This window comes from Agromyces mediolanus (assembly GCF_014648575.1).
GTDB classification, from domain to species: domain Bacteria; phylum Actinomycetota; class Actinomycetes; order Actinomycetales; family Microbacteriaceae; genus Agromyces; species Agromyces mediolanus.
Map to the genome: position 1 here is coordinate 139,860 of NZ_BMRJ01000002.1, position 56,344 is coordinate 196,203.

Here is a 56,344-nt window from a genome sequence, read left to right on the forward strand (position 1 = left end):
GGGACGTCGAAGCCGAGCAGGCGCATGCGGGGATGGTTCGGATGCCTCGCGCTCGACTCCATCGACCACGGGTAGACGATCGTCGTGACGTTGCAATTGCCGAGCACGGGCAGCAGGTCGCGGTAGCCGTCGGGATCCATGCCCGCCAGCTCGCAGAACAGCAGCCGGATGAGGGTCGCGTGGGCGACGATCAGCACACGCCCGTCGGGGAACTCCTGCACGAGCTCATCGAGCGCGGGCAGCGCCCGGGCGAGGCCCGCGCGTCCCGACTCGCCCCCGGGGAACGGGTTCGACGCGGGCGCGCGGCAGAACGCCGCCCACTCGGCGGGGAACCGCTCGGCGAGCTCGTCGGGGGTGAGCCCCTCGGCGACGCCGAAGTCGACCTCGACGAGCCGCGGCTCGGTGCGCAGCTCGAGGCCGGTCGTCTCGACGGCGGGGGCGGCCGAGCGCTGCGCGCGGCTGAGCGGCGAGGCGACGATGGCGTCGAGCCGGGCGTCGACGGCCCAGGCGCCGAGCGCCGCCGCCTGGCCGAGCCCGTGCCGGGTGAGCGCGACGTCGGAGTTGCCCGCGTAGCGGTGCTCGGCGTGCCAGACGGTCTCGCCGTGGCGAGCGAGGAAGAACGTCGTCATGGTTCCAGCGTAGGCCCGAGTTCCGGCGAACCGGCGTGCTCCCGCCGTCGGATCCGTAGGCTGGGGGCATGCACGGTGAGTACAAGGTTCCCGGGGGCAAGCTCGTCGTCGTCGACTTCGATGTCGTCGACGGACTGATCCGCAATCCGCGGGTCGCCGGCGACTTCTTCCTCGAACCCGACGAGGCGCTCGGCGACCTCGACCGGGCGCTCGACGGCCTGCCCGCGGCATCCGATGCGAAGACGATCGCGAAGGCGGTGGCCGACGGCCTCCGCCCCGACGCGGTGCTGCTCGGCTTCTCGCCCGAGGCGGTCGCCGTGGTCGTGCGCCGCGCCCTCACCGAGGCGCGCAGCTGGGCGGACTACGAGTGGGAGCTCGTGCACGATCCCGCGGTGCCGCCGCGCCTGCACCTCGCCCTTGACGAGGTGCTTGCGGGCCGGGTCGGCGACGGCCGGCGCAAGCCGACGCTGCGCTTCTGGGAGTGGGACGAGTCCGCGGTCGTGATCGGCTCGTTCCAGTCGGTGAAGAACGAGGTCGACCCGGAGGGTGCGGCCAAGCACGGCTTCGAGGTCGTCCGGCGCATCTCGGGCGGCGGCGCGATGATGATGGAGAAGGGCAACGTCGTCACCTATTCCCTGTACGTGCCGGCCGAGCTCGTGCAGGGCATGAGCTTCGCCGACTCCTACGCCTTCCTCGACGACTGGGTGCTGCAGGGCCTGCGCTCGCTCGGCATCGAGGCCACGTACCAGCCGCTCAACGACATCGCGAGCCCGGCCGGCAAGATCGGCGGGGCCGCACAGAAGCGGCTCGGCAACGGCGGCGTGCTGCACCACGTGACGATGTCGTACGACCTCGACAACGAGAAGATGCTCGAGGTGCTGCGCATCGGCCGCGAGAAGATCAGCGACAAGGGCATCGCCTCTGCGGCGAAGCGCGTCGACCCGCTGCGCTCGCAGACGGGTCTCAGCCGCGCCGAGATCATCGAGCGTCTGAAGCAGACCTTCGTGTCCCTGTACGGGGCGCAGCCCGGCACGGTCGCGCCCGACGAGCTCGCCGAGGCCGAAGAGCTCGTCGCCTCGAAGTTCGCGACCGCGGAGTGGCTCAACCGGGTCCCGTAGGCGGCCGGTCGTTCCCCCACCCGCACCGAGAAGTCGCGCAAACGGCGCAGGCGAGCGGCCCGAGGCATCCGTTCGCGCGACTCCACGAGGTGGAGTCGCGCGAAGCGCACGGTGACAGGCTCGGAAGTCGCCGTTCATGCGACCTCGGGGTCGCCTTCGTGGCGGGACGGGTGGATGGCGCGAGGAACGCTCAGCGTCGGACGCTACAATCGCCCGGATGGAGTGGTGGGCCTGGACGCTGATCGCCGTCGTCGTGGTGGCGGTGGCCGCGTTCCTGGTGCGCCGGGGGTGGATCGACCTCTCCGACAAGACGAAGCGCGGCAAGCCGTCCGGGCACGCGGTGCTCATGATCGGCGACGAGGTCTTCGCGCCGCGCAAGTACGAGGCGCAGCTCGAGATGGACAAGCAGAACCGGCTGCCCACGCCGGCGCCCACGCCCGACGGCGACAAGGGCATCGCCTTCGCCGACGAACAGGGCGACCCCGCGGCCGAGCCCGATCCCTCCGACCGCTTCCGAGGCAGCATCCGGCTCGACGTCTAGCGTCGTGGTTCGCTGAGCCTGGTTCGCTGAGCCTGTCGAAGCGGCCCCTCGACGGGCTCGGGGAACCAGTTCCCTAGTCGGGCGCGTCCGCCTCGAGCCGGGCGACGACGGCGTCCCGGATGCCCGCGAGGTGCCCGCGCAGCACGGCCGTCGCCCGTTCGACGTCGCCGCTCGCGACGGCCTCGACGAGGGCGGTGTGCGTGCGCTCGTGCTCGGGTGCGTCGTGCAGCCGCCAGCCGAGCACGAAGCGGCCGACCTTGAGCCGCAGCCGCTCGATGGTGTCCCAGAGCACGGCCCGCTCCTCGGCGTCGTAGAGCTCGCCGTAGAAGGCGGCCCGTGCGGCTACGAAGCCGGCGCCGTGGTTCTCGTCGTCGGCGATGCGCGCGAGGTCGCGGAGCCGTTCGAGGCGATCGGGAGTCATCTCGGCCATCGCCTGGCGCAGCGCCTCCACCTCGAGCACCGCGCGGACGTCGTAGAGCTCGCGGGCCTGCCGCGGCGTCAGTGACTTCACGTGCGCGCCGCGGCGGCCGTCGGCCTCGACGAGCCCCTCGGCCTCGAGCTGGATGAGCGCGGCGCGGACCGGCACGCGGGAGACCCCGAGGATCTCGGCGACGGTCGCCTGGCGGAGCTTCTGGCCGGGGGCGAGCGTGCCGTCGAGGATGCCGGCGCGGAGCACCTCGACCACCGTGTCGCCCACGGAGCGGTATCGGCTCGCCATCCGTTCGGCCGTCGCCTGCAGGCTCGAGGAGGTGCGTTCCGGCAGCTCGTAGTCGCTGGATGCGGGCTCGCCGAGCGCCGCGAGGGCGCTCGTCGACAGCGCTTCGTTCACCTGGGCCTCCGTCTCCGGATCAGTCTGCACGATCACCCCGCCCGGGCGGAAGAGATTGAGGGATCCCGTATCCAGAATCCTTGATTAAGAAGCTGAGACTCCCTATCGTGTCCAGAATGGAGACTCAGCACGAACGAACCAACAATGATGTCGGCTCGCTCGCGGAGCGGCAGCGGCGCGATCTGCAGGCGAGGAAGCGGGTGCTCCGATGACGAGCATCCTCTCCGTCCGGGACGTCTCGAAGACGTTCACGGTGCGCAAGAGCCGCACCCAGACCTCGACCCATGCCCTCGCCGGCGTCGACCTCGAGGTCGAGGAGGGCGAGTTCGTCGCCATCATCGGAGCGAGCGGATGCGGCAAGTCGACGCTGCTCCGACTCATCGACGGCCTCGACTTCCCGACCACCGGGCAGATCCTGCTGCGCGGTCAGGAGGTCACCGGGCCGGGCGCCGACCGCGGCGTCGTGTTCCAGCAGCCGAACCTGCTGCCCTGGCGCACCGTCGGCCGGAACATCCAGTTCGCCCTCGAATGCCTCCGCGTCGACCGCGCCCAGCGCGAAGGCATCGTACGCGACGTGCTGCAGCTCGTCGGCCTCGACGGCTTCGAGCAGCACTACCCGGGGCAGCTGTCCGGCGGCATGCAGCAGCGGGTCGGCATCGCGCGCGCCTACGCCGTCCGCCCGAGCATGCTGCTGCTCGACGAGCCGTTCGGCGCCCTCGACGCGCAGACCAGGGTCGTGCTGCAGGAGGACCTCGAGCGGCTCTGGCGCACCGAGCAGAAGACGACCGTCCTCATCACCCACGACATGGAGGAGGCCGTCTACCTCGCCGACCGCGTCGTCGTCATGGGCAGCCGGCCGGGGCGCGTCGTCGACATCGTCGACATCCCCTTCGACCGGCCGCGCGACTACGATCTGCGCGGCACCGCCGAGTTCGGCCGGCTGAAGACGCGCCTCTGGCACGCCCTCCAAGCGGGGATGAACGCCGATGTCGCTTGACGCGGTGCCCGCCACGGCGACGCCCGGCGTGAGCGTCCAGTACGTGCGCGGACGGCAGGCGCGACTCCCGCTGCGCCACCGGGCCTGGTTCCAGCGCACCCTCGTGTGGGGCGCGATCCTCGTCGCCTGGCAGCTGTTCGCCATGAACGTGGGGCCGTTCTTCTTCCCCACGATCCCCGAGGTGCTCGCCGGCGCGATCGAGTCCTTCGCCGACGGGACCTACCTCACGGTGCTCGCGAGCTTCCAGCAGATGCTCGTCGGCTTCGCCCTCGCGGCGGTCGTCGGCATCCCGCTCGGCCTGCTGATGGGGCAGTTCAAGTTCGTCGACTTCGTCATCGGGCCGTTCGTCAACGCCTTCTTCGTGACGTCGCTCGCGGCGCTGCTGCCGTTCATCATCCTGCTGTTCGGCACGGGCTTCGAGTTCCGCGTCGCCGTCGTGTTCCTCTTCGCGGTCTTCTACCTGATCATCACGCCGGCCGCCGGGGTCCGCTCCATCGACCGCGGCGTGACCGAGATGGGCACCTCCTTCGGCGTCGGGCCCGTGCGCCGGCTCTGGAGCATCACCCTCCCCGGCACCCTGCCGTTCGTGATCACGGGCCTGCGGCTCGGCCTCGGCCAGGCCGTGCAGGGCATGGTCGTCGCCGAGCTCTGGGTGTCGATCGGCACCGGGCGGAAGCTCCTGAGCCTCGGCTATGCGCGGGAGCTCGGGCAGTTCTTCGCCGCCGCCGCGGCCGTGGTGCTCATCGGCGCGTTCCTCACGGCGCTCCTCCTCTACGGGCAGCGCAAGCTCACCCCGTGGGCGGGCGACGTCGAGCAGGCCGTCTCGGGGGCCCGCTGATGACCGCGCAGCTCTCGACCAGCGCCTCGCCCGTCGTCGGCCGCGCCGTCCGCGCGCCGCTGCCCCCGTGGAAGGTCTGGGGCTGGACCGTCCGCATCACCCTGCTGCTCGGCGTGCTCGGCGCGTGGCAGTGGTACGGCACGCAGGGCGAGTCCTTCGCCATCCCGCCGTTCTTCGACGTCGTCGAGGCGTTCTGGGAGGGGATCGTCTCGGGCGAGTTCCTCGTCGCGGCCGCCGGCACCCTGCTCACCATGGTGCTCGGCTACGCGATCGCCGTGGCGATCGGGGTGCCGATGGGCCTGTGGATCGGTTCCTCCCGCTTCGCGCGCAACGTGTTCGAACCGCTCGTGCACGCCGCGTACGCGACCCCGGTCTCGCTGTTCATCCCGGTCATCGGCATCTACACGGGCCTCGACCTCAACGGCCGGGTGACCCTCACCGCGCTCTGGTGCCTCTTCGAGATCATGGTGAGCACCATCTCGGGCGTGCGCTCGACGCCGGTGCCGCTCATCGAGATGGGTCGGGCCTACGGCGCCGGCGGAGCGAAGCTCTACTCCGGGGTCATCCTGCCCGCGGCGCTCCCGCTCGTCGTGGTCGGCCTGCGCATCGGCGTCGGCCGGGCCATCCGCGGCGCCGTCACCGCCGAGCTGCTGCTCTCCGCGGCCAACCTCGGCGAGGTCATCCTCTTCGCCGGCTCGCTCTTCGACATCCCGAAGCTGCTCGCCGCGATCATCTTCGTCATGCTGCTCGGCCTCGTCCTCATGCGCATCGCGACGCTCGTGGAGCGCCGGGCGACCCGCCACCTGCAGCACTGACGCCGCCGCATCCCAGGCCGGCGGCGCCGCCGTCGGCATCCCCCCAGAAGGATCACCAGCACCACAAGGAGGAATGGCATGTCAGCATCACCCCGCCTCAGGCGGCGCACCACCACTGCCCTCGCGCTCGGCACCGTCGCCGTGCTCGCCCTCTCGTCCTGCGCGTCCGGCGGCAACGGCAACGACGCCGAACCGCAGACCGTCCAGATCGCGCTGAGCGCCAACCCCCAGGCCTCGCTCGTGCCGCTCGTCTACGGCGTCGACAACAACGGCGGCGAGTTCGGCCTGGAGCTCAGCGTCGACGACAACGTGACGATCTTCGACTCGCACACGACCGCCGCGCAGACCGTGCTCGGCGGCCGGGCGAACGTGCTCGGCTCGTCGATCTCCTCGATCCTCGCCGCCCGGCAGCAGGGCGAGGACTTCAAGATCTTCTGCCCGTACGTGAGCATGGACGACTTCGTGCTCACCGGGGCGAACGGGGTCACCGAGATCGACCAGCTGTTCGACGCGTCGACCCGGGTCGGCATCGACAGCCCCGGCGGCGCGGGCGCGATCATCCTGAACGCGCTGCTCATGGGCAGCGGCGAGACCCGCAGCATCCAGGAGATCCCGAACCAGCAGATCATCGAGAGCTCCAGCCTGCGCACCGCCGCGTGGGCCGCGGGCGAGGTCGACTCGACCGTCATCCACGAGGACCAGTACGAGCAGGCCGAGGGGGAGGTCACCGATCCGGTGCGGATCGCGACGCTCTACGAGGACGTCGACACCTTCGTGAAGGAGGTGCAGGCCGCGGAGGCCGGATGGCTCGAGGAGAACCGCGAGCTCGCGGCCCAGTACTGCGCCACCACCCTCGTCGCGATGCACCAGCTGAAGGCCGACTTCGACCTCTTCGTCGAAGCCGTCAACACCTACGTCGAGGACCCGCCCGAGGAGGACGCCCTGCGGGTGCTCTTCGACCTCATCCAGGAGTACCCCTTCTGGACCGAGGACGGCGGCCTCAGCGAGGACAGCATGGCCTTCATGGTCGAGGTCGCGACGGCCTCCGGCGTGCTGAGCGAGCCGCTCGACCCGGCCGAGCTCGTCGACCGGGAGACCCTGGACCGCGCGGTCGAACTGGCGAACGGCGTCATCCAGGGCTGACGCGCGCGGGCGGGCGCGGGGAGGGATGGCCCCGCGCCCGTCGTCCGCGCCGGGATGGATGGCTCGCTGAGCTCGTCGAAGCGGACACGCGACGCATGGCTCGCTGAGCTCGTCGAAGCGGACACGCGGCGCATGGTCCGCTGAGCTCGTCGAAGCGGATTCCTCGCTTCGACAGGCTCAGCGAACCAACGAGAGCTCAGCGAACCAACGAGTAGGAGAGGAGCGCGATGCGACGCGTCGAGATCGCCGTCACCGCGGCGGCGACGGTGAGCCTCACCGGCGTGCAGGGCGTGGCGCCCGCGCTGCCGGCGCTGCAGGCCGAGCTCGGCATCACCGACGCGGAGATCTCCCTCGTCACGATCGCGTACGTGCTCGCCGCGGCGCTCATCGCCTTCCCCGTCTCCGCGTTCGGCGACCGCTTCGGGGAGCGCCCCGTCATCGCCGCGGCGCTCGCCGTGTTCGGGCTGTGCGGCCCGGCGGTGTTCCTCGTCGACTCCCTGGTGCCGTTCGTCGCGCTGCGCTTCGTGCAGGGCGCGGCGTTCGGCGTCGTGCTCTCGCTCAGCATCGCCGCGGTCTCGCACTCCGCCGACGCGGTGGAGCTCGCGCGTTCGCAGCGCACCCGGCTCGTGGCGATGGCCGCGGGCGAGGTGGTGTTCCCCATCGTCTCGGGGGCGGTACTCGTCTTCGCCTCCTGGCAGTGGGTCTTCGCCCTCCAGGCGGCGGCCCTGCCGATCGCGGTGCTCTGCTGGTGGGCGCTGCCCGCCGGGCGACCGAGCCCCGTGGCCGTGACCGGCCGGAACGATGCGCCGCGCGGCGGCTTCGCCGGCGCCGCGCTCGGCGCGCTCGGCACTCCGTTCGGCGCAGCCGTGCAGGTGCCGGGCTTCGTGCGCTTCTTCGTGAAGTTCACGATCCTCAGCTACGTGCCGCTGCTCGCCGTGGACGCCTTCGGCATGACGCCGCTCCAGATCGCCTTCATGATCGGCGGCTCGGCGTTCGTCGCCGCCTCGGTCGCGATCTTCGTGCCGTGGCTGCTGCGGCGCTCGAGCGTCGGCGGGCTCACCCTCCTCGCCCTCGTGCTCGCGGCGCTGCCGATCGCGCTGCTCCCCGCGACCGGGTTCGTCGGAGCCGCCGGCCCAGCGCTGCTCGCCGCGCTCGTGGTGGCCTCGGGCCTGGGCGACGGACTGCTCGGCGTCCTGAACAACGTGTCCGCGAGCCTCGCCGCCCCGCCCGGCGCCCGCTCGGCGTTCCTCGGGGCGACGGGCTCGATCCGCAACCTCGGCAAGCTCGTGGCGCCGGCACTGCTCGGCGCGCTCACGGTCATCATGCCGATCGGCGGGGCCATCGCCGTGGTCGGCGCGCTCGGCCTCGCCAGCACCCTCAGCGTGCCCGCGATCTCCCGCGGCGTCCGGGACGCCGCTTCCACCGCACCACGCCCGGCGACGCCGCCGGGCGAACGACGACGCTCACGGCCCCCGGGCCGGAGCCCGAGAGGAGACGATCCACATGACGGAGTCTGACCGCGAGGCGCGGCGACGCATCGAGGAGATCGGGGCGCACCCCTGGCGGCAGCGCATCGGCGACGAGCTGCGCGTCGGCCGGGGCCCCGCGATCCCCATCATCGACCCGACGGACGACACGGTGCTCGTGGCGCCGGCGACGGCCGACGCCGACGACGTCCGCGACGCGGTCGACCGCGCCGCGGACGGCGCCGTCGCGTGGGGTGCGGCCACCCCGCGGGAGCGTGCCGGGGCCGTCCGCGACTTCGCCGCGGTGCTCGAGCGGCACGCCGAGGAGCTCGCCTGGCTCGACACGATCGATGCGGGCCTGCCGCTCTGGATGATGCGCATCGACGCCGCGACCGGGGTCGAGCGGATGCGGCTGTTCGCCGACCTCGCCCACTCGCTCGTCGGGCAGACGATCCCCGCGAGCGCCGGGAACCTGCACCTCACCTTCCCAGAGCCGTTCGGCGTCGTCGCGCGGATCATCCCGTTCAACCACCCCTTCATGTTCGCCTCCTCGAAGCTCGCCGCCCCGCTCGTCGCCGGCAACGCCGTCGTGCTGAAGCCGTCCGAGCTCACCCCCCTCTCGGCGCTGCGGATGGGGGAGCTCGCCGACGGCGTGCTGCCGCCGGGGGTCTTCTCCGTCGTGCACGGCGGACCGGAGACGGGCGAGGCGCTGGTGCGGCATCCCGCGGTCTCCCGCATCGCGTTCACCGGCAGTCACCAGGTCGGCCGGGCCATCCAGCGTTCGGGCGCGGAGGTCGGCATCAAGCACGTCTCCCTCGAGCTCGGCGGCAAGAACGCGCTGCTGCTCTTCCCCGACGCCGACCTCGACCGCGCCCTCGCCTCGGCGGTGAAGGGCATGAACTTCGCCTTCGCCGGCCAGTCGTGCGGCTCGACCTCGCGGGTGCTCGTGCACGAGTCGATCGCCGAGGAGTTCACCGAGCGCTTCGCGCGCGCCGTCGCCGGGCTGCGACTCGGCCGGCCCTGGGAGGAGGGCGTGCAGATCGGGCCGATGGTGTCGCGCCGGCAGCAGGACCGCGCCCTGGGCTTCATCGAGCGCGCCGTCGCGGCCGGTGCCGAGGTGCTCGCGGGCGGCGGGCGCGGCCCCGGCGACGGCTACGCCGTGCAGCCGACCGTGCTCGGCGGCGTCACCCCGGAGCTCGAGGTCGCGACGGAGGAGGTCTTCGGCCCCGTCGTCAGCATCATGACCTTCCGGGAGGAGGCGGAGGCCGTGCGCATCGCGAACGGCGTCGAGTACGGGCTGACCGGCAGCGTCTGGACCCGCGACCTCGACCGGGCGCTGCGCGTCTCGCGCGCGCTCGAGGCGGGCTACGTGTGGATCAACGACACCTCGACGCACTTCCCCGGCGTCCCGTTCGGCGGGGTCAAGCTCTCGGGCATCGGCCGCGAGGAGTCCGTCGACGAGCTGCTGAGCTACACGCAGCTCCGCGCGATCAACGTGGTGACGGCGTGAGCGCCCCGGCGGGCCCCGAGTTCGGCTCGGACGCGATCGTCGAGCTGCTCGTCGAACTCGGCATCGACCTCATCCCCTTCGCGCCCGGCGCGACGTTCCGCGGCATCCACGACTCCCTCGTGAACGGCCGGGCGGACGCCCCCGAGATCATCGAGTGCCTGCACGAGGAGATCTCGGTCGCGGTCGCCCACGGCTACGCGAAGGCGAGCGGCAAGCCGGCCGCCGCCGCCCTGCACGACATCGTGGGCCTGCAGCACGCGACGATGGCGATCTACAACGCCTGGTGCGACCGGGTGCCGCTCCTCCTGCTGGGTGGCACCGGACCGGTGGATGCCGCGCTCCGCCGCCCCTGGATCGACTGGATCCACACCGCGAACATCCAGGCCACGCAGGTGCGCGACTACACGAAGTGGGACGACCAGCCCGCGTCGCTGCCCGCGGCGATGGAGGCGATGATCCGCGGTCGGCAGCTCGCCGTCGCCGCGCCGCAGGGTCCGGTGTACCTCACGATCGACTCCGAGATCCAGGAGAACCTCGTGCCCGAGGGCTTCCGGGTGCCCGACCCCGGCCGCTACGCCCCGGCGGAGGCCATCGCCCCTGCGCCCGCGGCGGTCGAGGCGATCGCGGCGCGACTCGTCGAGGCGGAGGGGCCGCTCATCGCCGTCGAGTCCGTCGACCGCCAGCAGTCCGCGCTCGAGGCCCTCGTCCGGCTCGCCGAGCTGCTCGGCGCCGGGGTCGTCGAGGTGCAGCGGGACTACAACCGCACCGAGCTGTGCGTGCCGACGCGGCATCCGCTGAACCTCACCGGCATGCCGCTGCCCGCCCGTCCCGACGTCGTGCTCGCGCTCGAGGTGCGCGACGTCGCGGTCGTGCCGGGGCTCGACGCCGAGGCGACCGTGCTGCAGGTGACGACCTCGGGCCTGGCCCCGAAGGCCTGGGCCGCCGACCTGCAGCGCGTCCAGCCGGCCGAACTGCTCGTGCCCGCGCAGGTCTCCGCGACGCTGCCGCTCCTCGTCGCCGCGGTGGAACGCCTGCTCGCCGAGCGCCCCGAGGCGCGCCGCCGGGCGGAGGAACGCGGCGCGGCGACGACCGGGCACTCCGCGGCAGCGCGCACCGCGTGGGCGGCGACCGCCGCCGACGCCGAGCGCATCACGCCGGCGCTGCTCGCGGCACGGCTCGACACGGCCACCCGGGGGCACGACCGGGTGCTCGCGAACGGCAGCCTGCACAACTGGGTGCACCGGATCTGGGACATCGGCCGGGTCGACCGCTACCTCGGCTCCAGCGGCGGGGCGGGGCTCGGCTACGGGCTCGGCGCCTCGATCGGCGCGGCCCTCGCGCACCGCGGCACCGAGCGGCTGGTCATCGACATCCAGTCCGACGGCGACGCCATGATGACGCCCGGCGCACTCTGGACGGCGGCCAGGCACCGCGTGCCGCTCCTCATCGTCGTCGAGAACAACCGCATGTGGGGCAACTCGTTCATGCACGCCGTGAAGATCGCGGAGCTGCGCGGCCGCTCGACCGAGCATGCCGGAATCGGCACGCGCATCGACGATCCGGCGGTCGACTTCGTCTCGCTCGCGGCGTCGATGGGCATCGACGCGGGATGGCGGGTCGAACGCGTCGAGGAGCTGGACGCCGCGCTCGCCGCGGCCGTCGAGCACGTCACGAGCAGGCGGCTGCCGGCCATCGTCGACGTGCGCACGGAGGAGTGAGCGTCCTGGTTCGCTGAGCTTGTCGAAGCGCTTGGTGCGCTGAGCCTGTCGAAGCGCCTGGTTCGCTGAGCCTGTCGAAGCGCGCCTGGTTCGCTGAGCCTGTCGAAGCGAGCCTGTCCAAGCGCCTGGTGCGCTGAGCCTGTCGAAGCGGCCCCTCGACCGGCTCGGGGAACCAGCCGTCCCCTCGACGAGCTCGGGGAACCAGGCGGCCCCTCGACGAGCTCGGGGAACGAGCGGCTCAGCGACCCACCGGGCAGCCGAGGTCGGCGGCGACGGCGCGCATCGCGGCCTCGGCGGTCGCGACCGTCATGAGCGCGTTGCCGCCGACGATGTGCAGGCCGTACGCGTCCTCCAGGGCGACGAAGGTCATCGCGAGCTGCTCGTCGTCGAGCCGCGGGGCGAAGGCGCCGCTCGCGCGGCCCGCGGCGAGGATGCCCCGGTACGTGCCGAGCTGCCGGAGGTAGAGCTTCTGCACGAGCTCGTCGTGCAACGCCGAGTTGCCCGCGAGCACGTCGAACTCGTACAGCAGGCTCATCAGGGCGTCGTCGGGGCCGCTCGGCAGGCCTCCCGCGATGGCCGCCGAGAGCTGCTCGCGGGGGTCGTCGAGCGCCGCGACGGCGGCGTCGCGGGCGTCGCAGAACCGTTCGATGCCGGCGGCGTGCGCCTCGACGAGGAGGGCGTCGAGATCCTCGTAGTAGTAGAGGATGGCGCCCCGGGTGAGCCCGGCCTGTGCGGCGACGTCGGTCAGCGAGAGGGAGCGCAACCCGTGCATGCGCCCGGCGGCATACGTCGCCTCGATGAGCGCTTCGCGGCGGGCGCGCTGATCTCGGGGACGGGCCATGTCCTTGACACTAGCCGACCCGTTTGCCAGACTCGGGGAATTCTTTGACTCCAGCGTCAAAGAATTCGACCGGCCCCAGCCGGCACGGTTCCCCGACGAAGAGAGACCGCCCCCATGACCACCCCCACCCCGGCGGGCCCGCCCGCCCTCGACACGGCCGCCACGACGACGCACGGCGCCCAGCTCTCGCGATCGCTCGGCGTCGGCGGCAACGTGCTCATCACGCTCTCGGGCATCTCGCCGGCCTCGAGCGTCTTCATCCTCGGCGGGGCCGCCCTCGCCACCTACGGCACCGGCGTCTTCTGGGGCTTCCTCCTCGCGGGCGTCATCAGCCTCCTCGTCGCGTACTGCTACGCGGAGCTCGGTTCGAGGCATCCGATCGCCGGAGGCGACTACACCCTCGTGAACCGCGTCCTCGGCCCGGCCGCCGGTGCCGCCGTCTTCTTCATCAACCTGATCACCCTCCCGCTCATCGTCGCGATCTTCGGCATCGGCGTCGCCGACTACCTCGGCGTCGCGATCGCCGGCCTCGACCCGATGTGGACCGCCCTCATCGTGATCGCGCTCGCCACGGTCACCGCGTGCTTCAACATCCGCACGAACGCGTGGGTCACCGGCGCCTTCCTCTTCGTCGAGATGGCGGCGCTCGCCTTCCTCGCGCTGCTCGGCTTCATCCACATCGAGCGCCCCGTCACGGCGCTGCTCGACCCGCAGGCCCTCGACGCCGCCACCGGCGGGCTCGCCCCGCTCGGCATCGCCGGCCTCGTGCTCGCCGTGACGCAGGGCATCTTCTCCTACAACGGCTACGGCGGCGCCATCTACTTCGCCGAGGAGACCCGCAACGCCCGCCGCACCATCGCCCGCGCCGTGCTCTGGTCGGCGCTCATCACGGTCGTCGCCGAGATCGTGCCGCTGTCGGCGATCCTGCTCGGCGCCGACTCGCTCGAGGAGCTGTTCGGTGCGGCGCTGCCCGTCGAGTCCTTCCTCACGGCGCGCTCCGGCGAGGCCGTCTCGATCGTCATCCTCGTCGCGATCGCCCTCGCGATCGTGAACGCGATCATCGCGATCGCCCTGCAGTCGGGCCGGCTGCTGTTCGCGGCGGCACGCGACCAGGCCATGCCGGCCGCGATCGCCCGCCCGCTGGCGACGATCTCTCCGACGACGCGGATGCCGGTGCGCGCGACGATCGTCATGGGGGTCATCGCCCTCGCCGCGTGCTTCGTGCCCTTCGACATCCTGCTGAACGCGACCGGGTCGACCCTCGCCTTCAGCTACGGCTTCATCGCCATCGCGGCCCTCGTCGTCCGCCGCCGTCGCGCCGGCGAGACGGTGCCGACGGGCGGCTTCCGGATGCCGCTCTGGCCCGCCCCGCCCGTCGTCGCCCTCATCGCGATCGCGACGATCTTCGTGGTCGGCATCCTCGATCCGGCGCAGTGGCTGAGCCTCGGCCTCGCGGCGGGCATCGTCGCCGCGGGCTTCCTTTACTACCTGCTCTACCTCCGCAGCAATCCGGGCGCCGCCCACCTGCTCGAGGCCGACGACGACGAACCGGAGCCCGTGAAGTGACCCTCGACACCCTGATCACCGGCGCCCGCGTGCGCACCTTCGACGCCGCGGCCCCCTGGGCGGAGGCGGTGGGCGTCGCCGACGGCCGCATCGCCTACCTCGGCTCGGCCGACGCGGCGCCCGCGGCGCGCCGCACGGTGCAGGCGGATGGCCGGCTCGTCACGCCCGGCGTCATCGACAGCCACAACCATCTGCTGCTCGGCTTCGACGAGGACGCCGTCTCGCTCGAGGGCGCGCACACCCTCGACGAGGTGCGCCGCCGCATTGCGGACTTCGCGGCGCGACGCCCCGAGCTGCCGTGGATCTGCGCCGAGAACGCCGTCTACGCCGTCGTGCAGGGCCGCCGCCCGAACGCCGCGGACCTCGCCGGGCTCGACCCCGCCGGCCGGCCGATGTTCGTCACGACGTACGACCAGCACTCCGTCTGGCTGAACGACGCGGCCCTGCGCATGCTCGGCATCGCCGCCGGCGGCGAGATCGCCTGGGGCAGGCCGGAGCGCGACGCTGCGACGGGCGAGCCCACCGGCTGGGTCACCGACTTCTACACGAGTGCGATGACCGAGGCGGGCCTCGCCGAGCTGCAGCGCGACATCCCGATGTACTCGCCCGAGCGCCGCTACCGCAAGCTGCAGTCGAGCATGCGGATGGCGACGGCGCTCGGCATCACGACGGTGGTCGAGCCGCAGGTGCCGCTCGCCGAGCTGCCGCTGTTCGAGCGCGCCCTCGCCGAGGGGGTGCTGAGCTCGCGGGTGATCGCGGCGCTCTTCCACCCGGTCGGGGCGGACGGCGCGTTCCGCGCGCGGCTCCGCGAGACGATCGACCGCGCGGCGGCCGAGGCGGATGCCGAGGGGTTGCTGCGGCTCGGACCGATCAAGCTCTACGCCGACGACGTGATCGAGCCGCACACCGCGCTCATGCTCGAGGACTACGCGAACCGGCCCGGCCGGCGCGGCCGCCCGAGCTACGCCGGGAACGGCGGGCGCGAGCTCGTCGACATCGTGACCGAGCTCGATCGGCTCGGCCTGCAGACACACACGCACGCGACGGGCGACGGCGGCATCCGCCTCGCGCTCGACGCGATCGAGCAGGCGCAGCGGGTGAACGGCACGAGCGACCGCCGGCACGGCGTCGTGCACGTGGAGTGCCTGCACCCCGACGACCTGCCCCGCTTCGCGGAGCTCGGGGTGACGGCCGCGATGCAGCCGCGGCACTGCTCGCCCGACCTCGTCGCCGGCACCTGGATGGAGAACGTCGGCGAAGCCCGCTGGGATCGCGCGTGGCGGTTCCGCAGCCTCCTCGACTCGGGCGCGACGGTCGCGTTCTCGAGCGACTGGCAGGTGGGGGAGATGGACCCGCTCGTCGGGGTGTTCTCGGCGGCGACGCGCGCCGCGCTCGACGGAACGGATGCCTGGACCGCCGCCGAGCGCGTCGGCCTCGATCGCTCGCTCGAGGCGTACACCGTGCACGGCGCCCGGGCCTGGCACCTCGAGGGCTCGCGCGGCCGGCTCGCCGTGGGGATGGACGCCGACCTCGTCGTCTGGTCGGGCGACCTCTACGCGCACGAGCACGACCCGGCGGGGCTCCTCGGCGAGCACGCCGAGGTCACGATGGTCGGCGGGCGGGTGGTGCACTCGCTCGGTGCGGTGGCCGAGGCGGTCGGATCCGCGGCGGCGGACGACCCGGCGGCCGGGCGCGAGCTCAGCGACGCGCACGCGCACGGGCACTGACCGCTGGTCCGCTGAGCTCGTCGAAGCGCTTGGCCCGCTGAGCTTGTCGAAGCGTTTGGTTCGCTGAGCTTGTCGAAGTGCTTGGTTCGCTGAGCTTGTCGAAGTGCTTGGTTCGCTGAGCTTGTCGAAGCGGCTGGTTCGCTGAGCTTGTCGAAGCGGCCTGGGCGTTCGCTTCGACGGGCTCAGCGAACCAACGGGCTCAGCGAACCAACGGGCTCAGCGAACCAGGGGCGCTTCGACAAGCTCAGCGAACCACGGCTCAGCGCGCCGCGCGCAGCAGCGCCGCCGCCCAGGCGGCGGCGCGATCGAGCTCGCCGTCGCGGAGCGGCCCGGCGGTCGGCCCGACCCGGAACGACGCCGGCTCGCTGATCGTGCGGAAGCCGAGCCCGTCGAGCCGGCGCCGCACCCGGTGCGATGGGGCGCCCGCGGTGCCCGGCGCTTGGCGCACATCGAACGCTGCCGCGAAGGGCGCGGAATCGGCGGGCACCGCCCCGAGCTCGGCGAGCCACTCGCGGATCCCCGCGCGGCCGGCGGCCGAGGCATCCGCGCCCTGCGCCCGCGCCGCCCGGCGCGAGAGCCGGCTCGGCAGCGCGAAACCGTGCGTCGGCGAGCCGACGATGACGAGCTCCGCGTCGCCGACGTCGGGACGGTCGTCGGCGAGCTCGAGGCGGACCGCGCCGGCGGGCGTGAGCGCCCGCGCCATCGCGGCCGCCACCGCGGCGGTGTTGCCGAACATGGATTCGTAGACGACGAGCGTGCGCATCCTGGCCTCCCGCGGGCATCGTAGCGGTCGCCCGCGTCGGCCTGCTGGCAGACTGGAGCGCGTGGCCGCCGCCGAACCGAACCGCGTCATCCACGCCGACAACCTCGACGTGCTCCCGACGCTGCCCGACGGCCGCTTCACGATGATCTACCTCGACCCGCCGTTCAACACCGGCCGGCCGCAGGAGCGGCGCACGACGAGCCACGTGCGCATCGTGGAGCCCGAGCCCGAGCCCGAGCCCGAGCCCGACGAGGCATCCGACCGCCCCGAGCCCGAACCTCGCCCCGCCCCTGCGACGGTCCGCGGCTTCGCGGGTCAGCGCTACGAGCGGGTGCGCGGCGATCTGCTGCGCTACGACGACCGCTTCGAGGACTACTGGGCGTTCCTCGAGCCGAGGCTGCTCGAGGCGTGGCGGCTGCTCGCCGACGACGGCACCCTCTACCTGCACCTCGACTATCGCGAGGCGCACTACGCGAAGGTGCTGCTCGACGCGCTCTTCGGCCGCGAGTGCTTCCTCAACGAGATCATCTGGGCCTACGACTACGGCGCGAAGACGAAGCGCCGCTGGCCGACGAAGCACGACACGATCCTCGTCTACGTGAAGGATCCGGACCGCTACTGGTTCGACTCCGCCGAGGTCGACCGCGAGCCATACATGGCGCCCGGGCTCGTCACCCCCGAGAAGGCGGCCGCGGGCAAGCTGCCCACCGACGTCTGGTGGCACACGATCGTCTCGCCCACCGGGCGCGAGAAGACGGGCTACCCGACGCAGAAGCCCGAGGGGGTGCTGCGCCGCATCGTGCAGGCCTCCACCCGCGAGGGCGACTGGGTGCTCGACTTCTTCGCCGGCTCCGGCACGACGGGCGCGGTCGCCGCCGCCCTCGGCCGGCGCTTCGTGCTCGTCGACGAGCACCCCGACGCCGTCGCCGTGATGCGGGCGCGCCTCGGCGAGGTGCCCGGCACGGTGTTCGAGAGCAGTGCCACCGCGCCGGCCACGGCGCTCGACGCGAAGGAGCGCGCATGAAGTTCCGGATCTTCACCGAACCGCAGATGGGGGCGAGCTACGAGCAGCAGCTCGCGATGGCGCTCGCCGCGGAGCGGCTCGGTTTCGACGCCTTCTTCCGCAGTGATCACCTGCTCACCATGGGCGGCGACGGGCTGCCGGGTCCGACGGACTCCTGGGTGACGCTCGGGGCGCTCGCGCGCGAGACGTCGACGATCCGGCTCGGCACGCTCGTCACGAGCCTCACGTTCCGGCATCCGGGGCTCACCGCGATCCAGGTCGCGCAGGTCGACGCGATGAGCGGCGGCCGGGTCGAGTTCGGGCTCGGCACGGGATGGTTCGCCGCCGAGCACTCGGCGTACGGCATCCCGTTCCCGGCGCAGCGCTTCGGCCTGCTGGAGGAGCAGCTCGAGGTCATCACCGGGCTGTGGTCGACGCCCGTCGGCGGGCGCTTCTCCTTCGAGGGCGACCACTACACGCTGCAGGACTCCCCGGCGCTGCCGAAGCCCGTGCAGGATCCGGTGCCGATCATCGTCGGCGGCACCGGCCCGAGCCGCACGCCGGCGCTCGCCGCGCGCTTCGCACACGAGTACAACGTGCCGTTCAGCACGAACGCGGAGATCGCCGAAGCCTTCGGGCGCGTGCGCCGGGCGGCCGAGGAGTTCGGCCGCGACCCGGGTTCGCTCGCCTACTCGGCGGCCCTCACGACGACGGTGGGGGAGACGGATGCCGCCTACCGGCGCCGTGCCGCGGCCATCGACCACGACCCGGCGGAACTCGCTCGCGAGGGCATCGGCGGCACCGTCGCCGAGGTCGTCGACCGCATCGGCGGCCTCGCGGAGCTCGGCGTCGAAACGCTCTACCTGCAGATCCTCGACTTCGACGACCTCGAGGTGCTGGAGCTGCTCGCCGCCGAGGTCGTGCCCGCGTTCCGCTGAACGCCGGGCTCGAGGGGGAGACGATGACGCAGACCCTGTACACCGGCCGGTTCCGCACGCTGGCGGACGAGGCATCCGCCCCGGCGACGGGGCTGCTCGTCGGCGACGACGGTCGCATCGTCGCCCTCGGCGAGGCGGACGCGCTCGCCGCGGCGCACCCCGCCGCCGCGCGGTCGGCGCTCGACGGCTGGGCGATGCCCGGGCTCATCGAGCCGCACGGGCACCCGGGCACCGCGGCGGTGCTCTGCTCCGAGCTCGTCGTGGACCTCCGTCCCGTCGTCGTGCCCGACGCCGAGGGCGTGCTCGCGGCGCTGCGGCGCGCGGTCGCCGCGGGCGGACCGGTGTTCGCGAACGGCTGGGACGGCCTGCTGCAGCGCGGGCTGCCCGCACCCGACCGCGCCTGGCTCGACGAGCTGGCCGGCGAGGTGCCGATCGTCATCGTGCACAACTCGGGCCACTCCGCGTACTTCAACACCGCGGGCGCCGCGCTCGCCGGCCTCGACCGGCACACCCCGGACCCCGTCGGCGCGAGCTTCGGCCGCGACGCCCGCGGCGAGCTCGACGGCGTCGCCCTCGAGGCCGGCGCGGTCGAGCGCGTGATGGCGCCGCTGCTTGAGCGCGGGCGCGCGGACTTCCCGCGACTGTTCGCCGCGCACCTCGCCGAACTGTCCGGGCTCGGCTACACGACCGTCGCCGACCTCTCCTGGGACCCGGCGCTGAACCCCGTCGTCGACGCGCTGCGCGGTTCCGGGCGGCTGCCGCTGCGGCTGCGCTGGTACGAGATGTCGCGCCCCGGCGGCGCGCCGGGCCGTGCGCCGTCGCGGGATGCCTCGCTCGACCCCGTGTTCCGCCAGGTCGGCGTGAAGACGTGGAGCGACGGCTCGCCCTGGGTCGGCAACATCGCCACGAGCTTCCCGTACCTCGACACCGAGGCGACCCGCTCGATCGGCCTCGAGCCCGGGCACCGCGGCCGGGCGAACTACTCGAGCGAGGAGCTGCTCGCGATCGCCGAGCCCTACGCCGCCGCGGGCTGGCAGCTGGCCTGCCACGCGCACGGCGACCTCGCGATCGCCTCGACGCTCGACGTGTACGAGCAGCTCATCGCCCGGCACGGGCTCGTAGACCACCGGTTCCGGCTCGAGCACGTCGGCGCCGCATCGCCCGAGCTCTACGCGCGGGCGGCGTCGCTCGGGGTGACGGTGAGCGTGTTCGTGGATCACGTGCGGTACTGGGGCGAGGTGCTCGTCGACGGGCTCTTCGGTCCCGAGCACGGCGGCGTCTGGGCCGACGCCGGGGCGGCGTTCGCGGCGGGGCACCGGGCGACGTTCCACAACGACGGCTGGGTGACGCCGAACGAGCCGTTCCGGAACATGGCGGTGGCCGAGACGCGGCTGACGCGGAACGGGCGGCGGATGCCTGGCGGCGCCCCCGTCTCGCGGGCCGACGCCCTGCGGGCGCACACGGCCAACGCGGCGTGGCAGCTGTTCGGCGAGCGGGAGATCGGCGTGCTCGAACCCGGGCGCTTCGCGGACTTCGTCGTCGTCGACCGCGATCCGCTGACTGTGCCGGCCGAGGCGCTCGCGGAGACCGCGGTGCGCGGCACGTACCTCGCGGGGGAGCAGGTCTCCGGGGCGTAGCCCAGCCCGGCGGGACCGCCGGGCGGATGCCGCCCCCTCTTGCGGCGCGGGGCCGCAGCAGTATCATGGTGCCACGCGATGCGTAATCGATTGCGCAACTTTTGCTGACGCATCCGTCCTTGCATCCCCCCTGCCTCGCCAGACGAAGGAGTACCCGTGAGACAGCACCGCACCCGGACCGCCGTCGCGCTCGCCGCCATCGGCGGCCTCGCGACCGCCCTGACCGCCTGCTCGGCGCCCCCGGCCGAGAGCGGCGGCGACGCCGCCGCGACCACCGACTTCCTCGCCTGCATGGTCTCCGACTTCGGCGGCTTCGACGACCGCGGCTTCAACCAGGCCGTGCTCGCCGCGCTCGACACCGCCGAGGAGAAGTACGGCGTCGAGACGCTGCGCCTCGAGTCCACGACGGAGAACGACTACGCGCCGAACCTCGCCCAGTCCGTCGACCAGGGCTGCGACTTCACGGTCACGGTCGGCTTCTCGCTCGCCGAGGCGACGAAGGCCGCGGCCGAGCAGAACCCCGACTCGCGCTTCGCGATCATCGACGACTCCTCGATCGACCTGCCGAACGTCAAGCCGGTCGTCTTCGACACGGCGCAGGCCTCGTTCCTCGCCGGCTACCTCGCGGCGGGCTACTCGAAGACGGGCACGGTCGCGGCCTTCGGCGGGCAGCCGTTCCCGCCGGTGCTGCTGTTCATGGACGGCTTCTCCGACGGCGTCGACCGCTACAACGCCGACGCCGGCACCCAGGTGAAGCTGCTCGGCTGGGACAAGGCGGCCCAGGACGGCACCTTCGCCGGCACCTTCACCGATATCGCCGCGGGCAAGACGCTCACCCAGACGTTCATCGACCAGGGCGCCGACGTGATCATGCCCGTCGCCGGCTCGCTCTACCTCGGCAGCGGCGAGGCCGCGCACGAGGCGCCGGGCGACGTCGTGCTCGTCGGCGTCGACAACGACGTGGTCGAGCTCTCGCCCGACCTCGCCGACGTCATGCTGACCTCGGTCATGAAGCAGATGGCCGACGCGGTCGTCGAGCTCATCGGGCAGGCCGTCGAGGACGAGTTCGACAACAGCCCGTTCATCGGCGAGCTCGCCAACGACGGCGTCGCGATCGCGCCGTTCCACGAGTACGAGGACTCGGTGAGCCCCGAGCTCGCGGCCGCCGTCGACGCGATCCGGCAGCAGATCATCTCGGGCGAGATCGTGGTCGAGTCGGTCAACTCGCCGTAGCGGGCGGCGTAACCGGATCATCCGGAACGACGGATGCCGCGGGGCTCGAGGCGCCCCGCGGCATCCGTGCGCCGGCGGGAGTGCGGCGCGACCGTTCCTTCGGGTCGGTGCGATCAGCGCGTGGTCGAGCCGCCGACGAGCAGGGTCGGCGCGACCCGGCTGCTGCGCACCGGAGCCGTCGAGCCGGCGACGCGCGACAGCAGGAAGCCGATGGCGTCGGCCGCGACCGCCTCGATCGGCTGCACCACGGTCGTGAGCGTCGGCGCCAGCACCTGCGAGAGCTCGGTGCCGTCGAAGCCGGTCACGAGCAGATCGCGCGGCACCTCGACGCCGTGTTCGCGGAGCCGGCCGATGAGGCCGAGCGCGATGAGGTCGGAGGCGGCGATGACGGCGTCGGGCAGCTCGCCGCGGGCGACGAGCGCGTCGGCGGCCGCGGCGCCGGTGGCGAGGCTGAAGTCGCCCCGGAACGGCTCGCCGACGGCGACGGCCTCGCGGTCGACGGTGCGGTCGAAGGCGTTCCAGCGCTCGACGCCGCTGGAGGTGACGTCGTCGGCGCCGACGTAGACGAGCGAGCGGGCGCCGCGCTCGTGCACGTGCTCGAGGGCGAGGGCGAGACCGATCTCGTTGTCGACGCCCACATAGTCGGCGAGCGAGACGCCCGCCGAGCGGTCGATCTGCACGAGCGGGATCTCGGCCCCCACGGCGCGCAGCGCACCGGCCGAGCGCTGCCGGTGCGACGGCACGATCACGATCCCGTCGACCTTGCGGTCGCCGAAGACGGTGAGGCGGCGCGACTCCTCGGCGAGCTCGCCGTGCGAGTCGGCGAGCAGCAGCTCGAAGCCGGCGCGGTGCAGCTCGTGCTCGACCGCGTCGACGAGCTGGGCGAAATACGGGTTGCCGATGACCGGGACGATCATGCCGACGATGCGGGTGGATCCCTCGCGCAGCGCCCGCGCGATCGGGTCGACCCGGTAGCCGAGCTCGGCGGCGACGGCGCGGACCTTGGCGACGGTGTCGGCGGCGACGCGGTTCTTGCCCGAGAGCGCCCGCGACGCGGTCGCGACGGACACGCCGGCGGCGTCGGCGACCTCCTGCAGGGTCACGGCGTGCGGCATCGACTGCTCCGGTCTTGCGCACCCGGGCGGGCGCATCGTTCCCACTGTACGGGGTTTCCGGGGCCCGGCGGGGGAGGGGCTTGACAAAATCGATGCCGCAGAGTGCAATCGATTACGCAAAGCTTGTGCAGTCTGGCACGGATGCCGCCACGGCATCCCGCGCCCTGCGCCTGAGACCACCGGAGCGGCCATGACCACCCCCATCATCCTCGATTGCGACCCCGGCCACGACGACGTGTTCGCCATCTGGCTCGCCGCAGGCGACCCCGCGATCGAGCTCCGGGCGATCACCACCGTCGGCGGCAACGGCCGCCTCGAGCACACCACGCTCAACGCCCGCATCGCCTGCACCGTCGCCGGCATCGAGGGCGTGCCGATCGCGGCCGGCGCCGCCGGTCCGCTCGCGGGCGAGCTGCACCCGGCCGACTGGATCCACGGCGACAACGCCCTCGGCGGGCCCGTGCTGCCCGAGCCGACCGTGCCGCTCGACGAGCGCGACGCGATCACGTTCATGCGCGACGTCATCGAGGCCTCGGCCGAGCCCATCACGATCGTCGCGACCGGCCCGCTCACGAACGTCGCCGTGCTGCTGCGCGACCACGCCGAGCTCGCCCCGCGGATCGCCCGCATCGTCTGGATGGGCGGCTCGACGACCCGCGGCAACGTCACCCCGTACGCCGAGTTCAACGCCTGGACCGACCCCGAGGCGATCAAGATCGCGCTCGACAGCGGCGTCGACTTCACCATGGTCGGCCTGAACATCTCGCACCAGGCGCTCATCACCCGCGAGGTGCGCGACCGGCTCTCGGCGATCGGCACGCCGCTCTCGGCGTTCGGCGTCGAGCTGCTCGAGTTCTTCTGCTCGACCTACGAGCGCGCCGAGCGGATGCCCGACGGGCCCCTGCACGACCCGATCACCGTCGCCCTGCTCGCCGACCCCGCGGTCGCGACGACGGTGCGCACCCGCATCGACGTCGAGCTCGACGGCACCGAGACCCGCGGCGCGACGAGCACGGACCTCATCGACATCCTCGGCCGCGAGCACAACGCGACCGTCGCGCTCGACCTCGACGTCGACCGCTTCTGGGGGCTCATCGAGCGCTCGCTCCGCGCGCTCGGGTAGGGCGGGGCTGCGCCGTCTTCCCGGCCCGCCCTCCCGGCCCGACCTCCTCCCGGCCGTCTCCCGGCCGACGAGGTCGCGCATTCTGCTCGTCGATCGCTTCCGGGTGGGCCGTTCGCGCGACTTCGCATCGTGGAGTCGCGCGAACGGCGCCGGGAAGAGCCGCGAGCGAGCCGTTCGTGCGACGTCGCGAGCCCGGCCCGGGCGGCTACGCCGACTCGCGGAGCACGAGGCGGGTCGGCAGGATCGTCTGCTTCGGCACCGTCTCGTCGCCCTCGATCAGGCGGATGAGCAGCTCGGCCATCAGCCGCCCCTGCTCGGCCGAGGGCTGGGCGACCGTGGTCAGCGGCACCCCGGTGCGCAGCGCGGCCGGGCTGTCGTCGAAGCCGACGATCGCGATGTCCTCCGGCACGCGGAGCCCGCGCTCGGCGAGCACGGCGAGGGCGCCCGTCGCCATCAGGTCGCTCGCGACGAACAGGGCGTCGACGCCGAGCGGGCGGCCGTCGCGGCCGTCGCCGACCCGGTCGAGCAGGCGCCGGGTCGCGGCGGCCGCGCCCTCGGCGGTGAAGTCGCCGGTCTCGACGAGGTCGTCGGGGAGCCCGGCGGCGCCGACTGCGCGGCGGAAGCCCTCGAGCCGGTCGATGCCGGCCGGCATGTCGAGCGGGCCGGAGATCGTGCCGATCCGGCGCCGGCCGATCGCGATCAGGTGCTCGGTGCCGCTCACCGCGGCCTCGACGTTGTCGACGTCGACGACGTAGGCGTCGATCCCCGCCGAGGGGCGGCCGCCGTAGACCAGCGGGACGGTCGCGTGCTCGAACAGCTCGTCACCCGCGTGGTGCGAGATGACGATCGCCCCGTCGACGACGCCGGACTCGAGGTAGCCGCGCGTCTTGCGCTGCGGATCCGCCGAGGCCACGAGCAGGTTCAGCACGTACTCGCTGTCGTCGATGCGGTCCATGATGCCCTGCACGACCGAGGCGAAGTACGGGTCGCCGAAGAAGACGGTGACGTCCTCGGGCACGATCAGGGCGATCGCGCTCGAGGAGCGGCGGGCGAGCGAGCGGGCCGCCCGGTTCGGCACGTAGCGGAGCTCGGCGACGGCGGCGTTCACCGCGCTGACGACCTCGGGGCTGACCTTGGGCGAGCCGTTCACGACGCGGCTGACGGTCGCGCGGGAGACGCCGGCGCGACGCGCGACCATCTCGAGGGTGGGCGCTCCGCCCGAGGCATCCTTCGCCATGCGGCAAGTCTAGGTCGCGCGTGCCGCGCGTTTCAGATCCCTCGTCGCCCGACGTTCATGAACGTCGGGCAACCCGAGAGGGGGCGGGGTCAGAGGGCGCGGTCGCGGATGACGCGCTGGTACGCCCGCCCGCTCTGCTTCACCGTGCGCTCCTGCGTGTCGTAGTCAACGCGCACGATGCCGAAGCGCTTCTCGTAGCCCCACGCCCACTCGAAGTTGTCGAGCAGCGACCAGTAGAAGTAGCCGTGCACGGGCGTGCCCTCGTCGATCGCGTCGAGGATCGCGCCGAGGTGCAGCTCCAGGAACTCGGCGCGCTCGGCGTCGGGCACCGCGCCGTCGGCCTGCACGACGTCGTCGTACGCGGCGCCGTTCTCGGTGACGTACAGGCGGATGCCTCGCTCGCCCGTGTACTCGCGGTGCACGCGGGTGAGCAGCTCGGTGAGACCCGCCGGCTGCACCTCCCACTCCATCGCGGTGAGCGGCAGGCCCTGCGGGTGCCAGAAGACGCCGTCGCCGTTCGGGAACGGCGAGCGGGTCTCGCGGGCGGTGGGCGCCTGGGCGAGCAGCGGATGCTCCGCCGGCCGGTCGCTCAGGAGCTCGCCGTGGTAGTAGTTCACGCCGAGGGTGTCGATCGGGGCGCTGATGGTCCGGAGGTCGCCGTCCTGCACGGCCTCCTCGAGCACGTGCCCGAGCTCGATCTCGGCGAGGTCGGCGAGGAAGTCCTCGGGGTACGCGCCGCGGAGGATCGGGTCGAGGAACACCCGGTTGAAGCCCGCGTCGATGCGGCGGGCCGCGTCGAGGTCGCCGGGGCGCTCGGGGTCGGCGGGCTTCGCCACGGTCAGGTTCAGCGTGATGCCGAGGTCGAGGGAGGCATCCCGCTCCCGGAGCGCCTCGATCGCGAGCCCGTGCCCGAGCATGAGGTGGTGCGCCGCCCGCAGGCCGTCCTCCTTCGAGAAGCGGCCCGGGGCGTGGGCGCCGGCCGTGTAGCTCAGGAAGGAGGAGCACCACGGCTCGTTCAGCGTCGTCCACACCTCGACGCGGTCGCCGAGCGCGTCGTGCACGCTGAGGGCGTAGTCGCGGAAGCGGGCGGCGGTGTCGCGGTTCGTCCAGCCGCCCTGCTCCTCGAGCGACTGCGGCAGGTCCCAGTGGTAGAGGGTCAGCCACGGCTTGATGCCGGCGCCGAGCAGCTCGTCGACGAGTCGCGAGTAGAAGTCGATGCCCTCGGGGTTCACCGGCCCGCCGTCGGGGCGCACGCGCGACCACGAGGTCGAGAAGCGGTAGGTCTGCAGGCCGAGCTCGCGCATGAGTGCGACGTCCGCGGGCATGCGGTGGTAGTGGTCGCAGGCCACGTCGCCGGTGTCGCCGTTGATCACCGCGCCGGGCACGCGGCAGAAGGCGTCCCAGATCGACGCCGTGCGCCCGCCCTCGAAGGCCGCGCCCTCGATCTGGAACGCCGCCGTCGCGGCGCCGAAGAGGAAGGAATCGGGGAATGCGCGCCGCGGCTCGCCCGGGCGGGAGGCATCCGTCGCATCGGTCATGGGCGTTCCTCCGGGAGGTCGGTGTCGTCGTCGTGCGGGCCCGTGTTCCCCGCGCTGCTGCGCATCGGGCCTCGGCGCTGCGACTCTAGGCGGGTGGCTCCACGCTGTCAAGAGAGCGCTCTCACGCTTCGATTCCCAGGGAGCCGTCGAGGGGCGGACGTACACTCGGAGGGTGTCTGAGAGCTCCACCCGCCCAGTCGTCAGCGAGGCGGTGCACCGCCGCCGCATGATCGTCGCGCTCGTCGCGACGGCCGTGCTCGTCGGGGTCGCCGCGTTCGTCGTCGGCGCCGCGTCCGGTGGTTCGGCCGGCGCATCGCCGACCGGGTCGAAGGGCAGCGCCGGCGCCGCCGAGACCGCGAGTCCGCGTCCGGCCCCCGAAGCGGCCCCGCCGGCGCAGGCCGTCCCCACCTTCGACATGACCGCGCACTCGATCGACGACCCGGACAGCATCTGGGTGGTCGTCGACAAGCTCCGGCCGCTCGACCCGCAGGACTACGAGCCCGACGACCTCGTCGACGTCCCCGTCGCGCACACCTGGGCGCCGCTCATGCGGCAGGAGGCCTCCGACGCCGTCGTCGCCATGTTCGACGCCGCGGCGAACGAGGCCGGGCTCTCGCTCGCCTCGAACAGCGCCTACCGCTCGTACTCCACGCAGGAGGAGGTCTACGACGGCGACGACACCCTCACCGCACGCCCCGGCTACAGCGAGCACCAGACCGGGCTCGTGATGGACATCGGCGCGGAGTCGGGCGACTGCTCGCTCGCCGCGTGCTTCGGTGACACCGACGAGGGCATCTGGCTGCGCGACAACGCGTATCGCTTCGGCTTCATCCTGCGCTATCCGGCCGACAAGACCGACGTGACCGGCTACGAGTACGAGCCGTGGCACTTCCGCTACGTCGGCGTCGACCTCTCGACCGAGATGCACGCGCGCGGCATCACGACGCTCGAGGAGTTCTTCGGCCTGCCGGCCGCGCCCGACTACGCGGAGTAGCCGGCCGCCGAGCGCCGGACCGCTCCTAGCCGCGCGCTTCCCCCAGCCGCCAGTACCCCGAAAAGGTGATGCGGTCCTTCGAGACGCCGCGGGCGACGAGGTACCGACGGAGCTCCTGCACCGCCAGGCGCTCCCCGCACACCCACGCGTAGTCGATCGCGGCCGGGAGCTCGGCCTCGCGCACCGAGCGGTACAGCCTCGAACCGGGCGGCTCGCCCTCGCGCTCGACCCAGGTGACGGCGCCCGGAAGATCCTGCTTCTCGGCGGCATCCGAGATCTCGATGAAGACGTGCGTCTCGCCCGCATCCGTCGTCTCGAGGATGCGGGCGATCGCCGGGAGCGACGACTCGTCGCCGACGAGCACACGTGTGCGCATCTCGGGCGGCGGGGCGTACAGGGCCGAGCACTCACGCACGCCGAGCGACGACCCCGCCCGAGCCCGCCGGGCGAATCGCGTGCCGGGCCCTTCGTCGCCGTGGACGACGAAGTCGATGTCGATCTCGCGTTCCTCCGGCCGGTGATCGCGCAGGGTGTACCAGCGCAGCTCCGGCCGTTCCTCCTCGGGGATCGCCGCGACCGCGGCACGGATGTTCTCGGCCCCGTCGTTCGCCGGCAGCACGAGCGTGGCGCGCTCGTCACGGGGCAGCAGCAGTCCCAGGTACTCGTCTGGCCCGGCCGGCGCGTAGTCGGCGAACTCCGCGGCGGTGAGCGTGAGCCGGCGGAAGTGCGGCGAGAGATCCCGCACGGCGACGACCCGGGCGGCGAAGACGCGGGCCCCGGTGCGCCGGGGCCGTTGCGGTGGGCGGACACGAACGGTGTGCTCAGCCACGCCGAGCCCCCTCTCTCCAGAGCAGCCACAGGAAGAATGCGCCGCCGACGGTGATGGTGATGACGCCGACCGGGATCGGGGCCGGGAAGAGGTGCTGCGCGATCAGGTCGCTCGAGAGCAGGAGCAGCGCGCCCACGAGCCCCGAGGCGAGGAAGCTGCTCGCGCCGGCCAGGCGGCGGGCGAGGTGCGGGGCGATCAGGGCGACGAAGGAGATCGGACCGGCGGTCGCGACCGCGACGGCGACGAGGAGGGTGGCGGCGGCGAGGAGGATCCATCGTGCGCGCACGGTCCGCACGCCCAGCGCCGTCGAGACGCTGTCGCCGAGAGCCATCATCCGCGCATCCGGGGCCGCCGCGATCAGCAGCGGGAGGATCAGGAGCAGGGCGAGCAGGGCCGGGACGAGATCGCTCCATCCCCGGCCCTGCAGCGAGCCGACGAGCCACGTCTGCGCCGTGGTCGCACTCGCGACGAAGACCTGCGTGAGCACGTAGTCGACCACGGCCATCGCGATCGCCGACAGCGCGACGCCGGTGAGGATGAGCTGCACGCCGTGGAGCCCCGTGCGGGCGGTGAGCAGCAGGATCACGCCCGCGATGACGACGGCGCCGACCACCGCGCCGATGGCCGCCTGCGGCAGCGAGCCGCCGAGCACGAGCATGACCACGACGGCCCCGACCGAGGCGCCGCTGCTGATGCCGATGACGTCGGGGCTCGCGAGCGGGTTCCGGGTGAGGCTCTGGAACACGGCTCCGGCGACGCCGAGGCTCGCCCCGACGACGATCGCGACGAGGCTCCGCGGAAGCCGGCGCCCGAGCACGAAGAACTCGTCGAGGCGCTCCGGCGGGCGTCCGAGCAGCGTCTCGACGAGTGCCGCCGGGGTGACGAGGTACTCGCCGATCATGAGCGCGGCGACGAGCAGCACCAGCAGCGCGCCGGCGAGGATGCCGCAGACGCCCGCCGTGCGATGGCTGAACCGCAGCGACCAGCGCGTGCCGCGCAGCACGCGGTCGTCGGCGGTCAGTGCGTCGCTGCGCAGGCTCACGACAGCCCGGCCGTCCGCTTGCCGACGACGAACGCGATGAGGAGCGGGCCGCCGATCAGGGCCGTGACGATGCCGGCCTGCACCTCGCCGCCACCGCCGATGACGCGACCGAGCGTGTCGGCCAGAAGCAGCATCGCCGGGGCCGCGAGCAGCGACAGCGGGAGCACCTTCCGAAGATCGGGCCCGACGAGACGGCGCAGCAGGTGTGGGATGACGAGGCCGACGAAGGCGATGGGGCCCGCGATCGCGGTCGCCGTGCCGCACAGGAGGGTGACCGCGACGAGCACGAGCGCGCGCACGACGCCCGGTTTCACGCCCAATGCGACCGCGCTGTCGTCGCCCAGCGCCATCAGGTTCAGCGCGGGCCCGAGCAGCAGCGCGAGGATCACGCCCACCACGATGAACGCGACGAGCGGGAGCGCCTCGTCCACGGGCCGAGCCGTGAGCGAGCCGACGCGCCAGAACCGGAACGCGTCCAGCACGGTCTCGTTGGTCAGGACGATCGCCTGCGACGCCCCAGCGAGGACGGCGGAGAACGCGACGCCCGCGAGGATCAGCCGGACGGGGGAGCCGGCCGCGAAGCGGGTGCCGGAGAGCCAGAAGATCACCGCGGACGCGAGCGCGGCCCCGGCGAGTGCGAGCCAGATCGCGCCGCCGACGCCGAGGGGGCCGAGCACGCTCAGGCCCGCGACGACGCCGAACGAGGCGCCGGCGCTGACGCCGAGCATTCCGGGGTCCGCGATCGGGTTGCGCGTGAGCGCCTGCATCAGCACACCTGCGGCGCCCAGCGCGACGCCGCAGATCACGGCGTTGACCGTGCGGGTGACGCGCAGCTCGCCGACGATGTTCACCACGTTCCGGTCGCCCGTGCCGAACAGCGAGAGCACGACCTCGTCGAGGGGGACGAAGCGGGCTCCGACGGCGAGGCTCCCCGCCAGCGCGATCGCGAGCACCACGCAGACCAGGACCGCTCCGGGCCAGGCTGCGAATCGGGAGGCCGCGCCCGGAGCGCGACGACGCTCGACGGGAAGGGATGCGGACTTCATGTTTGGTTAGCCTAACCAAATATTGCTAGGGTCGGGACACGTGAACAGGCCCAGTCGAATCCGTCTCCGTCCGCTCCTCGCCGCTGCTGCCGGCATGGCTGCCATCGCCCTGACCGTCACCGGATGCACGAGCGGGACCGCCGCCGAGGAGCCCGCCCCGGCCGCCGAGGGCACGAGCTACACGGTCGAGCACGCGATGGGCGAGACCGAGTTCGAGGCTGTTCCCGAGCGCATCGTCGTGCTCGACTCCCCGCAGCTGGACGCGCTGCTCGCCCTGGGCGTCACGCCCGTGGGTGCGCCGGAGATCGGGGCCGGCCGCGGCTTCCCGGCCTACCTCGCCGATGAGCTCGACGGGACCGAGCCGGTCGGATTCATCGCCGAGCCCGACGTCGACGCGATCGCGAACCTCGCGCCCGACCTGATCCTCGGATCGAAGGTGCGCCATGAGGCGCTCTACGAGGAGCTGTCGGCCATCGCCCCCACCGTGTTCTCCGAGGACACCGGCACCAACTGGACCGAGCAGGCCGTGCTGACCGCCGCCGCCGTGAACCAGGGCGAGCGGATGGACGAGCTCATCGCCGGCGTCGAGGACCGCGCCGCCGAGGTCGGGAAGGCGGTCCGGGCCGAGGGCACCACGGCCTCGATCGTGCGCTTCCGCGCCGACAACTTCCGCCTGTACGGCCCCGGCACCTTCTCGGGCTCGCTGCTCACCGACCTGGGCTTCGACCTCGGGGCCGATCGCGACTGGAACGAGTACTCGATGATGGAGCTCAGCCCCGAGCTCTACGAGCAGATCGACGGCGACGTGGTCTTCTATATGAGCCCCGGCGGCGACCCGACCGCCACCACCCAGGCGCGGATCACGGGGCTGTGGGGCGCCCAGCCCGGCCCCGCCGGGGATGCGGCGTTCGAGGTGGAGGACGACACCTGGATGGTGGGCATCGGCGTGATCGGCGCGAACCTGGTGATCGACCAGGTCGAGGACCTGCTCGGCTGACCCGGCTCGCCCCGCTCGCCCCCCCGAACGGCACGCTCCATGACCACGCGGCATCCGGCGCTCGAAGCCAGAGAGCTCGTCGTCGCCTACGACGGCAAGGTCGTCGTCGACGGCGTCGATCTCGAACTCCCCGAGGGGTCGTTCACGGTGATCCTCGGGCCGAACGCCTCGGGCAAGTCGACCGTGCTGCGCACGCTCGCCCGGGTGCTCGCGCCCGCATCCGGCGAGGTGCTGTTCGACGGTCGCGCGCTCGGCGAGTACGGTTCCAAGGAGCTCGCCCGTCGGATGGGCCTGCTGCCGCAGGACGCGATCGCGCCAGAGGGGATGCTGGTCGCCGACCTCGTCTCGCGCGGCAGATACCCGCACCACTCGGCGCTGCAGCGCTGGACCACCGGCGACGACGAGGCCACCCGCGAGGCCCTCGCGGCGACGAACACCGCCGAGCTGGCGGAGCGCCCCGTCGACCAACTGTCCGGCGGACAGCGGCAACGGGTCTGGGTGGCGCTGCTGCTCGCCCAGCAGACGCCGGTGATGCTGCTCGACGAGCCGACCACCTTCCTCGACATCGCCCACCAGTACGAGCTGCTCGACCTGCTGCGACGCCTCAACCAGCAGGGCAAGACCGTGGTCGCCGTGCTGCACGACCTGAATCAGGCGGCCCGCTACGCGGACCACCTCGTGCTCATGAAGGCGGGACGCATCGTCGCCACGGGCGCGCCGGCCGAGCTGATCACCGCGGATCGCGTCGGCGAGGTGTTCGGCATCGACGCGGTCGTCACGCCGGACCCGGTGACCGGGACGCCGATGGTCGTGCGCCGCTGAGCGGCCGCCCGCGTCCGGCAGGGCTCGTCGATCGGGCGGGGATGGCGGGTGACCGCGCTCTCACGAGCCTCCCAGGTTTCGGGAAGAATCCTCACAAAAACGCGTGATGGGGTGTCCAGGTTCCGTTTCCCCCAACCCGGACTCCTGATTCAGTGCCTGACATTTCCCCCGACACCCCTGCCCGCCGCCGCTCCAACTTCATCCCGGCCCGCCCCCGCACGCCGGAACTCGCGAGCGACCCCGACGCCACGCGCGACTCCGCCCCGGCCTCCCGCCGCCCGAAGCACCGCGCCGCCCCGAGCGGCAACCGCCGCCCGGGCGCCCGAGGCATCCGCCGGGTCGCCGCCCTCTCCGGAGCGAGCGCGATCCTCGGCGTGACCGCCTTCGGCGCCGTCTCCGCCGCGGGCGCCGACGGCGCCCCCGCCCCCGCCTCGCTCGCCGCCGAAGCCGCGCCGCTCGTCGCGAGCGGCGACGAGCTCACGGTGACCCCCGGCGGCTCGACCGTCTCGCAGGTCGAGCAGGCGCCCGTCGTCACGAGCGGACTCTCGGTGGCGGCGGCGCCCTTCACCGGCGGCACCCAGATCACCGTGCAGGGCGAGGCGCTCGACGAGGTCGCCGCCGTGCAGGTGGGCGGCGCCCCCGCGACGATCGTCTCCGCCGAGGAGGGGCAGCTCACCTTCGCCGTGCCCGCCGTCGCGGAGACGTCCCTCGGCTCGGTCGCGGTCACGATGACCGAGGCCGACGGCACCGCGGTCGCCGCGGAGACGCCCGCCTCGCCCGCGACCGCCTCCTTCACGGCGGCGCACCCGCTCGTCGCCGCGGCGTCGCCGGTCGCCGTGCCGAGCGAGCTCAGCCTCACGTACACGAGCGACCCGCGGATCGACGCCCAGCTCGGTTACGTGCTCGCGTACTGGAGCGACTACAACACCGACGCGTACACCGTGATCTCGGGCAACGACTGCGCCAACTTCACGAGCCAGTCGCTCATCGCCCGGGGCTGGACGATGGACGGCGCCTGGTACTACGACGCCGCGACCGGTGCGATGTCCGCGACGTGGGCGAGCTCGACGGCCATGCGCGACTGGCTGCTCGGCCGGCCCGACCTCGCGACCCCGCTCGACGACTCGCAGCGCGCGCAGGTCAAGGTCGGCGACATCGCCCAGTTCGACTGGGACGCCTCGGGCGACCGCGACCACACGGCGATCGTCACCCGCGTCGAGCACAGTGACGCCGGCACCCGCATCTGGGTCGGCGGGCACACCAAGGACGCCGACTACTGGGACGTCGACGAGGCGATCGCCGGCGGCGGCACCGTCAACTACTTCTCCGTGAAGTAGCCGGCTACCCGCCGAGGGCCTCGCCGACGATGCGCTGCGCCTCCGCCTGCACGAGCCGCAGGTGCTCGGGCCCGCGGAACGACTCGGCGTACACCTTGTACACGTCCTCGGTACCGCTCGGCCGGGCCGCGAACCACGCGTCCTCGGTCACGACCTTGACCCCGCCGATCGCGGCATCGTTGCCCGGCGCCCGCGACAGCTTCGCGGTGATCGGCTCGCCCGCGAGCTCGCTCGCCGCGATCGCATCGCCGTCGAGCCGCCCGAGGGCGGCCTTCTGCTCGGGAGTGGCGGCGGCATCCGTGCGCTCGTACGCGGGATCGCCGAAGCGCTCGACCAGGCCGCGGTAGAGCTCGGACGGCGACTTCCCGGTGACCGCGCGGATCTCCGCGGCGAGCAGGCACAGCAGGATGCCGTCCTTGTCGGTCGTCCAGACCGAGCCGTCGAAGCGGAGGAAGGACGCCCCGGCGCTCTCCTCGCCGCCGAAGCCCACCGAGCCGTCGATGAGGCCGGGCACGAACCACTTGAAGCCGACCGGCACCTCCCAGAGCCGCCGGCCGAGCGACGCCGCGACCCGGTCGATCATGGAGCTCGAGACGAGGGTCTTGCCGATCGCGGCATCCGCCCGCCACTCCGGCCGGTGCGCGAAGAGGTACTCGATCGCGACCGCGAGGTAGTGGTTCGGGTTCATCAGCCCGCCGTCGGGGGTGACGATGCCGTGCCGGTCGGCGTCGGCGTCGTTGCCGGTCAGCAGGTCGAAGTCGCCGGCCTTCGCGACGACCGAGGCCATCGCGTTCGGGCTCGACGGGTCCATGCGGATCTTGCCGTCCCAGTCGAGCGTCATGAACGACCAGGCGGGGTCGACGAGCTCGTTCACGACGGTGAGGTCGAGCCCGTAGCGGTCGCGGATGGCCGCCCAGTAGTTGACCGAGGCACCGCCGAGCGGGTCGGCGCCGATGCGGATGCCGGACTCGCGGATGGCGTCGAAGTCGATGATGCTCGCGAGATCCTCGACGTAGGCGCTGCGGAAGTCGTACGTCTCCACCGCGCTCGGCTCGGCCTGGTTCACCTCGGCGAGGCCGCCCTCGATGAGCTCGTTCGCGCGGTTCGCGATCCAGCTCGTGGCGTCGCTGTCGGCGGGGCCGCCGTGCGGCGGGTTGTACTTGAAGCCGCCGTCCTGCGGCGGGTTGTGCGAGGGGGTGATGACGATGCCGTCGGCCTCGCCCTCGGCGCGCCGGGCGGGGTCGGCGTTCCACGCGATGATCGCGCGGGAGAGGGCCGGCGTCGGCACGTAGTCGTCGAACTCGTCGACGAGCACGCGCACCCGATTGCCGACGAGCACGTCGAGCGCGGTGGTCTGCGCGGGGGCCGAGAGGGCGTGCGTGTCGGAGCCGATGAACAGGGGCCCGGTGACGCCCTGCGCCGTGCGGTACTCCACGATCGCCTGCGTGATCGCGAGGATGTGCGTCTCGTTGAAGCTCGACGTCAGACTCGATCCGCGATGCCCGGAGGTGCCGAACGCGACGCGCTGCGCCGGCACCGACACGTCGGGCGTCAGCTCGTAGTAGGCCCGGACCAGGGCGTCGACATCGATCAGATCGGCCTCGAGGGCCGGCGTTCCCGCTCGCTCGTGCATGTCGCCCAGTCTCCCACCCCGGTTCGCCGTGCGCAGGGGCTTGCGATCAGACGAGGGCGTGCAGGGCCGTCGCCACGCTGAAGATCGCGAGGCCCGCGAGCGCGCCGACGACGGTGCCGTTGATCCGGATGAACTGCAGGTCCCGGCCGACCTGCAGTTCGAGCTTCTCGGTCGTCTCCCGGGCGTCCCAGCGCTCCACGGTCTCGGTGATGACGCCCGCGATGTCCGAGCGGTAGTTGCGCACCACGTAGGCCGCGGCATCCGTCAGCCAGCCGTCGACCTTCGCCTGCAGCGCCTCGTCGGCGGCGAGGCGGGCGCCGAGCTCAACGAGGGCCCGGCGGAGGCCTCGACGCAGCTCGCTCTCGGGATCCGCGAGCGCCGCCGTCAGCGAGCCCTTCACCGCCGCCCACGCCTCGCCCGCGAACTCGCGCACCCGCGGGCTGTCGAACAGCTCCGTCTTCAGCCGCTCGACCTTGCCGATCGTCGCCGGGTCGTGCTGCAGGCTGTCAGCGAGGTCGCCGAGGTAGCGGTCGATCGCGAGTCGCAGCGGGTGCGCGTCGTCGGCGCGTACGGCCCGCACGAAGGCGAGCACCTCGCGGTAGGCGCGGTCGTCGACGAAGCGGTCGACGAGCTTCGGCACCCAGCGCGGCAGCCGGTCGCTGACCATGCTCCCGAACGCCTCCGGGTGCGCGTCGAGCCATCCCTCCGCCCGGGCGAGCAGCGCGTCGATCGCCGGGCGCTGCTGGTCCGCGGCCACGAGCCGGGCCCCGACCCGGCCGATCGCGGGCGCCCACTCGGGCTCCAGCAGGTGGCGCCTCGCGAGCTGCTCGAGCAGCTGCTCCACGTCGTCGTCGCCGAGCAGTTCGAGCAGCGCGTTCGCGGCGACGGATGCCTCGGCGGCCAGCCGCTCGGCGTGCGCCGGTTCGCGCAGCCACTCGCCGGCGCGGCGGGCGGGCTCGACCGAGCGGAGCTTGCCGAGCACGACCTCGTCCGAGAGGAACTCGTGCTCGACGAAGGCGCCGAGGCTCGCGCCGATCTCGTCCTTGCGGGTCGGGATGATCGCCGTGTGCGGGATCGGCAGCCCGAGCGGACGGCGGAACAGCGCCGTCACCGCGAACCAGTCGGCGATCGCGCCGACCATCGCGCCCTCGGCCGCGGCGCGCACGTAGCCGAGCCAGGGCAGGCGGTCCTGCAGGGCGAAGGACACGGCGAAGACGACCGCGGCGATGACGAGGAGCGCCGTCGCGATCGTCTTCATCCGGCGGAGCGCGGCGCGGCGCTCCGCGTCGCTCGGAACGACCCGTTGCATGCCTCGCAGTATTCCAGGGAAGGCCGGCGGGCGAGCGACGGGACGCCGCCCGGCGCTCGACTAGGCTCGCGGCATGACGGACGCGCCGGCCCCCACCCCCAGTTACTCCTACCTGGGCCCGGCCGGCACGTTCACCGAGGCGGCCCTGAAGCAGGTTCCCGAGGCGCAGGGCACGAACTGGCGACCGGTCAACAACGTCGGCGAAGCGCTCGCCGACGTCGTCGCGGGCCGATCCGTCGCCGCGATGATCGCGATCGAGAACTCCGTCGACGGCGGCGTCAGCGCCACCCAGGACGCCCTCGCCACCGTGCCCGGCCTCCGCATCATCGGCGAGTACCTCGTGCCGGTGAACTTCGTGCTCGTCGCCCGACGCGGCACCGCGCTCGCCGAGGTGCGCATCGTGAACGCCCACCCGGTCGCCTACGGCCAGTCGCGCGGATGGCTCGAGCAGCACCTGCCCGCCCACGGCCACATTCCGGCGACGAGCAACGTGCAGGCCGCCGCGAGCCTCTTCGAGGAGGGCGACCGGGCCGACGCGGCCGTCGCCCCGCCCGGCATCGTCGAACTCCTCGACGTCGACGTGCTCGCCCGCGACATCGGCGACAACCCCAACGCCGTCACCCGCTTCGTGCTCGTCGGCCGCTCGCGGGAGCTGCCCGCGCCCACCGGGGCCGACAAGACGAGCGTCATCGTGGAGCTGCCCGACGACGAGCCCGGTGCGCTGCTCGCGATGCTCGAGCAGTTCTCGACCCGTGGCGTGAACCTCTCGCTCATCCAGTCGCGGCCCATCGGCGACGCCCTCGGCCGCTACCGCTTCGTGATCGACCTCGAGGGGCACGTGCGTGACGAGCGGGTGGCCGACGCGCTGCTGGGTCTGCGGCGTTTTTCACCCAACGTGATCTTCCTCGGCTCCTACCCGCGGGCGGACCGGCGCGAGATCCAGTACCACTCGAAGTACGACGACGGCGTCTTCGTCGAGGCGCGCGACTGGCTGCGCGGCATCCTCTCCGGGGAGCCGGAGGCCTGAGGTGACCGAGCCGCCCGCCGCACCCGCCTCAGCGGGGGACGCGGACGGTGAGCGCGGCGGGGTCGACGCGGAAGTGCGCTGAGACGATCTCGCCGAACTCGTCGCCGTCGATCTCGAACTCCTGCGGCTCGCCGTCGATGTCGATCTCGACCGAGCGGCCGCGCGAGTAGGCGACGGCGCGGTGGCGGTCGCCGCCGGTGAGGTCCATCAGCTGCCGGCCGAAGGCGCTCTTGCGCAGCACCCGGTTCTCCCAGGCGACGGTGCGCCACACGAACAGCCAGCCGAAGAGGTTGCGGGGCTGCAGGCGCACGACGTCGAGGCGGCCGTCGTCGATCTCGGCGTCGGGCACGAGCTCGATGTTGCCGGGCAGATAGCCGAGGTTCGCGACGAGGATGCTCGACACCTTGGAGCGATGGTGGCGTCCGGCATCCATCCGGAACGAGATGCGGAACGGCTGGGACGCCGGCAGCGAGCGCAGCCCGGCGTCGACGTAGGCGAGCCAGCCGACGCGCTTCTTCAGCTCGGGGTTGGTGTTCGAGATCATCGCGGCGTCGATGCCGATGCCGGCCATGACGAGCGAGGTGTGCGACTCCTGGGCGCCGTTCGGGCGCACCACGTCGGCGACGAGGAGGTCGACGGTGCGGTCGGCGCCGGAGAAGGCGAGCACCACGGCGTCGTCCGGATCGTTCACCGGCACGTCGATGTTGCGCGCGAACAGGTTGCCGGTGCCGAGCGGCACGATGCCCATCGGCACGCCGCTGCCGCTCAGGCCCGCCGCGACCGAGCGCACGGTGCCGTCGCCGCCCGCGGCGATCACGAGGTCGACGCCCGCGTCGAGGGCCTCGCGCGCCATGCCCTTGCCGGGGTCGTCCTCGAGGGTGTCGATCCAGAGCGAGGGCGCGAAGCCCTGCCGCTCCTCGGCGCGCTCGACGGCGGCGCGGAGCGCGTCGATGCCCTGCTTGGTCGGATTGCTGATGACCGCGGCGCGCGGGCGCGCGGACTGATCGTCGGTCGCCGGGCCGCCGGCGGTCGTTTCGCTCGCCACACGCCAACGGTACGGCATCGTCGGGCGCGGATCCGGGAGCCGGGACCGAGCCGTCGGCGGGGCGGCCCCGTGCGGGCGGTCCCGGCTAGACTTGCGGGGTGATCGATCCCGTGCTGCTCCGCGAGAATCCCGAGCTGGTCAAGCGTTCGCAGGAGCTGCGCGGGGAGTCTCCCGAGCTGGTCGACGAGGCCGTCGCCGCCGACGCCGCGCGCCGCACCGCCATCACCGCGTTCGAGACGCTCCGCGCCGAGCAGAACGCCTTCGGCAAGCAGGTCGCGAAGGCCCCGAAGGAGCAGAAGGCCGAGCTCGTCGCCCAGGCGCAGCGCCTCGCGCAGGCCGTGAAAGACGCGAACCACGCCGCGAACGAGGCCGACGCCGCCTTCCAGGCCGTCGTGCAGCGCATCGGCAACGTCGTCCTCGATGGCGTGCCCGCGGGCGGCGAAGACGACTACGTCGTGCTGCGCGAGGTCGGGCAGGTGCCGGCCTTCGACTTCGAGCCGCGCGACCACCTCGAGCTCGGCGAGCTGCTCGACGCGATCGACATGGCGCGCGGGGCGAAGGTGTCCGGGGCGCGCTTCGACTACCTGAAGGGCGTCGGCGCCCGCCTCGAGCTGGGCCTCATGAACATGGGACTCGACCGGGCCATCCAGGCCGGCTTCGTGCCGCTCATCACGCCGACGCTCGTGAAGCCCGAGATCATGCAGGGCACCGGCTTCCTCGGCGCGCACGCCGACGAGATCTACTACCTGCCCGACGACGAGCTCTACCTGACCGGCACGAGCGAGGTGGCGCTCGCCGGCTACCACCAGGGCGAGATCCTCGACGTCTCCGACGGGCCCATCCGCTACGCCGGCTGGTCGACGTGCTACCGCCGCGAGGCCGGCTCGCACGGCAAGGACACCCGCGGCATCATCCGGGTGCACCAGTTCAACAAGCTCGAGATGTTCAGCTACATCGACCCGGCCGACGCCGAGGCCGAGCACGAGCGGCTGCTCGGCTGGCAGGAGGGCATGCTGCAAGACCTGGGCCTCGCCTACCGCGTGATCGACACCGCGGCCGGCGACCTGGGCTCGAGCGCGGCCCGCAAGTACGACGTCGAGGCCTGGGTGCCGACGCAGGGCGCGTACCGCGAGCTCACCTCCACCTCGAACTGCACGACCTTCCAGGCGCGTCGCCTCGACATCCGTCACCGCACCGAGAGCGGCAAGACCGCGCCCGTCGCGACCCTCAACGGCACGCTCGCGACGACCCGATGGATCGTCGCGATCCTCGAGACGCATCAGCAGGCCGACGGCTCGGTCGTGGTGCCCGAGGCGCTGCGCGGCTACCTCGGCGGCCTCGAGGTGCTGGAGCCGGTGCGGCGATGAGCGACCGTCGCGAGCCCCGGGTGCGCACCATCGTCGAGCAGACGGCGGATGCCTCGGCGGGCTCGCGCCCGTCGCTGCAGCCGCTCGCGCACGAGCACCGCTGGTTCGTCGCGCTCGACGTCGACGGCACCGTCATGCACGAGGACGAGTCGATCGACCACGCCGTGGCCGAGGCCGTCACCGCGGCCGTCGCGCGCGGGCACCACGTGACGCTCGCGACCGGCCGCTCGTGGTCGACGACGGGCCCGGTGCTGCGCTCGCTCGGCCTCGAGCCCGAGTACGTGGTCTGCGCGAACGGCGCGGTCACCATGCGCCGCGACGACACGGCAGCAGACGGCTACCGCCGCGAGTTCGTCGAGGTCTTCGACCCCACCGCGGTGCTCGAGCGCATCCGCGCGGTGCTGCCGGCCGGCGAGTTCATGATCGAGCTCGGCGACGGCTACCGCCTGTACACGGCGGGCATGACCGAGTGGAACCTCGACCGTGCGCGCGAGGTGCCGTTCGACGAGCTGTTCGGGCAGCAGGCCACGCGCGTCGTGGTGCGCAGCCGTCAGCACGGCCTCGAGGAGTTCTTCGAGATCGTCGACCGCATGGGGCTGCACCACGTGAGCTACGCCATCGGCTGGACCGCCTGGCTCGACATCGCCCCCGACGGGGTCAACAAGGCGACCGCGCTCGAGCGCGTGCGCGGCTGGATCGACCACCCCCTCGACCGGGTGCTCGCCGTCGGCGACGGCCGCAACGACATCGAGATGTTCCGCTGGGCGGGCTCCGCCGGGCGGGCCGTCGCGATGGGCCAGGCGCCCGACGAGGTGCGCGAGGTCGCGGGCGAGGTCACCGGGGCGATCCACGAGGCGGGCCTCGCGGCCGTGCTGCACTCGCTGCCCTGAGTCGAGGGCGCTGACGGCCGCGCCCGACTCGCGCTCCTGAGCGCCGGGTGGTGGCCGGGGCATCCCGCTATCCTGTCGCTGCGGCGGCCAACGACCGGGCCGCCCCGGGGGAGCGCAGCCATGGCGGCACGGCACGGCAGACAGCGGCGTCCGAGCGCGTGGCGCGCGCTCGGGAAGGGGCTCGCCGCGAGCGTGGCCGTGCTGCTCGTCTCGACCCTCGGCGTCGCCGCATACGCCGTGGCCGACCTGTACGACGACATCCAGGAGCCGCCGAGCTTCACCCTCGAGAGCGAGGAGGTGCTGGCGGACATCCCGGACATCGGCGTGATGGACGGCGGGCTCACCTTCTTCCTCGCCGGGATCGACAAGCGGCCGGCCGACGGCGCGTTCGGCGATCCCGAGGAGGACTCGGCGGTGCTGAACGACGTGAACCTGCTCGTGCACATCGCGCAGGACCACTCGCACGTCGAGGTCGTGAGCTTCCCGCGGGACATGCTCGTCCGCGTCCCCGAGTGCGCCGATCCGAACGGGGCGGAGGGCGAGACGCTCTCGGCCATGTCCGGCGTCAAGCTCAACACGGTGTTCCACCACGGCGGGCTGGGCTGCGTGGCGAAGACGGTCGAGGAGCTCGTCGGCATCCCGATCCCGCTGGCCGGGGTCGTGGAGTTCTACGGCGTCGCGGCGATCAGCGAGGCGATCGGCGGCGTCGACGTCTGCCTCGCCGACCCCATCGACGACCCCCTGTCCGGACTCGTGCTCGACGCCGGCCACCACTCGATCTCCGGCATGACCGCGCTCGCCTTCCTGCGCACCCGGCACGGAGTCGGCGACGGATCCGACCTCGGCCGCATCTCGAGCCAGCAGGCGTTCATGGCCTCGCTCATGCGCAAGGTGCAGCAGGAAGGGGTGCTCGAGGACCCCATCCGGATGTACTCGATCGCGAAGGCGGCGCTCGCGAACATGCAGCTCTCGAGCCATCTGCAGGACCCAGCGACCCTGATCTCGATCGCGAGGACCGTGCAGGATCTCGATCTGTCGAACATCGTCTTCGTGCAGTACCCGACCGGATATACGGACGACATGTCCGCCGTCGTCCCCTCGGACTCGGCGGAGGCCGTGAACGCGGCGCTCCAGGCGGACGCCCCGATCGCCCTCTCGGCGACGGCGACGGATGACGCGAGCTTCGGCACCGCGCCAGAGGCCCCCGCAGGCGAACCCGCACCAGAGGGGGAGACGCCGGCCGACGGCGAGGCCCCGGCGGACGGGACCGGAGTGGACGGCACGGGGTCACCGGCCGGACCGCCGACCCTGCCGAACGACGTCACGGGGCAGTCGGGCGACGAGGTCCGCTGCTCCACCGCCAACCCGGGTTGAGCCGGCGAACCCGCCCTGATCAGGGGATCCGAGCTTGCCTCAGCGCCTTCCCAGGCCGGAATGGCAGGCTCTGGGGGACGTGGTTCGGTAGAATCGGGGCCTGTCCGTTCGCGGGCGCATCGGGGTTGAGACCCCGGCGTGCGCGCCAGCGGGCATGGAGGGCTGTCCGAGCGGCCGATGGAGCTGGTCTTGAAAACCAGTGGGCAGCAATGCCTCGTGGGTTCGAATCCCACGCCCTCCGCGTCATCCGATGTCAGCCAGACCGGTGCCGCACCGGCAGAACCCAGCCCAGATGGAAGGATCGCGAGTGCCCCACGACGTGCAGCACAGCTCTCGGCGCGCAGCCAAGACGCCATCCCTCGCCCGTCACGGCCGGCTCCGCAAGAGCGCGGCGTGGAAGACCCTGCTGAAGTCGGTCGCCGCGGTCGCGGCGGTGGCGCTCGTCTCGGGCGGCGCGGTCGCCGCGTACGCGGCGTGGGACCTCGCCGCGACGGCGCAGCCCACGGTCAAGCTCGAGAGCGAGAAGGTCCTCGAGGGCGTGCCCGACGTCGGCGCGATCGACGGCGGCGTGAACCTGCTCGTCATCGGCAGCGACAGCCGCGCCGGTCAGGGCGACGGCTTCGGCGACCCCGACGAGGAGACCGCGGTCCTCAACGACGTGACCATGCTGCTGCACATCGCGCAGGACCACTCGCACGTCGAGGTCATCAGCTTCCCCCGAGACATGTTCGTCTCCGTGCCCGGCACCTGCACCGACCCCGAGGACCCGAGCGAGGAGCTCTCCGCGCTCAGCAGCGTGAAGATGAACAGCGTGCTCGCGTACGGCGGCATGGACTGCGTGGTCAAGACGGTCGAAGAGCTCACCGGCGTGACCATCCCGTTCGCCGGCATCGTGCAGTTCATGGGCGTCGCCGGCCTCTCCGAGGCGGTCGGCGGGGTCGAGGTCTGCGTGGCCGAGCCCATCGAGGACCCGTACACGGATACCTATCTCGACGCCGGCATGCACACGCTCTCCGGGCTCCCGGCGCTGCAGTTCCTCCGCGTGCGGCACGGCGTCGGCGACGGCTCCGACCTCGGGCGCATCTCGAACCAGCAGGTGTTCCTCTCGGCACTCGCTCGCCAGCTGCAGGCCGACGGCACCCTCGGCGACCCGGTGAAGCTCTACAGCATCGCGAAGGCGGCGCTCGCGAACATGCAGCTGTCGTCGAGCCTCACCGACCCGACCCGCATGATCTCCATCGCGAAGGCGATGAAGGACGTCGACCTGTCCAAGATCGCGTTCATCCAGTACCCGACCGGCTACGTCGAGGGCGGCGTCGTGCCGAGCGACTCGGCCGAGCTGGTGAACCAGGCGCTGCAGGCCGACCTGCCGATCAGTTTCGACCCGGCGGCCGACCAGACGGACTTCGCCTCCGCGGCCGACCCGAACGCGCCCCCGGCCGACCCGAACGCGCAGGTCGCCGCCGAGGGCGACACGGGCGGCGAGGCCCCGGTGGAAGGCTCGACCGAGTCCACGCCCACCCCGCCGGCCGGGTCGCTGCCGAGCGACGTGACGGGCCAGACCGCCGCCGACGTGCGCTGCTCCGCCGGCCGCACGCTCGCCGACCAGTAGCCCGAGCCGCTCGTTTTGGCGATGGCCCCTCGAATCGTGATTCGAGGGGCCATCGGGTTATGATGGCAGTCGCGTGCGCGCAAGCGTCCGCATGGAGACGTCGCATAGTCCGGTCGAGTGCACCACCCTGCTAAGGTGGAGTCCCCGTAAGGGGACCGCGGGTTCAAATCCCGCCGTCTCCGCCACTCGGCGTGATCTGAAATCTCAATCTGAGAAGACTGATTTCTCGCCAGGCACAGAAAAGCCCCCGCAGTTTTGCGGGGGCTTTCGCTGTTTCTGACGGCTGGTGGATGCTCGGGGTCAGGTGATTGCCGCCGGTGGGTGGGAATCGGGCGTCTGGTTCGGCGCGGCTTCCGTTTTCGGGGTCGTCGAAGCGAGCCGTTGTTCGGGTGTGCGGGGGTGTCAGAGGTCGGGGTGCCGGTTCAGTTTCGGGGGATCGTCTCGGGTCCGGGTGGGCCGGCGATCTCGCCGGGCTTCTTGAACCATTTCCGGTTGTACTCGGAGAAATGCGGAGCGCGCTTCTTCTCGACTCCGTAGGCCTCGCGGAGGTACTCGCCTTCCACGAAGGTGAAGAGGGCCCGGAGGTTCGCCGAGACGACGAGGAACGTGCCGAGGAACGCCTGCCCTGCCAGCCACACGGGTATCGAGCGAGGACTGGGTCATGCCCAGGCGTGCAGCGCGCTTGGCCGATCGTGAAGTCGCCAGTCGACTGCTCGACATCGACGGCTGGCGTCGGGCCTGGAGTTACCGGGCGTCGTTGGAAAACTCAGAGGCTTACCGAGTCGACCCTGTGCTACCTTCTGTATCAAACATGTGAGACATAACTTGGGGGATTCACATGACCGCACCCATCATGCTCGTTCTGCTCGTGCTCGGCTGCCTCATCATCACCGTTGTGCTCGGGCTCGGCCCACGCGGCGCCGCCGTAGCGCGCGCCCGGGAGCGCCAGGCGAGAGCCTTCGAGCTGCCCGTCCCCGGCGCCGAGGCCGCCGGGATCGATGTGCGCATCCGGCGTCGTCGCCGGGTCAGGCTCGCAGCCGGGCTCACCGGCACGGCCCTCGCCGTGCTCGCCTTCCTGCTCGCCTTCGCGCTCGCTGCGCCAGCGAACGGCGTTCCCGAGGCGCTCGCGTTCGCGATCGCCGCGTTCGTCGCGGCACTCGCCGTGGGCTCGGCCGCCGGCGCCGCACGCCTCGCCGTCGAGGCCGGAGGATCGCGCACCGCGCACGCGCGGGCGCGAGGGCTCGCTGACTACCTGCCCCGGGCCCAACGGCTCGGCGTCTGGTGTGCAGTCGCGATCGCGGCGATCGCGTGGGCGGTACCGCTGGCGCTCGCGGCGAGCGGCGTCCTCGCCCTCCGTGCCGTCGCCGCCGCGATGGGTGCGCCGCTCGTCGCCCTCGTCGCCGCGTTGCTCGCCCTCGTCGCCGCCGAGCTCGGCGGTCGTGCCATCATCGCCCGGGCGAGCGGCGCCACGCCGATCCAGCTCGCCTGGGCCGACGGTTGGCGCTCGTCCGCGGTCCGCGAGCTGTTCCACGTGCCGGTCCTGTTCGCACTGCTCTCGACCCTCGCCTCCATCGCGGTGATCGGCTACCAGGCGACAGGCCCGCTCTGGGAATGGGGGCAGCTCTCCGCGGCCGCGCTGTTCGGTGCGGCGGTCGTGATCGCGGGCGTCGCCCTGCTGGCCGAGCTCGTGTCGCGACCAGCGAGCTACTTCCGCCGGCGCCTCTGGCGCGAAGGCGTGCCCGCGTGAGCCTCGTCGTCGTCTCGGACGGGGTGTCGTCGCCGCCGCACGAGCAGATCGAGCAGCAGCTCCGCGCGGCCCACGCGCGGGGCGAGTTGCGCGCGGGCGACCGGCTGCCGACGGTCCGCGCCCTCGCAGCTGATCTCGGCGTCGCGCCGAACACCGTGCTCCGCGCCTATCGCGACCTCGAGGCGGCCGGAGTCGTGGTGGCCCGCGGCAAACGGGGCACGTTCATCGCCGAATCGGCGCCGCGCCCGGCGGCGGGAGCCCCCGCCGCGCTGCCGCCGGCCGACGCCGAGCTTCAGCTGCGCGCAGCCGCGTGGACCTACACCGAGCTCGGCGTGCGGCTCGGCTTCGACGCCGACACCTGCCTCGCAGCCGCCGCGGAAGCGATCGCGCAGCGTCGGCATACGGCCTGAAAGGCGGCCCCGTCTGGAAGATGCGCCGCGAAGCCCTCTCACCGCGGTGCACGACGCACTGGAACGAGCTGGCGGTCATCAGACGAGGTCGAGGACGTCGCCCGCGAGGTCATCGGACTCTTCCTCGACGTCGAGCCCGACACCTTCGACGTCAACGTCTCGATCGAGATCCCAGAGAACGCCCGCGCGGCGTGGGAAGAATCGAAGAAGCGCGAAGCCGCAGCCCGCACCGAGAGCGAAGCGGCCGCCGCCCTCGCTCGCCGCGCCATCGCCACACTCCGCGAGGACGGGCTCGCCTTCCGTGACGCCGGAGCCGTGCTCGGCCTCTCCCCGCAGCGCGTCCAGCAGCTCGCCGCAGATGCGGGGCCCAGCTCGACCAGGGTGCAAGCATCACCATTCCCGCCGGCTACAGCGTGAAGGTGCAGGCCCGCGGTAGAGGCGCCGCCCGCGAAGGGGCCAGTCGCTGAGCAGATCGGGACAGCCTGCGCAAGTTCGCTGACCGCGGTCTGGGTTTCCGGTCGTCGTCGCAACGCTTGCTTGCGATTTGAGGTGCTGAATGCTTACGCCGAGCTCACCGTCATGTCTATTGGTCGGGGTGTGGGCTGGCTTGTCGTCGCCTGCAGCTTCGAGAGCGGCAGGGGTGTCTACGTTGCCGGGGTGGCGGTGGCTGCGTGAAGCTGGCGGGGTGGTCCCCGCAACGGTCGAGCCGCCGCTCGCCGAGCTCGGCGACGGCCAACGGGTCGCCTGCCACTGCCCGGAAGAGCGGGCCGTGGTCTAGGGCCGAGGTCATCCCATCCAGGCATCTCCGCACACCCATGGCGTTCCTGCTGCTCGTTCCCGGGACCGTGGGCTTGGTCTCGCTGACCACGTTCGACCCCGCCGCCGTCGTCGCAGCGCTGCTCACCTTCGTCAGTCTCTGCACCGGAACCAAGATCGGCGACGCCGTCTCGGAACTCGTCGTGCACCGCAGGGCGTGACGCGCGCGCGGCGTGCGCGGCCGCTTGGCCGAGTGCGGCCGTCGGCAGGAGGTTCGTCTGTGTCGACACGAGGATCGGGCATCGAGAGTCGCGTGAGGGACGTCTGTCTCCGTTGAGGCGGGCGCCCCTCACGGGTGTGGGAGACAGGGTGCGCGCTTGACCTCGCCCCTAGGTCATAGTTCTGACTGGGAGTCATGAAGCTCATCCCACTTGCGTATCTCGCTTCGTACCTGCTCTCGCTCCTCGGTAACTCGATCGCGGGCGTGGCTCTGCCGCTCATCGTGCTCCAGGTCACCGGTAGTGCGCTCGGCGCGGGCGTCCTTGCGGCAGCGACCGCGATTCCGGCGGTACTCGCCGGCTTCCTGATGGGGGTGGTGATCGATCGGCACAACCGCCGCACGTCCTCGGTGGTGACCGATCTCGTCTCGGCAGGGGCGGTCGCCGCACTGCCGATGATCGATCTCTTGTTCGGGTTGAACATGGGCTGGTTCATCCTGCTCGGCATCATCGGCTCTGTCGGCGATGTGCCCGGCATGACCGCGAGGGATGCCTTGATGCCGGCGGTCGTGCGGCACGGCAGGATCTCGTCGGAGCAGCTGATCGGGATCAGAGAGGCGCTCACTGCCGTCGCGCTGGTCATCGGACCTGCCGCCGCAGGCACGTTGATGGTCCTGCTCGACGGCTCGACCGTGCTCTGGATCACGGCGGCGACCTCCTTCGCTGCGGCGCTCATCACGCTGCTCCTCCCTCGCCGTGTGGGCGAGGTCGTCGCCTCGGACGGTCGCCCTGTCTCGGTCCCAGGGAACGCGTGGCAACAACTGGCCGAGGGGTGGCGCACGCTGCTCCGCAGCCGCTTCCTGCTGGCCGTCACTTCCCTGAGCGTCGTATCGGCGATCGTGCTCTCCGCCATGCAGGGCCTGATCCTGCCGGTCTACTTCACCCTGCAGGAGCAGCCGGGAATGCTCGGTTTCGTCCTCACTGCGCTGGCTGCGGGGATGCTGATCGGCGGCACCGTCTACGCGGTTGCCGGGCGGAAGGGCAACCGCCGTGCGTGGTTCCTGACCGGGCTGATCGGTACCGCGGCCGGCTTCGCTGTGATCGCGGCACTGCCATCGGTCTGGTTGGTGCTGGTCGGCGCGTTTCTTGTCGGAGGGTTCAGCGGCCTGTTCGGGAGCCTGCTCGGCGTCTTGATGATCGAGCGCATTCCTGAACAGATGCGCGGCCGCATCATGGGAACCTAGAACGCACTCATCACCGCCGCCCCGCCTGCGGGGCTCCTGGTCGCTGCGGTGCTCACCGAATACGCCGAGGTCGGCGTGGCCGCCGCCGCGATCGCCGCAGTGTGGCTGGTCGCTATCGTGATTGGACTGACCGCCACGTCGCTGCGAAAGCTCGAGCCCGTGGCGCCTGCAACGGACGAGGAGACAGCGGTGATCGCGAGTGCGTAGTGGAGAGCTGGCCAGGCTCGCCGGGGTCACCGTCCGCGCGCTGCGTCACTACCATCAGATCGGCGTCGTCGCAGAGCCCGCACGGAGCGTCAACGGCTACCGTGAGTACGACGTGCACGATCTGATTCGCGTCCTGCGGATCAAACGCATGGCCTCGCTCGGGATCCCCTTGGACCAGATGCCGGAGCTCCTCGACGACACCCGCAACGGAGGAGAGCTTCTCGACGAGCTGGACGCGGAACTGGCCGGACAGATCGACCGCCTCACTCGGCAACGCGACCTCATCGCACAGCTCAGGAACCACGACGCATCCCCGGATCTGCCGCCCGAACTGGCCCCGTTCTTGACGGTGCTCGCCTCCGCGGGGATGCCGCCCGAACTCGCGAGGTTCGACCGCGACCAGTCCGTTCTGCTCGCGCACCTCGTCGGTACGGACGGGTTGCCTCACCTCGCCCAGTTCTACGAACGGCTCAGCGACCCACGACTTCTCCCAGTGGTCGCTGCGGTATCCGAACGATTCGCGAAGCTCGGGCCCGACAGCACCGAGCACGACTTCGCGGAGCTGACCGAGGGGATCATGACGACGATCGCCCCCGTCGTCGAGGACTTCGCCACTTCGGATCCGCCCGTCGATCTCAGCGCGGCGGTTGAGATCTTCGCCGGCTATGCGACCGATCTGCTCAACGAGCAGCAACGGCTGGCCCTCGCGGAACTCGAGCGCAGGCTCGGCGATCGCCGAAAGACGTGGGCGTCGTGCCGGGCCTGAGCGACGGGCACCGCGGTGAGCTCCGCCGGCCTTCGCCCGCGAATGATAGGTAGACTGACCTACCTAGACGAAGGAGGCGGCATGCCGACAGCGGGAACGGGGCGTCAGGGCGGCGCGCGACAGCGCATCCTCGATGCGGCGGCCCGGCGGTTCTACGCCGACGGGGTGGTGGCGACGGGGATCGACACGATCACGGCCGAGGCGGGCGTCGCGAAGATGAGCCTCTACAACAACTTCGCCTCGAAGGCGGCGCTGGTGGAGGCCTATCTCGAGGCGCGGCACGAGGACTGGCTGGAGCTGTATCGGGCGCGCGCGGCCGGGGCGGACGGGCCTGCCGACCGCGTGCTGGCCGTCTTCGACGCATACGTCGACCACGCCGACGCCGCCTACGAGCACGGCTTCCGTGGCTGCGGGCTGTTGAACGCCGCGGCGGAGCTCCCCAGCGACGCGCCGGGCCGAGCGGCCGTCCGCGCGCACAAGGAGGAGGTCGAGCGGCTGCTCCTCGAGGGGCTGCGCGAGCTCGTCGATCCGATGCGGGCGGAGCGGCTCGCCGAGCACCTCTCCTTTCTCCTGGAAGGGGCGATGGCGCGTGCCGGCCTCGAGGGCACCGACCGGCGACTGCGCGACGCCCGCCGGATCGCCGCCGAGCTGATCGCGGAGCGGTGAGCCGCTCGGCCGTCGGCGCGTTCGCGGTGCTCACCGCGGGCGTGCTCTGGGGCACGACGGGGACGGCGGCGAGCCTCGCGCCCTCCGTGCCGCCGATCGCGATCGGCGCGTTCGCCATGGGAGTCGGCGGCCTGCTGCAGGCGCTGATCGCCGTGCGCGCGCTCCGTACGGCTCGGGTCGGCCTGAGCCGCGCACGGTGGCTCGTCCTGCTCGGAGCGGGAGCCGTCGTCGTCTACCCGCTCGCTTTCTACGCCTCCATGCGGCTGGCCGGTGTCGCCGTCGGCACGGTCGTGTCCATCGCGTCGACGCCCCTCTTCTCCGCGATCCTTGAACGGGTCGTCGACCGGGTGCGCTTCACGCGCCGGTGGGCGGTCGCCGCGCTCCTCGCGATCGGCGGCAGCGCGGTCCTCTGCTTCTCCCGGGCCGAGGAGGGCGGAGCCGGGGCGGCGGCCACGGTCTGGGGAGTGGTGCTCGGGCTGGCGGCGGGCCTGGCCTACGCCGTGTTCAGCTGGGCGGTCCATCGAGTGATGCGGAGCGGCGTGCCCCGCGCGGCCGCGATGGGCGCCGTGTTCGGGGCGGGCGGGCTCGCGCTCCTGCCGGTCGTGATCGCCACCGGCGGGCCGATCCTCGCCGGACCGACGACCGTCTCGGTCGCGTTGTACCTCGCCCTCGTCCCGATGTTCCTGGGCTACGTCTGCTTCGGCGTCGGGCTCGACCGCATTCGCGCGAGCACGGCCACCACCCTCACGCTCTGCGAACCGGCCGTCGCGGCGGTTCTCGCCGTCGCCGTGGTGGGCGAGTCGCTGTCGTTCGCAGGCTGGCTCGGGCTTGTGGCCGTCGGCATCGGTCTCGGCGTCCTGGTGATGCCCGTACCTCGCGCCGGCCGTCGCTCACCGCCCTCGCCGGCGACCGCGGCCGCCGGCCCAGTCCATTCGAGTCGGTTCAGCCCTGCGCGATGAGCTTTCGCACGAGGTATTCGTCGACGGCCTCCGGGCCGCCCTCCGAGCCGAAGCCGGACGCCTTGCGTCCGCCGAAGAAGGTGTCGCGCGCGCCGACCCCGAAGCGGTTGACGCTCACCATGCCGACGTCGAGTCGGCGAGGGATGCGCAGCGCGCGGTCGGCGTCGCTGGTGAAGAGATACGCGGCGAGCCCGTAGGGGAGTCCGTTCGCCCGGGCGAGCACCTCGTCCTCGTCCGAGAAGGTGCTCGTCGCGGCGATCGGGCCGAACGGCTCGTCATGCATCACCAGAGCGTCGTCCGGCACGCCCGCAAGAAGCGTCGGGCGGTAGTAGAAGCCATTTCCGTCGGCGGGGCCGCCGGCTGCGAGCGTCGCGCCGCGCGCCAGTGCGTCATCGACGAACGGGCCCATCGCGGCGAGCCGCCGGGAGTTCGCGAGCGGGCCCATCTCGGTCGCCTCGTCGAAGCCGTCGCCGACGCGAACGGCGTCGAGCAAGGCGGCGAAGCGCTCCACGAATCGCTCGTGCACACGCTCGTGCACGTAGAAGCGGACCGGTGAGCCGCAGGACTGGCCGGTGTTGTGGATCTTCGCGCCGAGGGCTTGTCGTGCGACCGCGTCGACGTCGGCGTCGTCGAAGACGAGCACGGGCGCGTGCCCGCCGAGCTCGAGCATGACGGGCTTCGCGAGCCCGCCGGCCTGCCTCGCGATGAGCGTGCCGACGCCGATCGAGCCGGTGAAGGAGACCTTGCGGATCACGGGCGAGGCGATGAGCCGCGTCGAGATCGCCGCGGGGTCGCCGAACAGTACGTTCAGGACGCCGTTGGGCAGGCCGGCGTCGGTCAGCGCGCGGGCGAGCGCGACGGCGCTCGCGGGGGTCTCCTCGGCCGGCTTGATCACGACGGTGCAGCCCGCGGCCAGCGCTGCGGCCACCTTGCGCCCGGGCACGGTGAGCGGGTAGTTCCAGGGCGTGAACGCGGCCACCGGGCCGATGGGCTCCGAGACGACGAGCGTGCGGCCGTCCTCGGCCGCCGTCGGCAGCACGTGGCCGTACGTGCGCGGCGCCTCGCTGGCGAGGCTGTCGATGATGTCGGCGGTGTAGTCGACCTCCCCGAGCGAATCGCCGTACGGCTTGCCGTTCTCGAGCGTCATCGCGACGGCGATCTCCTCGCGCCGCTCGCGCAGCAGCTGAGCGCCCCGCATGAGGACCGCGGCGCGGCGGTGCGGCGAGGTGTCCCGCCACGGGACGAAGGCGCGGTCGGCCGCCTCGAGCGCGCGCTCGACGTCGTCCTCGCTGGCGACGGGGACCCGCCCGACGTGTTCGCCGGTGGCCGGGTTCTCGACGTCGACGGTGTCTCGCTCGTCGGCGCCGATCCATCGCCCGTCGATGAGCAGGTGCAGGTCCGGATACGAGCGGTCGACACTGTGCATGCCTCGAATGGTACCAGGAAAGCGCATTCCCGTCGCGGCCGGGTATTCTGCCATCGTGACCGCCGATGCCAGTTCCACCCGCCGACCGGTGACGCTGAGCGACGTCGCTCGCCTCGCCGGCGTCTCGCAGTCGACCGCTTCCCGCGTCATCAACGGCTCGGCCAAGCGCGTCGACAACCGTTCGCGCACCCTGGTCCTCGATGCCGCGCGGGAACTCGGGTACACGCCCAACCTCGCCGCCCAGGCCGTCGCGCGCGGCGCATCGCGCACGATCGCCCTGATCACGAGCAGCGTCGCCGACGCCTATTTCGCCGCGATGACCGCGGCGATCATGCGAGCGGCGGAAGAGGTCGGCCTCCGGGTCTCCCTCGCCGTCTCCGACCGCCGGCTCGACCGGGAGCTCGAGCTGGTGCGGGAGCTGCGCGGGCAGCAGCCGCGGGCCATAATCCTCGCCGGCACCGGCTATCTGGACGCCCCGGCCGACCGCGCGCTCGAGACCGAACTCGCCCGCTACCAGGAGACCGGCGGGCGGGTCGTGCTGATCAGCCGCTCGGACATGCCCTTCGAGACCGTCGACTTCGATAATTACGACGGCGCGCACCGCCTTGCCGTCGAGCTCGCGGGTCGTGGGTACCGCACGCCACTGGTGCTCGGCTCCGCGGCCCCGTTGCGCTCGATGCAGGAACGCGTCGACGGCTTCATCGCCGGCTTCGCCTCCGCCGGCGTCGACATCCCCGCCGAACGGGTGCACCACCCGGAGTTCAGCTGGCAGGGTGCGCACTCACTGCTGCACGGCTTCGATCGAGACGAACTCGCCGCCGCCGACCTGGTCTTCGCGATCTCGGACGACGTCGCGCTCGGCGCACTCGCCAGCCTGCGCGAACGGGGGATCGCCGTGCCGCAGGAACTCGGCGTCGCAGGCTTCGACGACATCACCACGCTGCGCGACGTCGTGCCGAAGCTCACGACCGTGCACGTGCCGCTCGACGAGGTCGCACGGGAGGCGGTCCACCGGGCGACCGCGAGCCCGAACGAACTCCGCCGCAACGTCATCCCGACTCGACCGATGCTCCGCGAGAGCACCCCGCAGCGCTGAGTCGTCGCCTCGGGCGGCGGCGGCACGAGGCATCCGTCCGGTCGCTAGGCCTTCACGCCGCCCGAGAGCAGATCGAGCCGCCAGTAGCGCTGCAGCGACAGGAACAGGATCGCCACGGGGATGATCGCGAGCAGCGTGCCCATGATCACGAGCGAGTACAACGCCGCCTGGGACGCCCCCGAGCGGAGCATCGCGAACAAGCCCAGCGTGAGCGGGAACTTCGTGTCGTCGGTGAGCATGATGAACGGCAGCAGGAAGTTGTTCCAGATCGCGATGAATTGCAGCAGGAAGACCGTCACCAGCGCGGGCGCCATCAAGCGGAGACCGGTGGAGACGAAGATCCGCCACTCCGAGGCGCCGTCGATGCGGGCGGCCTCCATGATCTCGTCGGGCACCGAGGACTCGGCGTAGATCTTGCAGAGGTAGATCGCGTACGGGCTGACCAGCAGGGGCAGGATCACCGAGAGGTAGCTGTTGGTGAGGCCCACCTGGGCGAGCAGCAGGTACTGCGGGATGGCGAGCATGATCTGGGGCAGCAGCACCCCCGCGACGATGAGGCGGAAGATCCAGGTCGAGCCGCGGAACCGGTACTTCGCGAGCGCGTAGCCCGCGGCCGCGGCGATGAGCGTCGACGCCACTCCGCCGCCGCCCGCGTAGAGCGCCGAGTTCAGCATCCAGCGGCCGAAGACGCCGTCCTTGTAGGCGAACAGCCCGGTGAGGTTCTCCCAGAACCCACCGGTGAACGACGGGATCGCGGTGGGCGTCGAGAACAGCTCGGCGGGGGACTTGGTCGCGGCGACGAGGATCCAGAGCACCGGCAGTACGCAGTAGAGCGCGCCGATGACGAGGATGGCCGTCGAGAAGAGATTGGTGCGGCGGCGCGCGGCAGAGCGTGCCGCGGGGCCTTCCCCGCGCCCGGCCGTGTTCCGGGCGTCGGGCGTCTCGGTGCGGTCGAGGGCGATGGTCATGACTTCTTCCTCTGGCCGGAGCGTCCGATGGCGGAGCCGATGCTGTTGACGAGCACCGAGGCGGCGACAGTGAGCGCCACGAGGAGCAGCGAGGTCGCCGCGGCGCCGTAGATGTCGTCGTGCACGAAGGCGTCGGTGTAGACCTTCATGAGCGGGACCCAGGTCGACGAGATCGCGTTCGCGAGGGGGCGGAGCGTGGTGGGCTCGTTGAACAGCTGCAGGGCGCCGAGCACGGAGAACAGCGAGCACATCACGATGGCCGGCTTGATCATGGGCAGCTTGACGCGGAGCGCGATCTGCAGCTCGCCGGCGCCGTCGAGCTTCGCGGCCTCGTACATCTCGCGGGGCAGTCCGCGGAGGGCCGTGTACATGATGACCATGTTGAAGCCGACCACGCCCCACACCGCGATGTTCGCGACGGAGAAGAAGACCTCGGTGCCGCCGAAGTAGTCGACGACCTCGCCGCCGATCGGGCTCGTGGCGGGAAGGTAGAGGAAGCCCCAGAGCAGGGAGGCGATCACCCCGGGCACCGCGTAGGGGAGGAAGATCGCGATGCGCCAGGCACCCACGAGTCGCGTGCGGTCGGCGTCGAGGCAGAGCGCGAAGAGCGCGGCGAGGATGATCGTGGCCGGCACACCGATGCCGGCGATCAGGAGCATGCGTCCGAGGCTCGCCCAGAACTCGGCGTCGCCGAGCGTGGCCAGGTAGTTCGCGAAGCCGACGAACTCCAGGCTGGTCTCGCCGCCGAGCAGACCGCCGGAGACCCGGCGCTGCAGCAGGCTCAGGATGAAGGCGTAGATGCCGGGCGCGAAGGTGAACAGCGCGAGCAGCACGAGCGCGGGCGCGAGGAGGGCCAGCGCGAAGCCGGTGGTGCTGCGGGATCGCCGCCGAGTGGTCGCCGATCGTCGACGGCTCGAGGCCGCCGTCTCGGGCGCGGTGCTGGTGCCCACTTTGCTCCTTCGTGGCCCGGGTGGGTGCTGGGTGGGGCGGGGAGGCCGAGCAGGCCTCCCCGCCGGGGTCAGTTCTCGACCGAGAAGCCGAGCTTCTCCATGTCGTCGACGGTGACGGTCTGCATATTCTTCAGCACCTCGCTGAAGGCTGTACCGTCGGTGATCGCCTTGGCGAAGCCGTCGTTGTAGGCGCCGAACGTCACGGTGGCGTTCGGCCCCCAGATGTCGAAGCTGCGCGCGCCCTCGGCGATCGCGGCCACGTCGGCGTAGTAGCTCGGCTGGTTCGGCATGTAGGCCGGCGGGGTCTTCAGTGCGTCGAGCTTCTGGCCGTTCAAGGCGGCGGGGAAGATGTTGATCTTCTCGACCTGGAGCGCGAGCGCCTCGTCGCTGGTGTTGAACCAGTCGATGAACTTCGCAGCCTCGGCCGGGTGCTTCGAGTCGGTCGTGACGGCGGTGGCCGAACCGCCCCAGATGCCCGTCGTCGTGTCGCCGGCGGTCCAGGCGGGCAGTGAGGTCATGACCCACTTGCCTGCGCTGTTCGGTGCGATGCCGCCGAACTGCGCGGGGGCCCATGCGCCGGAGATCCAGCCGGCGTAGGTGCCGTCGTCCATCTCCTTGTTCCACTGCGGCGACCAGAAGGGGTCGCCCTTGACGACGCCTTCGCCGATGAGGCCCTGCCAGTAGTCGGCGACCTTCACGGAGGCGTCGTCGTCGATGTCGACGGTCCAGGTGTCGCCGGACGCGCTCCACCAGTTGGCGCCCGCCTGCTGGGTGAGCCCGCTGAACCAGCCCGGGTCGGTCGAGCTGAACGTTCCCAGGTACTTCGAGGGGTCGGCGGCGTGCAGCGCGCGAGCGGTCGCCGCGTACTCGTCCCACGTGGTCGGCACCTTCAGGCCGTACTGCTCGAAGATGTCCTGACGGTAGAAGAAGACGAGCGGCGCGAAGTCCTGGGGGAGGCCGTACGTCTTGTCCTCGAACTCGACCTGCGCGAAGGCGCCGGGGGTGAAGTCCTTCGAGGCGTCGGGCACGTACTCGGTGATGTCGGCGGCGACGCCGTTCGCGATCAACGCGGGGAGCGACTGGTACTCGACCTTGACGATGTCGGCCGCGTCGCCCGACTTGTGGGCGGTGAGGATGCGGCTGACGAGCTCGTCGCCGCCGGCGGGGTCGCTGAGCTTCACCTGGATGTCGGGGTTCTCCGAGTTCCAGACGTCGACGATGTCGGCCATCCCCGGGTCCCACGACCACATCTCGAGGGTGACCTTGCCGTCGCTCGGCTGCT

53 protein-coding genes, 2 tRNA genes and 1 pseudogene (1 of these 56 running past the window's edge) are annotated in these 56,344 nt (G+C 72.1%); 37 read left to right on the forward strand and 19 right to left on the reverse strand.

The annotated features are described in order from the left end of the window. Nucleotides 1-629, reverse strand: a 629-nt coding sequence (locus tag IEY71_RS10460; protein WP_189085288.1) for a histidine phosphatase family protein, incomplete at its 3' end; no start/stop codon positions are given. A gap of 68 nt (nt 630-697) precedes the next feature. Here IEY71_RS10460 and lplAB point away from each other — a divergent pair. Next, nucleotides 698-1,747 (forward strand): lipoate-protein ligase LplAB, encoded by a 1,050-nt coding sequence (gene lplAB / locus IEY71_RS10465; RefSeq protein WP_189085289.1) that lies wholly within the window; start codon nt 698-700, stop codon nt 1,745-1,747. A 217-nt stretch (nt 1,748-1,964) separates the two neighbouring features. Beyond that, complete coding sequence (locus IEY71_RS10470) at nt 1,965-2,288, forward strand: hypothetical protein (protein WP_189085290.1); 324 nt, start codon at nt 1,965-1,967, stop codon at nt 2,286-2,288. Between the two features lie 73 nt (nt 2,289-2,361). Here the strand turns inward: IEY71_RS10470 and IEY71_RS10475 are convergent, their stop codons facing one another. Continuing rightward, the gene (locus tag IEY71_RS10475; RefSeq protein ID WP_189085291.1) at nt 2,362-3,117 is read right to left on the reverse strand and encodes a GntR family transcriptional regulator; all 756 of its coding nucleotides are present in this window, start codon (nt 3,115-3,117) and stop codon (nt 2,362-2,364) included. Nucleotides 3,118-3,325: 208 nt separating this feature from the next. Here IEY71_RS10475 and IEY71_RS10480 point away from each other — a divergent pair, with 208 nt between their 5' ends. The 7 genes from IEY71_RS10480 to IEY71_RS10510 all read left to right on the forward strand — a co-directional run bounded on the left by IEY71_RS10480 (nt 3,326) and on the right by IEY71_RS10510 (nt 11,604). Next, nucleotides 3,326-4,114, forward strand: a complete 789-nt coding sequence (locus IEY71_RS10480; RefSeq protein WP_189085292.1) for an ABC transporter ATP-binding protein — start codon at nt 3,326-3,328, stop codon at nt 4,112-4,114. Next, on the forward strand, nt 4,104-4,952 hold the full coding sequence (locus IEY71_RS10485) for an ABC transporter permease (RefSeq protein WP_189085293.1): 849 nt from the start codon (nt 4,104-4,106) through the stop codon (nt 4,950-4,952). The genes IEY71_RS10480 and IEY71_RS10485 overlap by 11 nt, the downstream gene beginning before the upstream one ends. Further along, nucleotides 4,952-5,767: an ABC transporter permease gene (locus IEY71_RS10490; RefSeq protein ID WP_189085294.1), complete on the forward strand. Its 816-nt coding sequence runs from the start codon at nt 4,952-4,954 to the stop codon at nt 5,765-5,767. The genes IEY71_RS10485 and IEY71_RS10490 overlap by 1 nt, the downstream gene beginning before the upstream one ends. A gap of 78 nt (nt 5,768-5,845) precedes the next feature. After that, entirely contained in the window at nt 5,846-6,910 is a 1,065-nt protein-coding gene (locus IEY71_RS10495; RefSeq protein ID WP_189085295.1) for an ABC transporter substrate-binding protein, read from the forward strand. A 227-nt stretch (nt 6,911-7,137) separates the two neighbouring features. Then, nucleotides 7,138-8,427, forward strand: coding sequence for an MFS transporter (locus tag IEY71_RS10500; protein ID WP_189085296.1), 1,290 nt, complete (start codon nt 7,138-7,140; stop codon nt 8,425-8,427). Next, nucleotides 8,414-9,886, forward strand: a complete 1,473-nt coding sequence (locus IEY71_RS10505; RefSeq protein WP_189085297.1) for an aldehyde dehydrogenase family protein — start codon at nt 8,414-8,416, stop codon at nt 9,884-9,886. The genes IEY71_RS10500 and IEY71_RS10505 overlap by 14 nt, the downstream gene beginning before the upstream one ends. Then, entirely contained in the window at nt 9,883-11,604 is a 1,722-nt protein-coding gene (locus tag IEY71_RS10510; protein ID WP_189085298.1) for a thiamine pyrophosphate-dependent enzyme, read from the forward strand. The genes IEY71_RS10505 and IEY71_RS10510 overlap by 4 nt, the downstream gene beginning before the upstream one ends. A gap of 238 nt (nt 11,605-11,842) precedes the next feature. On the opposite strand, the gene IEY71_RS10515 is transcribed toward IEY71_RS10510, so the two are convergent. After that, nucleotides 11,843-12,445, reverse strand: a complete 603-nt coding sequence (locus tag IEY71_RS10515) for a TetR/AcrR family transcriptional regulator (protein ID WP_189085299.1) — start codon at nt 12,443-12,445, stop codon at nt 11,843-11,845. A 114-nt stretch (nt 12,446-12,559) separates the two neighbouring features. Here IEY71_RS10515 and IEY71_RS10520 point away from each other — a divergent pair, with 114 nt between their 5' ends. After that, nucleotides 12,560-14,011: an APC family permease gene (locus tag IEY71_RS10520; RefSeq protein ID WP_189085300.1), complete on the forward strand. Its 1,452-nt coding sequence runs from the start codon at nt 12,560-12,562 to the stop codon at nt 14,009-14,011. Further along, a complete protein-coding gene (locus IEY71_RS10525; RefSeq protein ID WP_189085301.1) occupies nt 14,008-15,738 on the forward strand; it encodes an amidohydrolase in 1,731 nt (576 codons plus the stop codon). Before IEY71_RS10520 ends, IEY71_RS10525 begins: the two co-directional genes overlap by 4 nt. 259 nt (nt 15,739-15,997) lie before the next feature. On the opposite strand, the gene IEY71_RS10530 is transcribed toward IEY71_RS10525, so the two are convergent. Further along, nucleotides 15,998-16,501, reverse strand: coding sequence for a hypothetical protein (locus IEY71_RS10530; RefSeq protein WP_189085302.1), 504 nt, complete (start codon nt 16,499-16,501; stop codon nt 15,998-16,000). 61 nt (nt 16,502-16,562) lie between these two features. On the opposite strand from IEY71_RS10530, the gene IEY71_RS10535 reads away from it, so the two are divergent. From IEY71_RS10535 to IEY71_RS10550, 4 genes are all read left to right on the forward strand, one after another. Next, on the forward strand, nt 16,563-17,525 hold the full coding sequence (locus IEY71_RS10535; protein WP_229781670.1) for a DNA-methyltransferase: 963 nt from the start codon (nt 16,563-16,565) through the stop codon (nt 17,523-17,525). Further along, nucleotides 17,522-18,442: an LLM class F420-dependent oxidoreductase gene (locus IEY71_RS10540; RefSeq protein WP_189085303.1), complete on the forward strand. Its 921-nt coding sequence runs from the start codon at nt 17,522-17,524 to the stop codon at nt 18,440-18,442. The genes IEY71_RS10535 and IEY71_RS10540 overlap by 4 nt, the downstream gene beginning before the upstream one ends. A 23-nt stretch (nt 18,443-18,465) precedes the next feature. Then, nucleotides 18,466-20,079 (forward strand): amidohydrolase, encoded by a 1,614-nt coding sequence (locus tag IEY71_RS10545; protein WP_189085304.1) that lies wholly within the window; start codon nt 18,466-18,468, stop codon nt 20,077-20,079. A gap of 156 nt (nt 20,080-20,235) precedes the next feature. Next, the gene (locus tag IEY71_RS10550) at nt 20,236-21,312 is read left to right on the forward strand and encodes a BMP family lipoprotein (protein ID WP_189085305.1); all 1,077 of its coding nucleotides are present in this window, start codon (nt 20,236-20,238) and stop codon (nt 21,310-21,312) included. Nucleotides 21,313-21,425: 113 nt separating this feature from the next. Here IEY71_RS10550 and IEY71_RS10555 read toward each other — a convergent pair whose 3' ends face one another. Next, nucleotides 21,426-22,427, reverse strand: coding sequence for a LacI family DNA-binding transcriptional regulator (locus tag IEY71_RS10555; protein ID WP_189085306.1), 1,002 nt, complete (start codon nt 22,425-22,427; stop codon nt 21,426-21,428). Between the two features lie 190 nt (nt 22,428-22,617). Between IEY71_RS10555 and IEY71_RS10560 the strand changes: the two genes are divergently transcribed. Continuing rightward, nucleotides 22,618-23,550, forward strand: coding sequence for a nucleoside hydrolase (locus IEY71_RS10560; protein WP_189085307.1), 933 nt, complete (start codon nt 22,618-22,620; stop codon nt 23,548-23,550). A 205-nt stretch (nt 23,551-23,755) separates the two neighbouring features. Here the strand turns inward: IEY71_RS10560 and IEY71_RS10565 are convergent, their stop codons facing one another. Then, entirely contained in the window at nt 23,756-24,787 is a 1,032-nt protein-coding gene (locus IEY71_RS10565) for a LacI family DNA-binding transcriptional regulator (protein WP_189085308.1), read from the reverse strand. Nucleotides 24,788-24,876: 89 nt separating this feature from the next. Continuing rightward, on the reverse strand, nt 24,877-26,325 hold the full coding sequence (locus IEY71_RS10570) for a GH1 family beta-glucosidase (RefSeq protein WP_189085309.1): 1,449 nt from the start codon (nt 26,323-26,325) through the stop codon (nt 24,877-24,879). 172 nt (nt 26,326-26,497) lie between these two features. Here IEY71_RS10570 and IEY71_RS10575 point away from each other — a divergent pair, with 172 nt between their 5' ends. After that, entirely contained in the window at nt 26,498-27,319 is an 822-nt protein-coding gene (locus IEY71_RS10575) for a M15 family metallopeptidase (protein ID WP_229781671.1), read from the forward strand. Nucleotides 27,320-27,344: 25 nt separating this feature from the next. On the opposite strand, the gene IEY71_RS10580 is transcribed toward IEY71_RS10575, so the two are convergent. Genes IEY71_RS10580 through IEY71_RS10590 form a run of 3 tightly spaced genes read right to left on the reverse strand, consistent with a single transcriptional unit; the run spans nt 27,345 to nt 30,236 of the window. Then, on the reverse strand, nt 27,345-28,148 hold the full coding sequence (locus IEY71_RS10580) for a siderophore-interacting protein (protein WP_189085310.1): 804 nt from the start codon (nt 28,146-28,148) through the stop codon (nt 27,345-27,347). Continuing rightward, nucleotides 28,141-29,190 carry a FecCD family ABC transporter permease gene (locus IEY71_RS10585; protein ID WP_189085311.1) on the reverse strand — a complete coding sequence of 350 codons (1,050 nt, stop codon included), beginning with the start codon at nt 29,188-29,190 and terminating at the stop codon, nt 28,141-28,143. The genes IEY71_RS10580 and IEY71_RS10585 overlap by 8 nt, the downstream gene beginning before the upstream one ends. Next, the gene (locus tag IEY71_RS10590; RefSeq protein ID WP_229781672.1) at nt 29,187-30,236 is read right to left on the reverse strand and encodes a FecCD family ABC transporter permease; all 1,050 of its coding nucleotides are present in this window, start codon (nt 30,234-30,236) and stop codon (nt 29,187-29,189) included. The genes IEY71_RS10585 and IEY71_RS10590 overlap by 4 nt, the downstream gene beginning before the upstream one ends. Nucleotides 30,237-30,330: 94 nt before the next feature. Between IEY71_RS10590 and IEY71_RS10595 the strand changes: the two genes are divergently transcribed. The 3 genes from IEY71_RS10595 (at nt 30,331) to IEY71_RS10605 (ending at nt 33,392) form a co-directional block, all read left to right on the forward strand. Then, nucleotides 30,331-31,233 (forward strand): ABC transporter substrate-binding protein, encoded by a 903-nt coding sequence (locus IEY71_RS10595; protein ID WP_189085312.1) that lies wholly within the window; start codon nt 30,331-30,333, stop codon nt 31,231-31,233. Nucleotides 31,234-31,272: 39 nt separating this feature from the next. Then, nucleotides 31,273-32,055, forward strand: a complete 783-nt coding sequence (locus IEY71_RS10600) for an ABC transporter ATP-binding protein (RefSeq protein WP_189085313.1) — start codon at nt 31,273-31,275, stop codon at nt 32,053-32,055. A gap of 152 nt (nt 32,056-32,207) precedes the next feature. After that, nucleotides 32,208-33,392 carry an amidase domain-containing protein gene (locus IEY71_RS10605; RefSeq protein WP_189085314.1) on the forward strand — a complete coding sequence of 395 codons (1,185 nt, stop codon included), beginning with the start codon at nt 32,208-32,210 and terminating at the stop codon, nt 33,390-33,392. Between the two features lie 4 nt (nt 33,393-33,396). Here IEY71_RS10605 and pgm read toward each other — a convergent pair whose 3' ends face one another. Further along, complete coding sequence (pgm, locus tag IEY71_RS10610) at nt 33,397-35,025, reverse strand: phosphoglucomutase (alpha-D-glucose-1,6-bisphosphate-dependent) (protein ID WP_189085315.1); 1,629 nt, start codon at nt 35,023-35,025, stop codon at nt 33,397-33,399. A gap of 46 nt (nt 35,026-35,071) precedes the next feature. Beyond that, on the reverse strand, nt 35,072-36,334 hold the full coding sequence (locus tag IEY71_RS10615) for a DUF445 domain-containing protein (RefSeq protein ID WP_189085316.1): 1,263 nt from the start codon (nt 36,332-36,334) through the stop codon (nt 35,072-35,074). 73 nt (nt 36,335-36,407) lie between these two features. On the opposite strand from IEY71_RS10615, the gene pheA reads away from it, so the two are divergent. Then, a complete protein-coding gene (gene pheA / locus IEY71_RS10620) occupies nt 36,408-37,361 on the forward strand; it encodes a prephenate dehydratase (protein WP_189085317.1) in 954 nt (317 codons plus the stop codon). Nucleotides 37,362-37,389: 28 nt separating this feature from the next. Here the strand turns inward: pheA and IEY71_RS10625 are convergent, their stop codons facing one another. Next, complete coding sequence (locus IEY71_RS10625; RefSeq protein WP_229781673.1) at nt 37,390-38,406, reverse strand: diacylglycerol/lipid kinase family protein; 1,017 nt, start codon at nt 38,404-38,406, stop codon at nt 37,390-37,392. 98 nt (nt 38,407-38,504) lie between these two features. Between IEY71_RS10625 and serS the strand changes: the two genes are divergently transcribed. The 6 genes from serS to IEY71_RS10655 all read left to right on the forward strand — a co-directional run bounded on the left by serS (nt 38,505) and on the right by IEY71_RS10655 (nt 43,834). Then, nucleotides 38,505-39,773, forward strand: a complete 1,269-nt coding sequence (gene serS / locus IEY71_RS10630) for a serine--tRNA ligase (RefSeq protein WP_189085319.1) — start codon at nt 38,505-38,507, stop codon at nt 39,771-39,773. Continuing rightward, nucleotides 39,770-40,663 carry an HAD family hydrolase gene (locus IEY71_RS10635; RefSeq protein ID WP_189085320.1) on the forward strand — a complete coding sequence of 298 codons (894 nt, stop codon included), beginning with the start codon at nt 39,770-39,772 and terminating at the stop codon, nt 40,661-40,663. Before serS ends, IEY71_RS10635 begins: the two co-directional genes overlap by 4 nt. A gap of 120 nt (nt 40,664-40,783) precedes the next feature. Further along, complete coding sequence (locus tag IEY71_RS10640; RefSeq protein ID WP_189085321.1) at nt 40,784-42,037, forward strand: LCP family protein; 1,254 nt, start codon at nt 40,784-40,786, stop codon at nt 42,035-42,037. Nucleotides 42,038-42,193: 156 nt separating this feature from the next. Continuing rightward, nucleotides 42,194-42,278, forward strand: a tRNA-Ser gene (locus IEY71_RS10645). 66 nt (nt 42,279-42,344) lie between these two features. Beyond that, on the forward strand, nt 42,345-43,649 hold the full coding sequence (locus tag IEY71_RS10650) for an LCP family protein (protein ID WP_229781674.1): 1,305 nt from the start codon (nt 42,345-42,347) through the stop codon (nt 43,647-43,649). A 93-nt stretch (nt 43,650-43,742) separates the two neighbouring features. Beyond that, nucleotides 43,743-43,834, forward strand: a tRNA-Ser gene (locus IEY71_RS10655). Between the two features lie 237 nt (nt 43,835-44,071). Here the strand turns inward: IEY71_RS10655 and IEY71_RS10660 are convergent. Next, a complete protein-coding gene (locus IEY71_RS10660; RefSeq protein WP_189085323.1) occupies nt 44,072-44,287 on the reverse strand; it encodes a hypothetical protein in 216 nt (71 codons plus the stop codon). A 200-nt stretch (nt 44,288-44,487) separates the two neighbouring features. Here IEY71_RS10660 and IEY71_RS18385 point away from each other — a divergent pair, with 200 nt between their 5' ends. The 3 genes and pseudogenes from IEY71_RS18385 to IEY71_RS18540 all read left to right on the forward strand — a co-directional run. Then, entirely contained in the window at nt 44,488-45,396 is a 909-nt protein-coding gene (locus IEY71_RS18385; protein ID WP_229781675.1) for a hypothetical protein, read from the forward strand. Beyond that, complete coding sequence (locus tag IEY71_RS10665; RefSeq protein ID WP_229781676.1) at nt 45,393-45,806, forward strand: GntR family transcriptional regulator; 414 nt, start codon at nt 45,393-45,395, stop codon at nt 45,804-45,806. The genes IEY71_RS18385 and IEY71_RS10665 overlap by 4 nt, the downstream gene beginning before the upstream one ends. After that, a pseudogene (locus IEY71_RS18540) lies at nt 45,803-45,877 on the forward strand (DUF4113 domain-containing protein); the annotation flags it as partial. The gene IEY71_RS10665 and the pseudogene IEY71_RS18540, both read left to right, overlap by 4 nt. Nucleotides 45,878-45,884: 7 nt before the next feature. On the opposite strand, the gene IEY71_RS18395 reads toward IEY71_RS18540, so the two are convergent. Continuing rightward, nucleotides 45,885-46,193, reverse strand: a complete 309-nt coding sequence (locus IEY71_RS18395) for a hypothetical protein (RefSeq protein ID WP_229781761.1) — start codon at nt 46,191-46,193, stop codon at nt 45,885-45,887. Nucleotides 46,194-46,621: 428 nt separating this feature from the next. Between IEY71_RS18395 and IEY71_RS10675 the strand changes: the two genes are divergently transcribed. The 6 genes from IEY71_RS10675 to IEY71_RS10695 all read left to right on the forward strand — a co-directional run bounded on the left by IEY71_RS10675 (nt 46,622) and on the right by IEY71_RS10695 (nt 50,622). Continuing rightward, a complete protein-coding gene (locus tag IEY71_RS10675; protein WP_189085997.1) occupies nt 46,622-46,783 on the forward strand; it encodes a hypothetical protein in 162 nt (53 codons plus the stop codon). 194 nt (nt 46,784-46,977) lie between these two features. Beyond that, on the forward strand, nt 46,978-48,024 hold the full coding sequence (locus IEY71_RS10680; RefSeq protein ID WP_229781677.1) for an MFS transporter: 1,047 nt from the start codon (nt 46,978-46,980) through the stop codon (nt 48,022-48,024). Between the two features lie 48 nt (nt 48,025-48,072). Then, nucleotides 48,073-48,231 (forward strand): hypothetical protein, encoded by a 159-nt coding sequence (locus tag IEY71_RS18400; RefSeq protein WP_229781678.1) that lies wholly within the window; start codon nt 48,073-48,075, stop codon nt 48,229-48,231. Continuing rightward, nucleotides 48,224-48,997, forward strand: a complete 774-nt coding sequence (locus IEY71_RS10685; RefSeq protein WP_189085326.1) for a MerR family transcriptional regulator — start codon at nt 48,224-48,226, stop codon at nt 48,995-48,997. Before IEY71_RS18400 ends, IEY71_RS10685 begins: the two co-directional genes overlap by 8 nt. A gap of 81 nt (nt 48,998-49,078) precedes the next feature. Next, nucleotides 49,079-49,663: a TetR/AcrR family transcriptional regulator gene (locus tag IEY71_RS10690; protein ID WP_189085327.1), complete on the forward strand. Its 585-nt coding sequence runs from the start codon at nt 49,079-49,081 to the stop codon at nt 49,661-49,663. Next, on the forward strand, nt 49,660-50,622 hold the full coding sequence (locus IEY71_RS10695) for a DMT family transporter (protein WP_189085328.1): 963 nt from the start codon (nt 49,660-49,662) through the stop codon (nt 50,620-50,622). The genes IEY71_RS10690 and IEY71_RS10695 overlap by 4 nt, the downstream gene beginning before the upstream one ends. Here IEY71_RS10695 and IEY71_RS10700 read toward each other — a convergent pair. Continuing rightward, entirely contained in the window at nt 50,606-52,048 is a 1,443-nt protein-coding gene (locus IEY71_RS10700; protein WP_189085329.1) for an NAD-dependent succinate-semialdehyde dehydrogenase, read from the reverse strand. The two genes, IEY71_RS10695 and IEY71_RS10700, sit on opposite strands and share 17 nt — an antisense overlap. Before the next feature lie 55 nt (nt 52,049-52,103). Here IEY71_RS10700 and IEY71_RS10705 point away from each other — a divergent pair, with 55 nt between their 5' ends. Beyond that, nucleotides 52,104-53,144: a LacI family DNA-binding transcriptional regulator gene (locus IEY71_RS10705; protein WP_229781679.1), complete on the forward strand. Its 1,041-nt coding sequence runs from the start codon at nt 52,104-52,106 to the stop codon at nt 53,142-53,144. A gap of 44 nt (nt 53,145-53,188) precedes the next feature. On the opposite strand, the gene IEY71_RS10710 is transcribed toward IEY71_RS10705, so the two are convergent. The 3 genes from IEY71_RS10710 to IEY71_RS10720 all read right to left on the reverse strand — a co-directional run. Continuing rightward, entirely contained in the window at nt 53,189-54,112 is a 924-nt protein-coding gene (locus tag IEY71_RS10710) for a carbohydrate ABC transporter permease (protein WP_189085331.1), read from the reverse strand. After that, on the reverse strand, nt 54,109-55,062 hold the full coding sequence (locus IEY71_RS10715) for a carbohydrate ABC transporter permease (protein WP_229781680.1): 954 nt from the start codon (nt 55,060-55,062) through the stop codon (nt 54,109-54,111). Before IEY71_RS10715 ends, IEY71_RS10710 begins: the two co-directional genes overlap by 4 nt. A gap of 68 nt (nt 55,063-55,130) precedes the next feature. Then, nucleotides 55,131-56,344: the 3' portion of an ABC transporter substrate-binding protein gene (locus IEY71_RS10720; protein WP_189085332.1), read on the reverse strand. The gene runs 73 nt beyond the window's last position; only the last 1,214 of its 1,287 coding nucleotides appear in the window; the start codon falls outside the window, past its right edge; it ends in the stop codon at nt 55,131-55,133.

Coding starts and splice junctions, on each gene's coding strand:
- lplAB (WP_189085289.1), top strand. CDS start 698: ATGCACGGTGAGTACAAGGTTCCCGGGGGCAAGCTCGTCGTCGTCGAC.
- IEY71_RS10530 (WP_189085302.1), bottom strand. CDS start 16,501: ATGCGCACGCTCGTCGTCTACGAATCCATGTTCGGCAACACCGCCGCG.
- IEY71_RS10480 (WP_189085292.1), top strand. CDS start 3,326: ATGACGAGCATCCTCTCCGTCCGGGACGTCTCGAAGACGTTCACGGTG.
- IEY71_RS10710 (WP_189085331.1), bottom strand. CDS start 54,112: ATGACCATCGCCCTCGACCGCACCGAGACGCCCGACGCCCGGAACACG.
- IEY71_RS10600 (WP_189085313.1), top strand. CDS start 31,273: ATGACCACGCGGCATCCGGCGCTCGAAGCCAGAGAGCTCGTCGTCGCC.
- IEY71_RS10500 (WP_189085296.1), top strand. CDS start 7,138: ATGCGACGCGTCGAGATCGCCGTCACCGCGGCGGCGACGGTGAGCCTC.
- IEY71_RS10565 (WP_189085308.1), bottom strand. CDS start 24,787: ATGGCGAAGGATGCCTCGGGCGGAGCGCCCACCCTCGAGATGGTCGCG.
- IEY71_RS10640 (WP_189085321.1), top strand. CDS start 40,784: ATGGCGGCACGGCACGGCAGACAGCGGCGTCCGAGCGCGTGGCGCGCG.
- IEY71_RS10555 (WP_189085306.1), bottom strand. CDS start 22,427: ATGCCGCACGCCGTGACCCTGCAGGAGGTCGCCGACGCCGCCGGCGTG.
- pheA (WP_189085317.1), top strand. CDS start 36,408: ATGACGGACGCGCCGGCCCCCACCCCCAGTTACTCCTACCTGGGCCCG.
- IEY71_RS10470 (WP_189085290.1), top strand. CDS start 1,965: ATGGAGTGGTGGGCCTGGACGCTGATCGCCGTCGTCGTGGTGGCGGTG.
- IEY71_RS10690 (WP_189085327.1), top strand. CDS start 49,079: ATGCCGACAGCGGGAACGGGGCGTCAGGGCGGCGCGCGACAGCGCATC.
- IEY71_RS10590 (WP_229781672.1), bottom strand. CDS start 30,236: ATGAAGTCCGCATCCCTTCCCGTCGAGCGTCGTCGCGCTCCGGGCGCG.
- pgm (WP_189085315.1), bottom strand. CDS start 35,025: ATGCACGAGCGAGCGGGAACGCCGGCCCTCGAGGCCGATCTGATCGAT.
- IEY71_RS10505 (WP_189085297.1), top strand. CDS start 8,414: ATGACGGAGTCTGACCGCGAGGCGCGGCGACGCATCGAGGAGATCGGG.
- IEY71_RS10675 (WP_189085997.1), top strand. CDS start 46,622: ATGGCGTTCCTGCTGCTCGTTCCCGGGACCGTGGGCTTGGTCTCGCTG.
- IEY71_RS10700 (WP_189085329.1), bottom strand. CDS start 52,048: ATGCACAGTGTCGACCGCTCGTATCCGGACCTGCACCTGCTCATCGAC.
- IEY71_RS10560 (WP_189085307.1), top strand. CDS start 22,618: ATGACCACCCCCATCATCCTCGATTGCGACCCCGGCCACGACGACGTG.
- IEY71_RS10540 (WP_189085303.1), top strand. CDS start 17,522: ATGAAGTTCCGGATCTTCACCGAACCGCAGATGGGGGCGAGCTACGAG.
- IEY71_RS10545 (WP_189085304.1), top strand. CDS start 18,466: ATGACGCAGACCCTGTACACCGGCCGGTTCCGCACGCTGGCGGACGAG.
- IEY71_RS18385 (WP_229781675.1), top strand. CDS start 44,488: ATGACCGCACCCATCATGCTCGTTCTGCTCGTGCTCGGCTGCCTCATC.
- IEY71_RS10520 (WP_189085300.1), top strand. CDS start 12,560: ATGACCACCCCCACCCCGGCGGGCCCGCCCGCCCTCGACACGGCCGCC.
- IEY71_RS10515 (WP_189085299.1), bottom strand. CDS start 12,445: ATGGCCCGTCCCCGAGATCAGCGCGCCCGCCGCGAAGCGCTCATCGAG.
- IEY71_RS10495 (WP_189085295.1), top strand. CDS start 5,846: ATGTCAGCATCACCCCGCCTCAGGCGGCGCACCACCACTGCCCTCGCG.
- IEY71_RS10595 (WP_189085312.1), top strand. CDS start 30,331: ATGGCTGCCATCGCCCTGACCGTCACCGGATGCACGAGCGGGACCGCC.
- IEY71_RS10490 (WP_189085294.1), top strand. CDS start 4,952: ATGACCGCGCAGCTCTCGACCAGCGCCTCGCCCGTCGTCGGCCGCGCC.
- IEY71_RS10615 (WP_189085316.1), bottom strand. CDS start 36,334: ATGCAACGGGTCGTTCCGAGCGACGCGGAGCGCCGCGCCGCGCTCCGC.
- IEY71_RS10485 (WP_189085293.1), top strand. CDS start 4,104: ATGTCGCTTGACGCGGTGCCCGCCACGGCGACGCCCGGCGTGAGCGTC.
- IEY71_RS10635 (WP_189085320.1), top strand. CDS start 39,770: ATGAGCGACCGTCGCGAGCCCCGGGTGCGCACCATCGTCGAGCAGACG.
- IEY71_RS10680 (WP_229781677.1), top strand. CDS start 46,978: ATGAAGCTCATCCCACTTGCGTATCTCGCTTCGTACCTGCTCTCGCTC.
- IEY71_RS10570 (WP_189085309.1), bottom strand. CDS start 26,325: ATGACCGATGCGACGGATGCCTCCCGCCCGGGCGAGCCGCGGCGCGCA.